The sequence below is a fragment of the Sphaerisporangium corydalis genome, assembly GCF_025506355.1.
GTDB lineage: Bacteria > Actinomycetota > Actinomycetes > Streptosporangiales > Streptosporangiaceae > Sphaerisporangium > Sphaerisporangium corydalis.
In genome coordinates this window covers 1-55,402 of sequence record NZ_JANZYP010000053.1, presented here as the reverse complement: position 1 = coordinate 55,402, position 55,402 = coordinate 1, and the positions used below count along the sequence as shown (strand labels likewise).

At 70.6% G+C, this 55,402-nt stretch carries 58 protein-coding genes (1 of these 58 cut by a window edge); 22 read left to right on the top strand and 36 right to left on the bottom strand.

From position 1 onward, the window contains the following. Positions 1–1,290 carry the 5' portion of an L-lysine 6-transaminase gene (gene lat / locus NYZ98_RS29740; RefSeq protein ID WP_262846882.1) on the bottom strand. It extends 9 nt beyond the left edge of the window, so the window shows 1,290 of its 1,299 coding nt (coding positions 1–1,290); its start codon is at positions 1,288–1,290; its stop codon lies off the left edge, out of view. Positions 1,291–1,467: 177 nt separating this feature from the next. Beyond that, a complete protein-coding gene (locus NYZ98_RS29735; RefSeq protein ID WP_262846881.1) occupies positions 1,468–2,046 on the bottom strand; it encodes an HdeD family acid-resistance protein in 579 nt (192 codons plus the stop codon). A gap of 252 nt (positions 2,047–2,298) precedes the next feature. On the opposite strand from NYZ98_RS29735, the gene NYZ98_RS29730 reads away from it, so the two are divergent. Continuing rightward, a complete protein-coding gene (locus NYZ98_RS29730) occupies positions 2,299–3,477 on the top strand; it encodes a M20 metallopeptidase family protein (protein ID WP_262846880.1) in 1,179 nt (392 codons plus the stop codon). A gap of 49 nt (positions 3,478–3,526) precedes the next feature. Here NYZ98_RS29730 and trhA read toward each other — a convergent pair whose 3' ends face one another. Beyond that, positions 3,527–4,201 (bottom strand): PAQR family membrane homeostasis protein TrhA, encoded by a 675-nt coding sequence (gene trhA / locus NYZ98_RS29725; RefSeq protein ID WP_262846879.1) that lies wholly within the window; start codon positions 4,199–4,201, stop codon positions 3,527–3,529. A gap of 117 nt (positions 4,202–4,318) precedes the next feature. Between trhA and NYZ98_RS29720 the strand changes: the two genes are divergently transcribed. Next, entirely contained in the window at positions 4,319–4,771 is a 453-nt protein-coding gene (locus NYZ98_RS29720; protein ID WP_262846878.1) for a nuclear transport factor 2 family protein, read from the top strand. A 74-nt stretch (positions 4,772–4,845) separates the two neighbouring features. On the opposite strand, the gene NYZ98_RS29715 is transcribed toward NYZ98_RS29720, so the two are convergent. Then, positions 4,846–5,433: a TetR/AcrR family transcriptional regulator gene (locus NYZ98_RS29715; RefSeq protein ID WP_262846877.1), complete on the bottom strand. Its 588-nt coding sequence runs from the start codon at positions 5,431–5,433 to the stop codon at positions 4,846–4,848. A 108-nt stretch (positions 5,434–5,541) separates the two neighbouring features. Here NYZ98_RS29715 and NYZ98_RS29710 point away from each other — a divergent pair, with 108 nt between their 5' ends. The 3 genes from NYZ98_RS29710 (at position 5,542) to NYZ98_RS29700 (ending at position 6,746) form a co-directional block, all read left to right on the top strand. Beyond that, positions 5,542–5,736: an NAD-dependent epimerase/dehydratase family protein gene (locus tag NYZ98_RS29710; protein WP_262846897.1), complete on the top strand. Its 195-nt coding sequence runs from the start codon at positions 5,542–5,544 to the stop codon at positions 5,734–5,736. Between the two features lie 28 nt (positions 5,737–5,764). Beyond that, positions 5,765–6,217 carry a nuclear transport factor 2 family protein gene (locus tag NYZ98_RS29705; RefSeq protein ID WP_262846876.1) on the top strand — a complete coding sequence of 151 codons (453 nt, stop codon included), beginning with the start codon at positions 5,765–5,767 and terminating at the stop codon, positions 6,215–6,217. 118 nt (positions 6,218–6,335) lie between these two features. Beyond that, the gene (locus NYZ98_RS29700; protein ID WP_262846875.1) at positions 6,336–6,746 is read left to right on the top strand and encodes an SRPBCC family protein; all 411 of its coding nucleotides are present in this window, start codon (positions 6,336–6,338) and stop codon (positions 6,744–6,746) included. A gap of 68 nt (positions 6,747–6,814) precedes the next feature. On the opposite strand, the gene NYZ98_RS29695 is transcribed toward NYZ98_RS29700, so the two are convergent. After that, positions 6,815–8,368, bottom strand: a complete 1,554-nt coding sequence (locus NYZ98_RS29695; protein ID WP_262846874.1) for a penicillin-binding transpeptidase domain-containing protein — start codon at positions 8,366–8,368, stop codon at positions 6,815–6,817. 93 nt (positions 8,369–8,461) lie between these two features. Here NYZ98_RS29695 and NYZ98_RS29690 point away from each other — a divergent pair, with 93 nt between their 5' ends. Beyond that, positions 8,462–9,283, top strand: coding sequence for a spermidine synthase (locus NYZ98_RS29690; RefSeq protein WP_262846896.1), 822 nt, complete (start codon positions 8,462–8,464; stop codon positions 9,281–9,283). Positions 9,284–9,381: 98 nt separating this feature from the next. Here the strand turns inward: NYZ98_RS29690 and NYZ98_RS29685 are convergent, their stop codons facing one another. Further along, positions 9,382–10,173 (bottom strand): class II aldolase/adducin family protein, encoded by a 792-nt coding sequence (locus NYZ98_RS29685; RefSeq protein ID WP_262846873.1) that lies wholly within the window; start codon positions 10,171–10,173, stop codon positions 9,382–9,384. 606 nt (positions 10,174–10,779) lie between these two features. Here NYZ98_RS29685 and NYZ98_RS29680 point away from each other — a divergent pair. The 4 genes from NYZ98_RS29680 to NYZ98_RS29665 all read left to right on the top strand — a co-directional run bounded on the left by NYZ98_RS29680 (position 10,780) and on the right by NYZ98_RS29665 (position 15,945). Continuing rightward, a complete protein-coding gene (locus NYZ98_RS29680; RefSeq protein WP_262846872.1) occupies positions 10,780–11,226 on the top strand; it encodes a hypothetical protein in 447 nt (148 codons plus the stop codon). Between the two features lie 246 nt (positions 11,227–11,472). After that, on the top strand, positions 11,473–12,237 hold the full coding sequence (locus tag NYZ98_RS29675) for a TetR/AcrR family transcriptional regulator (protein WP_262846871.1): 765 nt from the start codon (positions 11,473–11,475) through the stop codon (positions 12,235–12,237). Further along, the gene (locus tag NYZ98_RS29670; RefSeq protein ID WP_262846870.1) at positions 12,234–15,119 is read left to right on the top strand and encodes a PEP/pyruvate-binding domain-containing protein; all 2,886 of its coding nucleotides are present in this window, start codon (positions 12,234–12,236) and stop codon (positions 15,117–15,119) included. Before NYZ98_RS29675 ends, NYZ98_RS29670 begins: the two co-directional genes overlap by 4 nt. Positions 15,120–15,318: 199 nt before the next feature. Next, positions 15,319–15,945: a class I SAM-dependent methyltransferase gene (locus tag NYZ98_RS29665; RefSeq protein WP_262846869.1), complete on the top strand. Its 627-nt coding sequence runs from the start codon at positions 15,319–15,321 to the stop codon at positions 15,943–15,945. 12 nt (positions 15,946–15,957) lie between these two features. Here NYZ98_RS29665 and NYZ98_RS29660 read toward each other — a convergent pair whose 3' ends face one another. Both NYZ98_RS29660 and NYZ98_RS29655 read right to left on the bottom strand, forming a co-directional pair. Beyond that, positions 15,958–16,737 (bottom strand): thioesterase family protein, encoded by a 780-nt coding sequence (locus NYZ98_RS29660; protein ID WP_262846868.1) that lies wholly within the window; start codon positions 16,735–16,737, stop codon positions 15,958–15,960. A gap of 86 nt (positions 16,738–16,823) precedes the next feature. Then, entirely contained in the window at positions 16,824–17,282 is a 459-nt protein-coding gene (locus NYZ98_RS29655) for an ATP-binding protein (RefSeq protein WP_262846867.1), read from the bottom strand. 270 nt (positions 17,283–17,552) lie between these two features. Between NYZ98_RS29655 and NYZ98_RS29650 the strand changes: the two genes are divergently transcribed. From NYZ98_RS29650 to NYZ98_RS29625, 6 genes are all read left to right on the top strand, one after another. After that, the gene (locus NYZ98_RS29650) at positions 17,553–18,386 is read left to right on the top strand and encodes a helix-turn-helix domain-containing protein (protein ID WP_262846866.1); all 834 of its coding nucleotides are present in this window, start codon (positions 17,553–17,555) and stop codon (positions 18,384–18,386) included. Positions 18,387–18,391: 5 nt separating this feature from the next. Further along, positions 18,392–18,592, top strand: coding sequence for a DUF397 domain-containing protein (locus NYZ98_RS29645; protein WP_262846865.1), 201 nt, complete (start codon positions 18,392–18,394; stop codon positions 18,590–18,592). A 254-nt stretch (positions 18,593–18,846) separates the two neighbouring features. Further along, positions 18,847–19,332: a GNAT family N-acetyltransferase gene (locus NYZ98_RS29640; protein ID WP_262846864.1), complete on the top strand. Its 486-nt coding sequence runs from the start codon at positions 18,847–18,849 to the stop codon at positions 19,330–19,332. A 269-nt stretch (positions 19,333–19,601) separates the two neighbouring features. Further along, positions 19,602–20,438, top strand: coding sequence for an alpha/beta fold hydrolase (locus tag NYZ98_RS29635; protein WP_262846863.1), 837 nt, complete (start codon positions 19,602–19,604; stop codon positions 20,436–20,438). Positions 20,439–20,548: 110 nt separating this feature from the next. After that, entirely contained in the window at positions 20,549–20,941 is a 393-nt protein-coding gene (locus NYZ98_RS29630; protein ID WP_262846862.1) for a hypothetical protein, read from the top strand. Positions 20,942–20,945: 4 nt separating this feature from the next. Beyond that, positions 20,946–21,581 (top strand): TetR/AcrR family transcriptional regulator, encoded by a 636-nt coding sequence (locus NYZ98_RS29625; protein ID WP_262846861.1) that lies wholly within the window; start codon positions 20,946–20,948, stop codon positions 21,579–21,581. A 57-nt stretch (positions 21,582–21,638) separates the two neighbouring features. Here the strand turns inward: NYZ98_RS29625 and NYZ98_RS29620 are convergent, their stop codons facing one another. After that, a complete protein-coding gene (locus tag NYZ98_RS29620; RefSeq protein ID WP_262846860.1) occupies positions 21,639–21,932 on the bottom strand; it encodes a 4a-hydroxytetrahydrobiopterin dehydratase in 294 nt (97 codons plus the stop codon). Positions 21,933–22,059: 127 nt separating this feature from the next. Between NYZ98_RS29620 and NYZ98_RS29615 the strand changes: the two genes are divergently transcribed. Further along, positions 22,060–22,755 carry an alpha/beta fold hydrolase gene (locus NYZ98_RS29615; RefSeq protein ID WP_262846859.1) on the top strand — a complete coding sequence of 232 codons (696 nt, stop codon included), beginning with the start codon at positions 22,060–22,062 and terminating at the stop codon, positions 22,753–22,755. A gap of 40 nt (positions 22,756–22,795) precedes the next feature. Here the strand turns inward: NYZ98_RS29615 and NYZ98_RS29610 are convergent, their stop codons facing one another. The 5 genes from NYZ98_RS29610 to ngcE all read right to left on the bottom strand — a co-directional run bounded on the left by NYZ98_RS29610 (position 22,796) and on the right by ngcE (position 29,187). After that, complete coding sequence (locus tag NYZ98_RS29610) at positions 22,796–23,335, bottom strand: carboxymuconolactone decarboxylase family protein (protein ID WP_262846858.1); 540 nt, start codon at positions 23,333–23,335, stop codon at positions 22,796–22,798. A gap of 228 nt (positions 23,336–23,563) precedes the next feature. Beyond that, entirely contained in the window at positions 23,564–25,672 is a 2,109-nt protein-coding gene (locus tag NYZ98_RS29605) for a M6 family metalloprotease domain-containing protein (RefSeq protein ID WP_262846857.1), read from the bottom strand. A gap of 195 nt (positions 25,673–25,867) precedes the next feature. Then, entirely contained in the window at positions 25,868–26,776 is a 909-nt protein-coding gene (locus tag NYZ98_RS29600; RefSeq protein WP_262846856.1) for a carbohydrate ABC transporter permease, read from the bottom strand. Next, on the bottom strand, positions 26,773–27,729 hold the full coding sequence (locus NYZ98_RS29595) for a carbohydrate ABC transporter permease (RefSeq protein WP_262846855.1): 957 nt from the start codon (positions 27,727–27,729) through the stop codon (positions 26,773–26,775). Before NYZ98_RS29595 ends, NYZ98_RS29600 begins: the two co-directional genes overlap by 4 nt. Before the next feature lie 6 nt (positions 27,730–27,735). Beyond that, positions 27,736–29,187, bottom strand: coding sequence for an N-acetylglucosamine/diacetylchitobiose ABC transporter substrate-binding protein (ngcE, locus tag NYZ98_RS29590; RefSeq protein WP_262846854.1), 1,452 nt, complete (start codon positions 29,185–29,187; stop codon positions 27,736–27,738). A gap of 461 nt (positions 29,188–29,648) precedes the next feature. Here ngcE and NYZ98_RS29585 point away from each other — a divergent pair, with 461 nt between their 5' ends. Further along, entirely contained in the window at positions 29,649–30,884 is a 1,236-nt protein-coding gene (locus tag NYZ98_RS29585; protein WP_262846853.1) for a DUF4032 domain-containing protein, read from the top strand. A 93-nt stretch (positions 30,885–30,977) separates the two neighbouring features. On the opposite strand, the gene NYZ98_RS29580 is transcribed toward NYZ98_RS29585, so the two are convergent. Together NYZ98_RS29580 and NYZ98_RS29575 are read right to left on the bottom strand one after the other, a co-directional pair. After that, positions 30,978–31,487, bottom strand: coding sequence for a DUF523 domain-containing protein (locus NYZ98_RS29580; RefSeq protein ID WP_262846852.1), 510 nt, complete (start codon positions 31,485–31,487; stop codon positions 30,978–30,980). A 121-nt stretch (positions 31,488–31,608) separates the two neighbouring features. Next, positions 31,609–32,718 carry an FAD-dependent monooxygenase gene (locus NYZ98_RS29575; protein ID WP_262846851.1) on the bottom strand — a complete coding sequence of 370 codons (1,110 nt, stop codon included), beginning with the start codon at positions 32,716–32,718 and terminating at the stop codon, positions 31,609–31,611. A 157-nt stretch (positions 32,719–32,875) separates the two neighbouring features. Between NYZ98_RS29575 and NYZ98_RS29570 the strand changes: the two genes are divergently transcribed. Then, positions 32,876–33,919, top strand: coding sequence for a TetR/AcrR family transcriptional regulator C-terminal domain-containing protein (locus NYZ98_RS29570; RefSeq protein WP_262846850.1), 1,044 nt, complete (start codon positions 32,876–32,878; stop codon positions 33,917–33,919). Between the two features lie 32 nt (positions 33,920–33,951). Here the strand turns inward: NYZ98_RS29570 and NYZ98_RS29565 are convergent, their stop codons facing one another. From NYZ98_RS29565 to NYZ98_RS29555, 3 genes are all read right to left on the bottom strand, one after another. Continuing rightward, the gene (locus NYZ98_RS29565) at positions 33,952–34,827 is read right to left on the bottom strand and encodes an alpha/beta fold hydrolase (protein WP_262846849.1); all 876 of its coding nucleotides are present in this window, start codon (positions 34,825–34,827) and stop codon (positions 33,952–33,954) included. Between the two features lie 213 nt (positions 34,828–35,040). Beyond that, positions 35,041–35,700, bottom strand: a complete 660-nt coding sequence (locus NYZ98_RS29560) for an NAD(P)H-binding protein (protein WP_262846848.1) — start codon at positions 35,698–35,700, stop codon at positions 35,041–35,043. Between the two features lie 99 nt (positions 35,701–35,799). Next, a complete protein-coding gene (locus NYZ98_RS29555) occupies positions 35,800–36,822 on the bottom strand; it encodes an LLM class flavin-dependent oxidoreductase (RefSeq protein WP_456115258.1) in 1,023 nt (340 codons plus the stop codon). 177 nt (positions 36,823–36,999) lie between these two features. Between NYZ98_RS29555 and NYZ98_RS29550 the strand changes: the two genes are divergently transcribed. Continuing rightward, entirely contained in the window at positions 37,000–37,599 is a 600-nt protein-coding gene (locus tag NYZ98_RS29550; protein ID WP_262846847.1) for a dihydrofolate reductase family protein, read from the top strand. Positions 37,600–37,706: 107 nt separating this feature from the next. On the opposite strand, the gene NYZ98_RS29545 is transcribed toward NYZ98_RS29550, so the two are convergent. From NYZ98_RS29545 to NYZ98_RS29470, 17 genes are all read right to left on the bottom strand, one after another. Beyond that, positions 37,707–38,093, bottom strand: coding sequence for a hypothetical protein (locus NYZ98_RS29545; RefSeq protein ID WP_262846846.1), 387 nt, complete (start codon positions 38,091–38,093; stop codon positions 37,707–37,709). Between the two features lie 142 nt (positions 38,094–38,235). Next, positions 38,236–39,300 carry a hydrogenase expression/formation protein HypE gene (gene hypE, locus NYZ98_RS29540; protein WP_316249615.1) on the bottom strand — a complete coding sequence of 355 codons (1,065 nt, stop codon included), beginning with the start codon at positions 39,298–39,300 and terminating at the stop codon, positions 38,236–38,238. Between the two features lie 55 nt (positions 39,301–39,355). Further along, entirely contained in the window at positions 39,356–40,483 is a 1,128-nt protein-coding gene (gene hypD, locus NYZ98_RS29535) for a hydrogenase formation protein HypD (protein ID WP_262846845.1), read from the bottom strand. 6 nt (positions 40,484–40,489) lie between these two features. Further along, complete coding sequence (locus NYZ98_RS29530) at positions 40,490–40,741, bottom strand: HypC/HybG/HupF family hydrogenase formation chaperone (protein WP_380706384.1); 252 nt, start codon at positions 40,739–40,741, stop codon at positions 40,490–40,492. Beyond that, positions 40,716–41,108 carry a hydrogenase maturation nickel metallochaperone HypA/HybF gene (locus NYZ98_RS29525; RefSeq protein ID WP_262846843.1) on the bottom strand — a complete coding sequence of 131 codons (393 nt, stop codon included), beginning with the start codon at positions 41,106–41,108 and terminating at the stop codon, positions 40,716–40,718. The genes NYZ98_RS29530 and NYZ98_RS29525 overlap by 26 nt, the downstream gene beginning before the upstream one ends. A gap of 75 nt (positions 41,109–41,183) precedes the next feature. After that, the gene (locus NYZ98_RS41590) at positions 41,184–41,288 is read right to left on the bottom strand and encodes a DUF6893 family small protein (protein WP_380706385.1); all 105 of its coding nucleotides are present in this window, start codon (positions 41,286–41,288) and stop codon (positions 41,184–41,186) included. After that, positions 41,285–41,782, bottom strand: coding sequence for a hydrogenase maturation protease (locus NYZ98_RS29520; RefSeq protein ID WP_262846842.1), 498 nt, complete (start codon positions 41,780–41,782; stop codon positions 41,285–41,287). Before NYZ98_RS29520 ends, NYZ98_RS41590 begins: the two co-directional genes overlap by 4 nt. Beyond that, entirely contained in the window at positions 41,779–43,206 is a 1,428-nt protein-coding gene (locus NYZ98_RS29515) for a hypothetical protein (protein ID WP_262846841.1), read from the bottom strand. The genes NYZ98_RS29520 and NYZ98_RS29515 overlap by 4 nt, the downstream gene beginning before the upstream one ends. After that, positions 43,203–43,835 (bottom strand): DUF6084 family protein, encoded by a 633-nt coding sequence (locus tag NYZ98_RS29510; protein WP_262846840.1) that lies wholly within the window; start codon positions 43,833–43,835, stop codon positions 43,203–43,205. Before NYZ98_RS29510 ends, NYZ98_RS29515 begins: the two co-directional genes overlap by 4 nt. Further along, on the bottom strand, positions 43,828–44,544 hold the full coding sequence (locus tag NYZ98_RS29505; protein WP_262846839.1) for a DUF5947 family protein: 717 nt from the start codon (positions 44,542–44,544) through the stop codon (positions 43,828–43,830). The genes NYZ98_RS29510 and NYZ98_RS29505 overlap by 8 nt, the downstream gene beginning before the upstream one ends. Further along, entirely contained in the window at positions 44,541–45,146 is a 606-nt protein-coding gene (locus tag NYZ98_RS29500; protein WP_262846838.1) for a NifU family protein, read from the bottom strand. The genes NYZ98_RS29505 and NYZ98_RS29500 overlap by 4 nt, the downstream gene beginning before the upstream one ends. Next, positions 45,127–46,911 carry a nickel-dependent hydrogenase large subunit gene (locus NYZ98_RS29495; protein WP_262846837.1) on the bottom strand — a complete coding sequence of 595 codons (1,785 nt, stop codon included), beginning with the start codon at positions 46,909–46,911 and terminating at the stop codon, positions 45,127–45,129. Before NYZ98_RS29495 ends, NYZ98_RS29500 begins: the two co-directional genes overlap by 20 nt. Positions 46,912–46,929: 18 nt before the next feature. Further along, entirely contained in the window at positions 46,930–48,006 is a 1,077-nt protein-coding gene (locus NYZ98_RS29490; RefSeq protein ID WP_262846836.1) for an NADH-quinone oxidoreductase subunit B family protein, read from the bottom strand. Between the two features lie 51 nt (positions 48,007–48,057). Then, entirely contained in the window at positions 48,058–48,804 is a 747-nt protein-coding gene (locus NYZ98_RS29485) for a D-sedoheptulose-7-phosphate isomerase (protein WP_262846835.1), read from the bottom strand. Continuing rightward, complete coding sequence (locus NYZ98_RS29480; RefSeq protein WP_262846834.1) at positions 48,797–49,027, bottom strand: HypC/HybG/HupF family hydrogenase formation chaperone; 231 nt, start codon at positions 49,025–49,027, stop codon at positions 48,797–48,799. Before NYZ98_RS29480 ends, NYZ98_RS29485 begins: the two co-directional genes overlap by 8 nt. Next, the gene (locus tag NYZ98_RS29475; protein WP_262846833.1) at positions 49,024–49,698 is read right to left on the bottom strand and encodes a D-sedoheptulose-7-phosphate isomerase; all 675 of its coding nucleotides are present in this window, start codon (positions 49,696–49,698) and stop codon (positions 49,024–49,026) included. Before NYZ98_RS29475 ends, NYZ98_RS29480 begins: the two co-directional genes overlap by 4 nt. Before the next feature lie 122 nt (positions 49,699–49,820). After that, positions 49,821–51,821: an erythromycin esterase family protein gene (locus NYZ98_RS29470; protein WP_262846832.1), complete on the bottom strand. Its 2,001-nt coding sequence runs from the start codon at positions 51,819–51,821 to the stop codon at positions 49,821–49,823. A gap of 672 nt (positions 51,822–52,493) precedes the next feature. Between NYZ98_RS29470 and NYZ98_RS29465 the strand changes: the two genes are divergently transcribed. Together NYZ98_RS29465 and NYZ98_RS29460 are read left to right on the top strand one after the other, a co-directional pair. Continuing rightward, on the top strand, positions 52,494–53,906 hold the full coding sequence (locus tag NYZ98_RS29465; protein ID WP_262846831.1) for a family 2B encapsulin nanocompartment shell protein: 1,413 nt from the start codon (positions 52,494–52,496) through the stop codon (positions 53,904–53,906). Positions 53,907–53,989: 83 nt separating this feature from the next. Further along, on the top strand, positions 53,990–55,402 hold the full coding sequence (locus tag NYZ98_RS29460; RefSeq protein WP_262846831.1) for a family 2B encapsulin nanocompartment shell protein: 1,413 nt from the start codon (positions 53,990–53,992) through the stop codon (positions 55,400–55,402).

Below are 55,402 nucleotides of genomic sequence, written 5' to 3'. Positions count from 1 at the left end.
CACGATCATCGTGTCCCGGACGGCCGTCAGCGCGCGGCCCAGCGCCGCCAGGCCCTGGCCGATCTCCTCCGGGGTCACCGAGAGCGCCGGGCGCAGCCGCACCGAACGCTCCCCGCACGGCAGGACGAGCACCCCCTCGTCCTCGCGCAGCGCGGCGACCAGGGCGTCCCGGCCCGAGGACACGTCGAAAGCGCACATCAGCCCGCGCCCCCTGGCGTTGAGCACCACGCCGGGGAAGGCCGACTCCAGCCCCCGCAGGCCCGCGAGCAGCTCCTCGCCGAGCACCGCCGCGCGAGGGATCAGCCCGTCCCGCTCGATGATCTCCAGCATGCGGCGCGAGCGGACCATGTCGACCAGGCCCCCGCCCCACGTGGAGTTGATCCGCCCGCTCACCTGGAACACGTTGCCCTCGACCTCGTCCACCCTGCGGCCGGCCATGATGCCGCCCACCTGGACCTTCTTGGCGAACGCCACGACGTCGGGGGCCAGGCCGAGCTGCTGGTAGGCCCACGGCGTCCCGGTGAGGCCGCAGCCGGTCTGCACCTCGTCCAGCACGAACAGGGCGTCCCGCTCGTGGCACAGCCGCTGGACGGCCAGCAGGAACCCGGGCCGCATGTGGTTGTCGCCGCCCTCCCCCTGGATGGGCTCGGCGACGAAGCACGCGATGTCGTGCGGATCGCGGTCGAAGGCCGCCCGCGCCTGGTCCAGGGCCCGCCGCTCGGCCGCCTCGACGTCGCCGAAGTGGATCGCGGGGACGTCGATCCTCGGCCAGCCGAAGACCGGGAAGCGGTCGGTCTTGGCGGGCTCGGTGTTGGTCAGCGACAGGGTGTACCCGCTGCGGCCGTGGAAGGCCCGCGTGAGGTGCAGGACCTTGGTGCCCAGCTCGCGCGGGCGGCCGTGCGCCTCGTTGTGCCGGCTCTTCCAGTCGAACGCGCACTTGAGCGCGTTCTCGACGGCCAGCGCGCCGCCCTCGACGAAGAACAGGTGGGGCAGTTCGGGGTCGCCGAGCACCCGGGCGAAGGTCTCGGCGAAGTCGGCCAGGTGGGCGGTGTACAGGTCGGAGTTGGCCGGCTTGTTGGCGGCGATCCTGCCGAGCAGGGACACGAACTCCGGATCGTCGTCGAAGGGGTTCACGCCGAGCGGGGCCGAGGCGAAGAACGTGTAGAAGTCGAGGTAGCGGCGGCCGGTGCCGGCGTCGACGATCCACGAACCCCTGCTGCGGTCGAGGTCGAGCTCCAGGCGGTACCCGTCGACGAGCAGGTGGCGGGCCAGCCGGTCGAGGACGCTCATGTGCCCTCCTAGGTCGGGTCGGACACGTACCCCGACTGATTCCCTGCGGGATCGGTATTCATGTGGATACTTTCCGGCGAATTCGATGATTCGCAAGAATTCTTTGATCCTCCCGGCGCACCACGGCCCTGCGTGACCCCATGCGCCGGACGGACCGTGTGCGCCGGACCGGTCGCGCTAGACCGCGTGCGCGGCCGTGCCCGCGGCCCCCCGGTGTCCCACGTCCCGGACCCGGAACGCCAGGATCAGCAGCGAGGCGCCGTACACGATCGCGAAGGCGCCGATCAGCCAGGTGAGCGCCAGGGCGCCGGACGCGGGCCAGGTGAACAGCAGGATTCCGAAGATGACCGAGAGCACGCCGCTGACCAGGTACAGCCATTCGGTGTCGCCCGCCTTGCGCCGCCGTACCGCCGCGACGATCTCGACCACGCCGATGACGACCGCGTAGGCGGCGATCAGCAGCAGGAGCGCGTACGCGGTGATGCCCGGCCACACCCAGGCGACGATCCCGGCCACGATGCCGAACACGCCGGAGGCGGCGAGCCACATCCTGGACTCCTCGGGATGGGCGCCTCGCATGGCGCCGATGAGCGCGAAGACGCCGCTGACGATCGCGAAGGCCCCGAACAGGATCACCAGGGTGAGAAGCGTGATCAGGGGCCATACGATGGCCAGGATGCCGAACAGGATCCCGCAGGCCCCGCGTACCGCGAGCACCCACCAGTGCCCGCCCGTCCCGGCTCGCAGATCTTGCATGTCGTCCTCCTACGTCGCGCCAAGGGGGGACGCCGTGATCGGCGAAGCACCGTTCAGCACCCGATGACCATCTCCACCCCCACGTTTCCGTTCCTATCCGGAAAGGTCGCAGCAACAGACCAAATAGCGGTCAAATGCTGTCCAGAATCGGTGAAGTGGGGCAATATCGGTTCCGTCCGCCGACGTGGATGACAGGTCGGCGACCAGATCCTGGGAGGCACGCCGGTGTCACTTCGAGAAGCCGCGAACGACATGAGCAGCGAACTCGTCCGACTGCGCCATGCGCTGCACCGCGAACCCGAGCTCGGCCTCGACCTGCCGAGAACGCAGGACAAGGTGCTCGGCGCGCTCGCCGGGCTCCCGCTGGAGGTGTCGACCGGAAAGCGCCTGAGCTCGATCACGGCCGTGCTGCGCGGCGCCCGCCCCGGCCCCACCGTGCTGCTGCGCGGCGACATGGACGCGCTGCCGGTCACCGAGCGGTCCCGTGACGACATGGCCTCGGGCATCCCCGGGCGCATGCACGCCTGCGGTCACGACCTGCACACCACCATGCTGACCGGGGCCGCCCACCTGCTCGCGGAGCGGCGCGACCGGCTGGCCGGCGACGTCGTCTTCATGTTCCAGCCCGGCGAGGAGGGCGCGGGCGGCGCGAAGATCATGATCGAGGAGGGCCTGCTGGACGCCTCGGGGCGGCGGCCCGTCGCCGCGTACGCGCTGCACGTGATCAGCTCGGTCATCCCGCAGGGCGTCTTCGTCAGCCGGAGCGGGCCCATCATGGCCGCCGCCGACCGGCTGGTCGTGACCGTGCGCGGCGCGGGCGGCCACGGGTCGGCCCCCCACCGGGCCAACGACCCGATCCCGGCCGCGTGCGAGATGGTCACCGCGCTGCAGACCATGGTCACCCGCGGCTTCGACGTGTTCGACCCGGTCGTGGTCACCGTCGGCAGCTTCCACGCCGGCACTGCCGACAACATCATCCCCGACGAGGCCCAGTTCGAGACGACGATCAGGTCCTTCTCGGCGGCGGCGCACAGCCGGGTACAGGAACGCGCCCTGGCGCTGGTCAGGGGCATCGCCGCCGCGCACGGCCTGGAGGTCGACGCCGACTACGACGTGAACTACCCCGTCACCGTCAACAGCGCGGTGGAGGCGGACTTCGCCGCCGCCACCGTCAGGGAGGTGTTCGACGAGCACCGCTTCGCCCAGGCGCCCCAGCCGTTCACCGGCTCTGAGGACTTCTCGTTCGTGTGCGACGAGGTGCCGTCCGCGTTCATCGCCCTCGGCGCCTGCCCCACCGGTGCCGACCCGGCGGGCGCGGCCTACAACCACTCGGCCGAGGCCGCCTTCGACGACGCCGTCCTCGCCGACGGCGCCGCGCTGTACGCGGAGCTCGCCATGCGCAGGATCGCCCTGGAGGCCCCCGCCGGGTGATCGCGCGCGGGGTTGCCTGGCGCCCACGACGGGGGTTCCACGTCCGCGCTCAGGCGGCGGAGTAGACCACGAGCGAGACGGCGACGTACTGCACGACGTACGCCGCCAGGGTGAACGCGTGGAACACCTCGTGGAAGCCGAACCACCGGGGCGAGGGGTCCGGGCGGCGCAGGCCGTACACCACGCCGCCGAGGCTGTACAGGACGCCGCCCACGATCACGAGCGAGACGGCGGCCGGGCCGGCGCCGTGCAGGAGCTGGGGCAGGAAGAACGCGGCGGCCCACCCCAGCAGGATGTAGAGCGCCGTGTAGAGCCAGCGGGGCGCCCCCATCCACAGGGCGCGGAACACCACACCGGCGACCGCGCCCGTCCAGATCACCGACAGCACGGCGACCCGCACCGGCCCGTCCAATGCGAGCAGCGCGAACGGGGTGTAGGTGCCCGCGATGATCAGGTAGATGTTGGCGTGGTCCAGCCGTCGCAGGACCTCGGCCAGGCGCGGCGTCTGGCGGCCGCGGTGGTAGGTCGCCGAGACGCCGAAGAGCAGTCCCGACGTCACCGCGTAGATCGCGGCGGCGAGGCGGGCCTGGAGGGTCGGCCCGAGGGCGACCAGGGTGAACCCGGCGATCAGCGCGGCGGGCAACGCTCCCGCGTGCAACCAGCCACGCAGGCGGGGCGGGGTCACCGTGGGGGCAAGGGCGGGGCCGGCGGCCGTCATGGTCATCGTTACCTCCTCACAACCTACGGTACCGTAACCTACCGTCTAGTAGGTTGTGAGCTGGGTCACCAATTTGCTCTGACAGTGTCAGGCCAGGAGTTCCGTCACGCCGAAGGAGCAGTCATGTATCACGCCATCGTCAAGCGCATCGCCGCCAGGAACTTCGCGCGGGTCAACGAGAAGGACTACGACGCCCTGCTCAAGGACTGCGCGCCGGACGTCCATCACCGTTTCGGCGGCAGTCACGCCCTCGGCGGCGATCGCCACGACCGGGAGGCCCTGCGGCGGTGGTTCGACCGCCTCGGACGTCTCAGCCCGACCCTGTCACTGACGGTGCGCGACGTCTGGGCCAAGGGCACCCCCCGCAACACCACGGTCATCATCCGCTGGTCGGCGACCCAGGACATGCCGGACGGCTCGCCGTACGACAACCATGGCGTCCACATCGTGCAGATGAAATGGGGCAAGATCGTGTCGATCGACGCCAACGAGGACTCTCAGGTCGTCGCCGCGGGCCTGCGGATCTTCGCCGCCCACGGTGTGACCGAAGCCCTGGCCGACCCCATCGTGAGCTGAGCGGAAACCGATGCCCAGGAGAACGGAGACGAACGGTCCTGCTCACGGGTGCGGCGGGCCGACCTCCTGGTAAGTCACTTTCGCACCCCTCCTACCGTCAGATCGGTGAGCCGGTCGAGGTAGCGGCCGTCCACCGGCCGGGCGTGGGTCAGGCGCCAGAACACCGGTGCGATGGTCATGTCCAGCACCAGGTCGACATCCTCGGCGGCCAGCTCACCCCGCTCGCACGCCTGGCTCAGCGCGGCGCGAGCCCATGTGACGCGCGGTCGCGTGACATGTTCCGCCACCGCCTCGGCGAGAACCGGGTTGCGGTCGGACTCGGCGATCAGGTCGGGCAGCACCGCCCGGATGCGCGGGTCACTCAGCCAGTCGAAGGCGGCCTGCATCACCGCCCGCACGTCACCGCGCAGGGACCCGGTGTCCGGGGCGGGGCCGGCCGGAATGCTGAGCCGGGCGAGCCCGTGGACGATCATGTCCAGTTTGGACGGCCAGCGCCGGTAGATCGCGCTCTTTCCGACGTTCGCGCGCTGAGCCACGCCGTCCATCGTCAGGCGTGCGTAGCCCCCCTCCACCAGCAGGTCGATGGCCGCCGTGGCGATGGCGTCGGTGACCGCCGGGTTGAACACGGCAGCACCTGTCGGGCTCCGTCGGGACGTGGTCATACGTTCATCCTCAGCTCAGGACGGAACGGTACCGTCCCATCCATGTTACGATCAACCGGATAGGTCGAGACGGTATCGTCTCGACCGGATGATGTGAAGGATCGGCTCATGAGAACTGTCCTTGTAACAGGCGGAACCGGGACCACCGGCCGCCGGGTCGCCGCCTTCCTTCGCGCCCGTGGCGTCGCGGTGCGAACGGCCAGCCGCCACCCCGTGGCCGGCGACGACCAACATGTGATCTTCGACTGCGAAGAGCCCCGCTCGTTCCGCGACTACCTCCTCGACGCCTCTACGACCAACTGACCGCTCCCGCGCAGCACGAGGAGATCTCATGAAACTCCAGGAAATCAGCGACCGGATCGAGATCCAGGACGTCGTCCACCAGCTTGTCCGCGGCTTCGACCGCCGCGACTGGGACACCGTCGAGCACCTGCTCGCCGACACCGTCGTCTCGGACTACACCGCGATGCTGGGCGGCGAGCCGCGGTCGCGCACCGCCGCGGAACAGACCCGGTACTACCGGGAGCAGCTCGACCCCTTCGACGCGACGATGCACGCGGCCACGACGTTGCTGGTCGACCTTGACGGCGATCACGCCACGGCGAGCGTCAACATCCTCACGTGGCTACGCCGCGAAGCCGCCCACGACGGCCCGATGTGGTCCAACGGCGCCGCCGGCGAGATCCGGCTGACGCGCACCGCAGGCCACTGGCGCATCGCCCGGATCACCGTGCGACCCGCCTGGGCCGAGGGCAACAGAGGCGTCCTCGACCCCGCCCGGTAAGCCGAGGGCAACAGAGGAGTCCTCGACCCCGCCCGGTACGGCACCCACCATCTCCGCCGACGCGGATCACTCCGCGTTCACCCGAAGTCCGCCCGGAACGCCGCACAAGGAGACCTACATGATCACCGGAATCGACACCAGCGCCCCCGTCGTCGTCCGCCTCGACATCACCATCGACGCCCCCGTTGACCGCGTCTGGGCCCTGCACACCGACATCGCCGCCTGGCCCACCTGGCAGAACGAGATCACCGCCGCGAAGATCGACGGACCCCTCACCGCCGGTGCCACCTTCCACTGGAGCACCTTCGGCCTCGATATCGCCTCCACCGTCCGGCTCATCGACCGCCGCACCGCATCCTGTGGGGCGGCCCCGCGCACGGCATCACCGGAATCCACCTGTGGACCTTCGAGACCGCCGGCAGCGGCGGCACCCTGGTCCGCACCGAGGAGTCCTGGGACGGCGAGCCCATCCGCGCCGACGTCCCCGCCATGCAGGCCGCTCTCCACCAATCCCTCACCACCTGGCTGACCCTCCTCAAGAGCACCTCCGAGTCGTCCGGCACCCCGGCGTAGGCGCCCTCCAGCGCGCCAAGGAGATCAGAGGGCGTCGAGGAAGCGGGCGGCGATGGAGGCGGCGGCGGTCGCGCCCGTGCCGCCGTGCTCGACGAGCACCGAGAACGCCAGGTCGCCCCGGTAGCCGACGAACCAGGCGTGGTCCTCGCCCGAGGCGGGCTGCGCCGTGCCGGTCTTGCCCGACACTCCCTTGGGCAGCCCCGCCGACGCCGCCGTCCCGTCCGCCACCACGGCCCCCATCATCGAGCGCAACTGGGCCACCACCCCGGCGGGCAGTTTCTTCGGCTTGGGGCGGCTCCGGGCCTCCAGCCGCTTCACCGCCTGCTCCGACATGAGCCTCGGCGGGCGCCACGTCCCGTTCTCCACGGCCGCGGCGACCAGGGCCATGCACAGCGGGGTGGCCTCCACCGAGTTCTGGCCGATGGCGTCCGACCCCAGCTCGTCCCCGTTCCCGGCCTTACGGATCGACCCGCACACCCCGCCGAGCCCCGACTTCAGGTTCCCGCCGAACCCGAACTCCGCCGCCTCGTCCCGCAGCACGCCGTCCCCCAGCCGCTCGACGGCGAGCCGGGAGAAGGTCGTGTTGCACGACAGCGCGAACGCCTGGCGGAGGGTGACCGTACCGTGGCCCTGGTCCTGGTAGTTGTCGAAGGTGCGCCCCTGCGGGACCGTGTAGTGGGCCGGGCAGTCCACCTGGCTGTCGGCGGTGAGCGGTCCCCCGAGCAGCGCGGCCGCTGTGATGATCTTGAAGGTCGACCCCGGCGGGTACGGCTTGTAGAAGGCGCCCTGGCCCGGCAGCCGGTCGGCCACCGCCAGCACCTCCCCGGTCGAGGGCCGCACCGCCACGATGGCGGCGGGCTCGGCGACGCCGTCGAGTGCGCGCGCCGCCGCGGCCTGCGTCCACCAGTCCAGGGTGATCCGGTACTTGCGCTCGGTCGCCTCGCGGAACACCACGAGCCTGCGCGCCTTCCCGGTGGCCGGCACGGCCTCGACCGCCCAGCCCATCGGCGGGTCCTCGTAGAACTCGTCGATCTTGCGGACGAGGTCCTTCATGTAGGTGTCGGCCGCGCTGTCGTGCGGCAGCGGCTTCCCCTGCCTGGTGAGCAGCTCGGTGCCCGGGACCTTGATCTCGGCGATGCGCAGCCGCTCGCCCGCCGCGACCCCGGGATGCAGGGTCTCCGGCGTCCAGATGACCTTCCAGCCGCCGTCCCTGACCGCCAGGTGCAGGACGGCGGTGAACTTCCACTGCCCCAGCTCGCCGATCTGCCGGGCGCCCTCGAAGGGCAGGTCGGCGGTCTGCGTGCTCCGCCGGACCACCGTCCCCGGGGTCAGCTTGACCGACAGGACCTGCAGGTCGGTGGTCAGCCGCCGGTGCTGTTCCAGGAAGTCACCGGGCGGGGAGGCGACCAGCTCACGCATCCTGGCGAGGTCGTCCGACGCCCACGCCGCCAGGTACGCGCGCCCGGTCTGCTCGGGGCCGCCCTCCACACGCCGGGAGTCCATGACCAGGGCCACGAGCGCCGCCGCGACGATGACGAGACTCACCACGACCAGAGCGAGCAGTCCTCGGCGGCGCATACGGTTCTCCCAAGAGTGCCGGGTATGGCACATCCGGATATACCAGACACTGCGGGAGTGCGTGTGGGCAAGCGCAAGGCCGAGGCGAGTCCCATGCCCGGCCGCTACCCGGTGGACGCCGGCGAGGCGGAGCTGCTGCGCGACCTGGACCGGCCGGGCGGCTGGCTGCTGAGCATGGCCGGGGTCCCCCAGTCGTACGTGGACCTCGACGATCCCACCTACCTGGACTTCGAGTACGTCCGGCTGATGGCGGACGTGATCGACGTGATCGACGAGGGCCCGCTGGACGCCGTCCACGTGGGCGCCGGGGCGTGCACGCTCCCCCGGTACGTCGCCGCGACCCGGCCCGGCTCCCGGCACATCGTGATCGACCCCGACGCCGCGCTGGTGGCGCTGGTCAGGGAGCAGTTGCGGCTGAAGTCGGTGCCCCGGCTGAAGGTACGGATCGCCGACGGGCGCGTCGGCGCGACCGGGCTGCACGACGCGTCGGCGGACCTGTTCGTGCTGGACGCGTTCAGCGGTGCGACGATGCCGCTCGACCTGGCGACCGCCGAGTACATGGGGGACGTCGCCCGGGTGCTCAAGGACTCCGGCACCCTGCTGGTCAACATCGCCGACGGCAAGGGCCTGGCGTTCGCGCGCCGCGTCGTCGCCACCGTGCGCGGCACGTTCCGGCACGTCGCGCTGCTGGCCGAGCCCGGCATCCTGCGCGGGCGCCGGTTCGGCAACCTGATCGTGGTCGCCTCACCGGCGCCGCTGGCGCTTCAGGCGCTGACCCGAAGGGCGGCGGGCGGGCTGACGCAGGCCCGGTGCGTCTACGAGGACGAGCTGGTGAACTTCGTCGCGGGCGCGGCCCCGATCAGGGACGGCGACTCCGTCATCGCCCCGGTCCCCCCGCCCGAACTCTTCGAGTGACGCCACGCGGGCCGCTCGTCGTCCGAGCGGGTCGTGGCGGGCGGGGGACGCCTCGCAAGTCGTGCGCTCCGAACGGTCGTGCGGTCCGGGCGGGCCGCTCAGTCGAGGAGGTCGGGCTCGGCGGTGACGATCTGGTCGTAGAGCGGCTGGAAGTTGATCCAGCCCACCAGGTCGTTGCCGATCTGGCCGTGCGTGAGCTTGGCGTTCTCGTGGGAGATCGGCACGACCTGGCCGGCCGCCTTGGCGGCGAGCTGCGCCTGGGCCGAGCGCTCCATGGTGATGAACCACCAGGCCGCCGCGTCCACCGACTCGCCGACCGTGAGCAGGCCGTGGTTGCGCAGGATGACGGCCTTGTGCGAGCCGAGCGCCTGGGCGATGCGCCTGCCCTCCTCGGTGTCGAGGACGACGCCGGTGTAGTCGTCGAACAGCGCGTGATCCTCGTAGAACGCGCAGGCGTCCTGGGTCAGCGGTTCGAGGGTCTGGCCGAGCGAGGACAGCGCCTTGCCGTACACCGAGTGGCTGTGCGCGGCGGCCACGGCGTCCGGGCGGGCCTGGTGGACCATCGCGTGGATGGCGAACGCCGCCTGGTTGACGTGGTACCTGCCGTCGACGACCTCGCCCCGGTGGTTCACCAGGATCAGATCACTCACCTTGACGTGCTTGAAGCTCATCCCGAAGGGGTTCACCCAGAAGTGGTCGAGGTGCTCGGGATCCCGGGCGGTGATGTGGCCGGCGACGCCCTCCTCGAAGCCGAACCGGCCGAACAGCCGGAGCGCCGCGGTCAGCCGTTCCTGGCGGTGACGCCTTTCGTCGGCGACGTTCTCGAACTTCTGGGGAAGTCGGAAGATCAACTGGTCGGTGGGCACCGGCCGTAGGTCCGAGAGGCTCATGGGGGATCTCCTCGTTGCCGAACATTCTTCGGTCGCTTGTGAGTATGCCCTGCGACCGGAGCCAGGTGAAGCCGTCCCGGCAGGGCTCCCCCGCCGGAATATCAGTTACTTCAGGCCCATGAAACTGATTATTCGATCCGGTAAGCGACCTTTCCCGATCATGCGAGAGGGCGACCGGCGCCTTCACGTACATCTGCACGTGCATTTGCAGGGCCAACTGCATGTTCCCCAGGTTCCGGTCCGGCCGCGCGCCGGACTGCGGCCCTCGATAACCTCCGGAGAACTAGGTTAAATCGGGCATTCAACCCAATCCTTGACCCCGGGTCGACCTGCCCGAATAGCGTTCTAACCGACGTTCGCCCAGCTCAGCGGCATATCGAGATGATCTTTCATGAAATCTACGACATAGTTCGTGTCGCTGTAGGCACATGCCCTACGCTGTGGCCTCATACCAGCGCCATTAAGGAGGTATAACGGGAAATGACAGTAGCCGAACAGTTAAGTATGGAACCACCAAAAGAGCCACCTTCGTCCCCTTCAGAGGGGACGTGGGGGAATCGCGCCTTTCGGGCGGCAGCCCGGCAGATCCTCGGGTTCACCAGTGGCGTGGCGGTGGCCGTGACGGCCGCGCTCGCGCTTCAGGCGGTCAGGACCTGGCCCGCGAGCGTCGCCGAGATCAGCATCGACGCCCCGCAGCACGGGTCCCACGCGAAGGTCGCGCCCTGCCTGCGGGTGAGCGGCCACGGCACGTCACGGCCCGGCACCAAGCAGGTGGTGGCGGTCCAGCAGGCCGACACGACCGACAGCGCGATCACGTTCTTCACCGACGTGCGGATCGTCGGCGACGAATGGCAGATATCGGTGCCGCTGGAGGGGCCGGAGGACAGCTGGTTCCGGATCCGGTCGGTGGTGCTCTCCACCAAGCTGGCCGACTACCTGGAGTCGGTGGGGGGCAACGTCGGGAGATCCAGGTGGAAATCGCCGACGATGCCCCCCGGTAGTGCGATAACAGACTCGGTGGACGTTCAACGGGGACCTGGCGAGATCTGCTGAACCCCTCCGAGCCGGCCGGCTCCTGGGTGGCGGCCTTCGCGGCCGACGCCCAGGACCAGCGCCCGTAGAGCGTACGACACAGTCCCTCACACGTGAAGCGGTGAGCACGCACGGTTTCCCCCGCCCGCGACGCGCGGTAGGGGCTCTTTGCCGTGGTTGACCCGTTCGTGACGTGGGGTTAACGTTGGCGCGTCCACTGGATGACCAGATAAGCACATCTGGTCATGGATTCAACCGAGCGAGGCCATGCCGTCCCCCGACACCGATGCCCAGGCGCGCCGTCCGGAACAGCCGCAACGCGAGGAGCGCGCCCACCGCATCCTCGACGCCGCCGCCGAACTGATCCTGCGCTGGGGCTACGACAAGACGACCATCGACGACGTCGCCCGGTCGGCCGGCGTCGCCAAGGGCACCATCTACCTGCACTGGAAGTCGCGCGAGGCGCTGTTCGCGGCCCTGCTGCGCCGCGACCGCGTGGCCATGCTGGAGCAGGTACGCAACGCCGTCGCCGGGCCGGGAGGCGTGACACCACGCGACCTGTACCGGCACCTGGCCCTCGCCCTCATGGCACGCCCCCTGGTGCGGGCCGCGCTCCTCGGCGACACCGAGGTCCTCGGCAAGCTCATCCGCCAGAAACCCAAGGTCCAGACCGTGGAGGCCGTCCGCTCGCTGGCCGGCATCTACCTGACCACTCTGCGCGAGCACGGGGCGATACGCGAGGACCTGACGCCGGTCGAGCAGGTGAACATGATCAGCGCCACCATGTACGGATTTTTCGTCATCACTCCGCAGATGCCGGAGGAGTATCAGGTGTCCGGCGAGCGGCTCGCCGACCTGCTGGCCGAGACGCTGCACCGCGCGCTGGACTCCGGCCGCACCCTGTCCCCCGAGCAGTCGGCGGCGATCACCCGGGCCACGCTCGCCTACCTGGACCGGGGCCTCGGCCTCGCCAGGGACCGGCTCCACCTCTCCCTCACCACCTCCGACATGGGAAAGGACTACGTGCGGTGAGCGATCTTCCGCTGGTACTCCCCCTCGGCGACGGCCGCGCCGACCTCGCGGCCGCCGGCGGCAAGGGCGCCTCCCTGGCCCGGATGGCCGCCGCCGGGCTGCCCGTCCCCCCGGGCTTCCACATCACCACCGCGGCCTACGACGACTTCGTGACGACCGGCGACCTGCGCGACCGCGTCGTCGCCGCCGTCCCGGCCCGGCCCGTGGCCGGTGACGACGCCACCGGCGCGTACGACGAGGCGGCGGGGACGATCCAGGCGCTCTTCGCTTCGCACGACCTCCCGGAGCCCACGGTCAAGGCGATCCGCGAGGCGTACTCCGCGCTCGGGGAACCCGCCGTCGCGGTGCGGTCGTCGGCCACGGCCGAGGACCTCCCGGGCCTGTCGTTCGCCGGCCAGCAGGACACGTACCTCAACATCCAGGGCGAAGCGGCGCTGCTCGACGCGGTCAGGCGCTGCTGGGCGTCGCTCTGGGGGGCGCGCGCGATGGCGTACCGCGCCAGGAACGGGATCGCGGCGGACGAGGTCACCACGGCGGTCGTCGTCCAGGAACTGGTGCCCGCCGACGCGGCCGGCGTCCTGTTCACCGCGAACCCGGTAACCGGCGCCATGGACCAGATGATCGTCAACGCCGCGTGGGGGCTCGGCGAGGCCGTCGTCGGCGGGCAGGTCACGGCGGACACCATCGTGGCCGCCCGGCCCGGCGGCGCGATCCTCGAACAGCGGATCAGCGAGAAGACCGTGATGACGGTCCGCACCGACGGCGGCACCGCCGAGGTGCCGGTCCCCGAGGCGCGGCGCGCGCTGCCCGTCCTCGACGCCGGGCGGGTGACCGCGCTGGTCCGCCTGGGCGAGCGTGTCGAGGCGCTGTACGGGGCGCCGATGGACGTCGAGTGGGCGCTCCACGACGGCGCCCTGTTCGTCCTGCAGGCCCGCCCGATCACCACCGCCCCGCCGGAGGAGTGGAACGACAGCCTCGCCGGGGACTACCTCTGGAGCAACGGCAACCTCGGCGAGGCCATCCCGGACGTGATGACGCCGAGCACGTACTCCTTCGTCCAGATCTTCATGTCGGGGGCGATGCGGACCTCGTCGCTGGCCGAGTTCCGGGCGTACGGCATCGTCGGCGGCCGGTTCTACATGAACCTCAGCCTCGCGGCCACGATCGCGACGGCGTTCGGCATGGGCGGGAAGTTCAACCGGGCCATCGAGCCGGTGTTCGGGAAGATCCCCCCGGGGATGGAGATCCCGTTGATCCCGCTCTCGCGGTGGCGGATGTTCCGTGCCATCCTCCCGGCCGCCATCGCGCTGAAGCGCGAGGTGCGGGCCAACACCCCGAAACTGCCCGCGTTCTTCGCGGCGGCGCCCGGCCGGTGCGAACGGCTGCGCGAACGGATCCAGGCGACGTCCACGGCGGCGGGCCTCGCCGAGTTGTGGCACGCGGAGGCCGGGCCGTACCTGCTCGAATGCTCGCACATGCTCGAAGCCGCGACCCGGCAGGACGGCAAGGCGCTCACCGTCTACCGCGACCAGATCGTGAAACTGGCGGGCGACTCCGACGCCGCCGCCCTGTTCACCGGCCTGCAGGCGAGGAGCGCCGGGTCCCCGGCCGGGTCCAATGGGTCCCAGGCCGGAGCCGACGGAGCAGGGACGGGGTCCGACGAGGCGTGGGCGGGGTCCGACGGGGCGGGGGCCGGGGATGACGGGGCGGGGGGTGGCGGGCTGGCGAGCCTCGGGTTGCTGCTCGGGCTGGAACGGCTGTCGCGCGGCGAGATCGACCGGGAGACGTTCGCCCGGCGGTGGGGCCACCGGGGGCCCAGCGAGTTCGAGGTCTCCATCGCCCGCCCCGGCGAGGACCCCGAGTGGATCGACCGGCAGCTCGCCGGGCTCCGCGAGGCCGAACACGACGTCGGTTCCCTGCTCGCCCGCCAGGAGGAGACCAGGGCGGCGGCGTGGAAGCGCTTCACCGAGCGCCACCCCGCCAAGGTGACGGCCGACACCCGCCGCAAGATCGCCCGGATGACCAAGGCGCTCCGCGACCGGGAGGTGGCCCGCTCCGAGGTCGTCCGCGCCTTCTGGGCCATGCGGACGTTCGTCCAGCGCGCCGGACAGCTCACCGGCCACGGCGACGACCTCTTCTTCCTCCCCATCACCGAACTCCTCACCCTCCTGACCACCACCCCCGCACCCACCACCGCCGGCACAGCGAGCAGCGGCCCCCCGCCCACGACCACCACCGGCTCAACGGATGAACCCTCCACCTCCCCGCCCACCATCAGCACGGCGGGCAGCGGCCACGCGCCCATGATCACCTCCGACCCGGCGGATGGAGCACCCACCTCCCTCCCCACCACCCTCAGCACGGCGGGCAGCGGCCATGCGCCCGCGTCGTTGGGGGTCGTCAGGGCGCGGCGGGCGACCTATGAGCGGTACCGTGCCCTGCCGCCGTACCCGTCGCTGATCCTCGGCAGGTTCGACCCGGTCCGCTGGGCCGCCGATCCCGATCGGCGCGGCGACGTCTACGACGAGCGCGCGGCGGCGGTCCCCGCGAGCGACACCGTCCGGGGCTTCGCGGGCGCGGCCGGAGTGGTGGAGGGCCGGGTGCGCGTCATCACCAGCGTCGACCAGAGCGCCCTCCTGCGCCCCGGCGAGATCCTCGTCACGACCGTGACCAACGTGGGCTGGACGCCGCTGTTCCCCCGGGCCGCCGCCGTGGTGACCGACGTGGGCGCTCCGCTGTCCCACGCCGCCATCGTCGCCCGCGAGCTCGGCATCCCCGCCGTGGTCGGCTGCGGCAACGCCACCGCCCGCCTCCACACCGGCGACCTGGTCCGCGTCGACGGCGGCCTCGGCACGGTGGAACTCCTCCACCCCACCACCTGACCACCCCGCCCGCTCGACCCGGCTAAGGGTGCGGAGTCGCCGTCACCCAGCCGAGGGCGGAGGGGTCCCCGTCGGCGGAGGGTTGCGGTCGTCTTCCCGCCCTTGGGGGGCCGTGGACATCACTCGGGCACGGGCGATCTTTCATCGTTTTCCGGGGTGAAGTACTCTGCGGAGTCCCGGTTCCAGGAAAGGTCGCCCGATGCGTACTACCACGGATGCCGACGTGCGCCGGGTGTTCGACCGGATCGCGGACCGGTACGACGACGCGATGCGGGTCTGGGAACGGCGCCTGTTCGCGGGCAGCAGGGAATGGGCCGTCGCGCAGACGCGCGGCCACGTCGTGGAGATCGCGGCCGGCACGGGGCTCAACGTGCCGCTGTACCCCGCCGACGTCACGGTGGTCGGCGTCGAGCTGTCCGAGCGGATGCTGGACCTGGCGAGGAAGCGGGTGGCGCGGGCCGGGCTCGGCGCGCGGGTGGAGTTCCGGCAGGGCGACGTGCAACGTCTGGAGCTGCCCGACGGCATCGCCGACACCGTCCTGTCCACGTTCACGATGTGCACCATCCCGGACCCGGCCGCGGCGGCGCGCGAGGCCTTCCGGGTGCTCAAGCCGGGCGGCCGGTTCGTGCTCGCGGAGCACGGGCCGTCGAGCAACCCGGTCATCCGGGCGGGGATGCGGCTGGTGGAACCGCTGTTCGTGCGGTTCGAGGCCGACTACCTGACCCGCGACCCCCGGCCCTACCTGGAGCAGGCCGGTTTCCAGATCGAGTCGGTCTCCCGGCTGACCCGCGGCGTCAGCTTCCGCGTCCTGGCCCTCCGCCCCTGAACGAACCCCGTGTTACCGGCCGAGGCGGCTTCCTGGGTTGGCGACGGCGGTGACCAGGCAGTACCCGATCGGGCCCGTGGTGTCGAACATCGTGCAGTGGCCGGTCGCGATGCCCGCGTCGCTCAGGTGGCCGTTGGACTCCAATCCCACGTCCTGCCCGACCGGCGTACGGCTCAAGGTGAGCGTGTAGTCGGCGTTGATGAAATGCAGCCCCGTCGAGCCCGAGTTGCTCAGCGGGCTGGCGAAGTCGGCGGCCAGCGCCGCGCGTACGAGCGGCGACAGCGCCTCGCCCTCGACCAGGGGATGGGTCTCCCTGAGCCAGACACGGCTGGGGCCGGGCTGGAACATGTCGTTCAGCCGCCAGAGGTCGAACGGCGGCGTCCAGTCGGCGGGCGGGGGCGGGCCCAGCTCGTCCGGCGTCGGCGCGTCCCAGGCCGGTGTCCGCCACATCTCGCCGGCCGGCTGCTGCCCCCGACGCAGGAGCACGGCGCTCGTACGCGCGACCACGCCCTGCTCGGTACGGACCGTGGCGTCGGCCACCCGGATCCTGCGCCCGTCCCTGACCCGGACCGTCTCCACGCTCAGTGGCAGCATCGGGCTGTTGCGGAACAGGTCCACGGTCAGCCGGGTGAAGTGGAAGTCCGGGTCGCCGTGCTCGGCCTCCAGCGCCCTGGCGGCCAGGCCGCCGAGCAGGCGCCCGTGCAGCATGTCCGGCGACCAGGGGCTCCGGGCGTGCGGGGCGGGAACCAGCTCGCCGTTCTTGGGCGCGAAGAACGCCACATTGTCTGCCACAGAACGAGATTCTAATCTCCCCCGCGCCAACCCCACCGCCCGATCCCCGGCGGACCTCGGCCGAGGAATCCGGTCCCGACCGTCCGTCATCCCGGATCCTCCGCCATCTCGAACCAGACGACCCGGCCCCCCGCCGCACGCTCGTGCCAGCCCCATGACGAGGACAGCTCCCGGACGAGCCACAGACCCCGGCCGCTCTCGCTGAGCGGGTCGACCTGCGCGGGAACAGCGGGGATCGTGCCGGCCGAGCCCTCATCGCTCACCTCGACGCGCAGGACGTGAGAGTCGCCGCGCACCACCAGCCGCACCATGCCGCACGGCCTGCTGCCCGAGTCGGAGTACTGCATCGAGTTGGCGACGAGCTCGCTCACCAGCAGCTCGACCTGGTCCACGTCCGGGCGTCCCGCCACCCCCGGCAGCCCCCGCACGTACGCCCGCGCCGCCGCGATCGCTCGGAGTTCTCCGGGAATGTCGATGGTGCCGAGAACGCCCGGCCGGGACGCCGGCCGTTCCGCCTCCTTTCGGGGAATGCGCGGGATACTCATGCGCCCGACCCCCCTTCTTCAAGATCAATGGTTTTAGGGAACGGGTTCTTCATAGGACACTCCGCCGATGTGTGAGAATTGTCGGATTACTCGCGCCGATTTCCGGCGCGGCCTGTTTGGCGTATGCCTAGAATGCCGATAAGGGAAACAATCCCGCGGTAGAGTCACGCGACAGGTGCTGACCAAAGAATCCAAATGACGTAGAGATCTGTCACCACCTTGTCGTTACGTGTCGGCGATCCGTGCGGAGACATAAGAAGGGGGAGCACCGTGAACGATCTCGACGCCCGCCTGACGCCGGTCCAGCGCTTCGGCCGGGAGCTGGCCCGATGTCGCAGGGAGAAGGGGCTGTCCCAGGCCCGGCTCGCCGAACGCCTGGGGTGCTCACCCTCACTTATCGGGCACATCGAAACGGGCACCCGCAGGCCGCAACTCGACTTCGCCGAGGGATGCGACCGCGTCTTCGAACCGCCCGACGCTCACCGTTTCGCCCGGCTGTGCCGCCGGATCAGCGAGTCACCGTCCGGACCGGAGTGGTTCCTCCGCTGGCAGGAGGAAATCGAGCCCCAGGCGACGACCCTGCGCACCTGGGACCCCCTTTTAGTCCCCGGACTCCTCCAGACGGAGGCGTACGCGCGAGCCGTCTTCCGCGGCCATCTCGCGACGACGGAGCAGGAGGTGGAAGAACAGGTCAGGTCACGAATGCGGCGAAGCCTGATCCTCGACAAGGACGAGCCACCCGCCCTGTGGGTGCTCCTGGACGAATGGGTACTCCAGCGCTTCATCGGCGGGCCTCAGATCATGTGCGAGCAACTCACCCACCTCGCGTCCGTCGCCACCCGACGTAACGTCACGCTGCAACTCGCTCCCTACGACAGCCCCTCGACGGACGGCTTGATGTCCGGGTTCGCGATTGCGGAACTGGCGAACGCACCCACGACCGTGTCCATAGAGTCCGCAGGGACAGGCGAGGTCTCGGCCGAACACGAACTCGTATCCGTCATCCTCGGAAGATATGACACGATAAGAGCAGAAGCGTATCGTCCAGGTGAATCGATCGAGAAGATCAAGGAAGCCGTCGCTCAATGGACTCAAAGGGTTTGATCCCCATGAACCTCTCCATGACCGTGTGGAAAAAGAGTTCTCACAGCGGTAATAGCGGTGGGAACTGTGTTGAGGTCGCCACCGGCCTGCCTGGGGCCATTGGCGTGCGGGACAGCAAGAAGCCGGCCGGGCCGGTTCTCCTCTTCACTCCCGTCGCCTGGTCGGCATTCGTGAACGGCCTGAAGGGCGGCACGTTCGTCGCCTGATCGCGCGAGTCCGAGTCGGCCCGCCGGGCGGAAGCTGGAGGGCCGACCGATTTCAGACAGAGGGGGCCGCGCGTCCGGCTCATGGTGGTGTGGCTCATGGTGGTGTGGCTCTTGGCTGTCAGGGCTCACGGCGGTGTCAGGGCTCGCCGGGGTGTCAGGGCTCGCGGCGGTGTCAGGGCTCACGATGAGGGGCCGGTGGTCGCTTGGTGTACCCGCGTAGGGGATGGCGCCGGGCCTGTCGTAGCGTGCTTGTCGTGGAAGAGATCCTGACATATATGGAGATGACCGGCCTGGACGAGCTGCGTCCCGCCGAGCCCGTGACCGGGCTGGCGCTGGAGCGGGTCCATCCCGGTTCGGCTCTGATCCCCGTGACCCTGGCCCGCATCGGGGCGGCGTACAACTGGACGAGCGCGACCCGGACGGAGGAGGAGTGGGCCGAATGGCTGAGCCACCCCTCCCGCCAGTACTGGCTGATCAAACTCGGCATGGAGACCGCCGGAATCGTGGACCTGGAACCCCATCCCGGTGAGGTGGAGATCACGACGTTCGGGCTGCTACCCGAATACCTCGGCCAGGGCCTGGGCGGCTACGCGCTCACGCTGGCCGTGCGGCAGGCCTGGCGCGTCCAGCCGGACGGGACCGGGCCGGCCCGCCGGGTGTGGCTGCACACCTCGTCCGACGACCACCCGAACGCCATCCCCAACTACGAACGCCGAGGCTTCCGCGTCTTCCAGCCCTGACCCCACCCGTAGAAACCCGTAGAAACACCGCAGCTTCCGCGTCTCCCGATCCCATACCCATACCCATACGATCGCCGCGGCTTCCCCGTCTCCCTCACCCCATACCCGTACGAACCCGAGGCTCCCGCGTCCCCGGCTCATACCCGTACGAACCCGAGGCCTCCGCGCCTCCCCCACCCCATACCCGTACGAACCCGAGGCTTCCGCGTCCCCAGCCCTGGCCGCGTATTCCTGTTGTCCTGCCCGGACGCCGCTGCCAGGATCTCGCCATGCCTGCCTACTCCGCACCTGACGAAACCGACCTCGCTTACCACGTCTTCGGAGAGGGCGTCCCGGTGGTCTGCCTGCCGGGCGGGATGCAGGACTCCGACTACCTCGGCGACCTCGGTGGTCTCTCGGCGCACCGGCAGTTGATCATGGTGGACCCTCGCGGTACCGGCCGGTCAGCGACACCGGCCGACGCCGCCTCCTACCGCTGTGACCGGCTGGTCGACGACGTCGAGGCCCTGCGCGAGCACCTCGGCCTCGACCGGCTGGACCTGCTGGCGCACTGCGCCGGCGCGAACCTCGCGGCGCTGTACGTGGCCCGGCATCCGGACCGCGTCCGCCGGCTGGCGCTGATCACCCCGAGCACCCGGGCCGTCGGGTTCGAGGCCACCGGTGAGGCCAGGACGGCGACCGCGGAGCTCCGCAAGGACGAACCCTGGTACCCGGTGGCGGCCGCTGCCCTCGCGTCGATCGTGGCCGGGCACGCCACCGGCGACGACTGGACGGCCATCGACCCCTTCTTCTACGGCCGATGGGACGCGGCGGCCCAGGCCCACCTGGCGGCCCAGGTCGGCCATCGCAACGACGAGGCCGCGGCCGTCTTCGGCGCCGAAGGCGCGTTCGACCCCGAGGCCACCCGCGCGGCGCTCGCCGCGTTCGAGGCGCCCGTGCTGCTGCTCGCCGGAGAGGTCGACCTGAACTCGATCCCGGGCACCGTGGCCGAGTTCGCCGGGCTGTTCCCGAACGCCGAGTTCGTCGTCCAACCGGACGCGGGCCACTACCCGTGGCTCGACGACGCCGGCCGCTTCGTCACGACGACCGCGACGTTCCTCGGCTGAGGACACCACCACCTATTGACCATGCGGTCAATTGCGCTAGCATTGACCGCATGGTCAATAGCGTTGGAAGAGATGAGCTCGCGTCGGCCTCCCTTGCGCCCGTGTCGCTCGTGAGGGTGAAGCGACTGGTGGCCGCCTACGTGGTCGTGGCCCTGGGCACGCTGATGGCCCTGGCCGTCATGGCGGGAGCGGCGCCACATCTGGCGACCTCGGAGGCATGGGGTCACGCCGTGATCGTCGCCGTGTTCGCGATCGTGCTGCCCCTGCGAACGCGCGCCGCGCTCAAGGGGAGTCCCTCCGGTCTTCGCGCGCTCACCATCATCGGCTGCGTCCTGCTGGTGGTGAACCTCGTCGAGGCCGCGCTGCCCGGCGTCTTCCCCGCGTGGATGCGCGTCGAGATGCTGGTCATCGCCGCGATGATGCTGACCCTCGCGATCCTGTCGATCCAGGTGCGCCGGAACCGCCGGCCGGTCGCCGACGACCAGGCCGATGATCCACGATGAGGGCATGACCACTTCGTCCTCACCGACCCCAGGGTCGGGTCCGCGCCGGCGTCGGCTCGACGAGAACCAGCGCCGGGCACAGATCATGACCGCGGCCGTGGCGGAACTCGCCGACTGCGGTTACGACGGCCTGTCGCTGACCCGCGTCGCCGAGCGGGCCGGCGTCTCCAAGGGCCTGCTGTGGCACTACTTCGCCGACAAGGACGACCTGATGGAGTCCACCGCCAAGGCGACGATGACCACGATCCGCGACCGCATCGCGAACTCGCTCGACCTGACCGAGCCCGTCCCGGACATCATCCGCGCGGCCCTGCGCCAGGCCGCGGGTCTGACCGTCACCCACCGGGCGGAGCTCACCGCGCTCAACCACATCGTCCGCAACCTGCGTCATTCCGATGGCGGGCCACGCGTGACGCTCGACGCCTACGAAGAGACCTACCAGGCACAGGAGTCGCTGTTCCGCCGCGGCCAGGCCGAGGGGACCCTGCGCGACTTCGACACGCGCGTGATGGCCATCACCTACCAAGGCGCGATCGACATGATGATCGAGTACCTCGGAACCGGCCGCCCCCACATCGACCCTGACGACTACGCCGGCAAACTCGCGGACATCCTGCTCGCCGGCATCCGGCGAACCTGACCCTGGTGGCACGACCCCGGACCCACCGCGCGTGGGCCGGCCCGGATTCGACCTGCCCTAGGCGCCGTGGTCGGCGGCGATGGCGTCGATGCGGGCGGCCAGCTTGAAGTCCATTTCGGTGAGGCCGCCGGAATCGTGCGTCGTCAGGGCGAGGTGCAGCTTGCGCCAGCGGATGTCGATGTCCGGGTGGTGGTTCAGCTTCTCGGCCTGCTCGGCCACGTCGTTCACGATGGCGATGGCCGTGCGGAAGTCGGGGGCGGCCACCGTGCGGCGGATCTCGTCCCCCTCACGGCGCCATTCGGGCACCTCGGCCAGCCGGGCGGAGATCGTCGCGTCGTCCAACCTGTCCATGGGACAACCCTTTCACGCGACGAACGGCATTGTCGCCCCACCCCGGATCGTCCGGCGTGCCGAACTCGTTGTTCGCCCATGGCCGACCCGATGGCGGCTCAGGGGGGTGCCGCGCCAGGATGCCGACATGCAGCCGACCTTCGTCCTCGTCCACAGCCCGTCCGTAGGCCCCTCGACCTGGCACCCCGTGGCCGGGCGGCTGACCGCGGCGGGGCACCAGGCCCGGGTGCCGTCCCTGCTGAACGTGGGCGACGGTGACCCGCCGTTCTGGCCCCGGGCCGTCGAGGCCGTCCGCCGGGACCTCGAGCAGGTCCCGGCCGGCGGCCCCGTCACGCTGGTGGCGCACAGCAACGCGGGCCTGTTCCTCCCCGCGATCCGCGCGGGCCTCGACCACCCCGTGACCGGCTCGATCTTCGTCGACGCCGCGCTGCCGGCCAGGACCGGGCCGACCCCTGTCGCCTCACCCGAGTTCCTGGAGTTCCTCCGCCCGATGGCCGTGGACGGCGTACTGCCCCGCTGGACCGACTGGTGGGGCGACGAGGACATCGAGCCCTTGTTCCCCGATGCGGCGACGCGCCGGACGGTCGTCGACGAGCAGCCCACTCTGCCCCAGACCTACTACGAGCAGGAGATCCCCGTCCCTGACGGCTGGGACGACCACCCCTGCTCGTACCTGCTGTTCGGCGCCGCGTACGACGACGTCGCCGCCGAGGCGCGCGAACGCGGCTGGCGCGTGGCGCACCTGCCCGGTGAGCACCTCCACCAGCTCGTCGACCCCGCCGGCACCGCCCGGCACCTCGTCGAGTTCGCCGCCGGATCCTGACGCGCGAAGCCCTGCCCGCCGCCCGGCGCGTGAGGCGGCGTCAGGGGCGCGGGGCGTAGCCCTGGGTGGTGATGAGCTGGGCCATCTGGTCGTAGGAGGCGGGGTCGTCGGGGGCGAAGGTGCCCAGGCCGTCCACGTAGCGGTTGTACATGCAGAAGGCGGCGGCGATGAGCACGGTGTCGTGGATCTCGATGTCGGTGGCGCCGGCGTCGCGCGCGAGGGCCACGTCCTTCTCGGTGACCGCGGTTCCGATCTGCTGCACATGGCCCGCGATGTGCAGCAGCGCCTTCAGCTTGTCGGAGATGGGCGCGGTGTCGAGGTCGGAGCACGCGTGGGCGACCAGCTCATGGCCGCCGGGGAGCTGCGCCGCCGCGAAGGCCTTGTGCGAGGCCGAGCAGAACCGGCACTGGTTGAGGGTCGACACGTAGGTGGCGATGAGCTCGCGCTCGCCCCTGGTCAGGCTGTTCTCGTCGCGTAACAGGACCTCTGCCAGCTCGTTGAGCACCTTGCCGGTCTCGGGACGGTACTGCATGAGGCCCCTGATCCCAGGAGCGTCGTTTCCCAGCTCGATGTGTGCCATGAAGTCCTTCCGGCCTGCGCCCGCGAGGGGCGGCACGGCCCGGCCGGACGCGCCGGATCCAGGCCGTGGACGATCATTCCGGCTACATCTTCACCCGTTCCAAGGGAGCGGTAAAGGGGGGATTCGCGAATAGGAGGATCCGCGCTCCGATGCCCGACACCGCAGAGCCCGGAACGGCGGAGAGCACGGCCCGCTGGGTGCGGGCCGTGCTCCTGAAGCGGGAGAGGGTCAGAGGCCGACCAGGGCGCAGGTGGCCGTGGACTTCTTGGACGGGTCGCTCTCGGAGGTGGCGGTGAGCTTGAGCGTGGCCAGGTGGGCGCCGCCCTTGCCGCGCTGGGCGTACACCGGGACGACCGCCGACCCGCCGAACTCGACGGCCGAGAGCTTGTTCGGCACCCAGCTCGACCAGCCCTTGCCCGCCACGGTGGTGGACAGGCGGTAGACGTCCGACTTCAGGTACGACGCGACGTCCTCGGGGTGCTGGCCCGCCGGCGGCGCGGCCTTGCCGGTGTTGGCGAGCGGGAAGCGGCAGGACGCCCACTCGGTGCCCTTGGCGACCGCCACGCTGGGCAGCACCTTGACCCCGCGCTTCTGCGGGCCGGCGCCGTCCAGGGAGCGGACCGCCACGGTGTAGGACAGAGTGCCCTTGTTGTCGCGCCGCACGTCGAGCACGTAGAAGTGCAGACGGTTGGCCTCGTCGACGTACTCGTACTCGCTGCCGGAGTCGGTGCCCGCGTGGAACAGCGCGTCGGACAGCTGCCGGTAGTCGCCGATCGTGATCGGGATGGCCGTGCCGTCGGGCAGGACGTAGTCGGTCATCCCGATGTCCTGCGGGTTGGCGTCGATGACCCACTCGAACGGCGCCTGGTCCTGGTTCTTGGTCTTGGCCAGCAGCACGCCGGAGTCGGGGGTGAAGGAGTCCGAACCGGCCCGGTCCACCACCTCGATCGTGTAGTTCTGGTAGCCGCGGCCGTCGCAGAACGGGTCGGTCTGGGTGTCGCAGGCGGGGGCGAGGTCACCGGTGCCGAGCGCGATGTTGACGCCCGACAGGTCGCCCGCGCCCGGCTGGGTCTCGCGCGCCGTCACCCGGGCGACGACCAGTCCCGACTGGGCCAGCGCCTCCCGTGACAGCCGCAGGACGTTCTGCTCGTCCACCATCTCCAGTTTGAGCTTGTTGCGGAGCATGTGCTGGGCGCCCATCGAGCTGCCCCCGGTGGGCGGGATGGTCCAGCGGCTGTGCGGGCCGCCGGGGCCGTTGAAGGTGCCCCGGCTGAGCATCTCCCAGGGCCCGGTGTAGTCGCGCCGCGCCGGCACCCCGAAGGGGTTGTTGTAGTTGTCGCCGATGCCGAGGATGTGGCTGAACTCGTGGGCGTAGGTGCTCTGGCCGGAGCTCTCGGCCTGGGTGGAGGAGCCGCCGCCGGCGTTGGGCCAGATGGTGGAGGCCGACGCCCACGAGGTCCACTCGACGTACCGGGTCCTGGCCCAGTTGGGCAGGGCCGGGTCGGGCGGGCCGAAGACGTCGGTGACGTCCTCCTTGGCGGGGAACTTCATCGACCCGAACTCCTGCCAGGTCGACGACTCGTCCTGGCCGGCGCTGAGGTAGAAGACGAAGTCGTACTTGGCGAGCTCGTCCTCGCCCGCGCTCGCGGCCCACGCGGCACGCCCGTCGGTGCGGATGTTGCGGTTGCAGGTGTCGCCCGCCGGGCAGGCCGTGCCGCTCTGGAACTCCATGGCGTACTCGTGGGACTTGCCGGGCATCTCGTACGGCCCGAAGGCGTCGAGCCCGACGCCGTACCTGCCGCCGGAGTCCTCCATCCAGTACTCGTGGATGGTGTGGCCGTGGTTCAGCGTGCCCGGGACGTTGAGGAAGTCGTGGTAGAACTTGCCCACCTGGTCGCGGGGGATGTCGTGCGCCTCGGCGCTCGGGTTGCTGAACACCGTCGACCCGGCCGGCTGGGTGACCACGAACGGCTGGTTCGGGTAGTCCAGGAGCACCAACGCGCCCTTGAAGGTGCGCGTGGACCCCTTGCCCGCCGGGTCGGCCCAGGTCGTCCCGGGGACGGCCTTGTAGTCCGCCCACGTCATGTGGTCGGGGTTCTTCCAGTTCTGCGGGTCGATCGCGGCGGGTCCGCCGGGCTTGCCCTTGAACAGTGCCTCGGGCGCGGTCTCCTGCCAGGGCTGCCGCTGCGGCCACAGGTCGGCCTGCCAGGGGTTGGCGGGCTGCGGGGGCGGCTCCGCGGAGGCCGGGGCCGCGGCGAGTCCGAGCGGACCGAGCACGACGGCGATGAACAGTACGGTCAGTCGACGCTTCCTGCGGCGGGTTGAGGACTCGGTCACGGTCTCACCACTCCATCTTGGCCGGAACTCGGCAGAGGGCGCCTTACGGACGCTGCTGACGGTGATCATCCATCAGTTGTCCGAACCGCGATAGAGGGATTTGTGGGGATTAATGATGAAATAGGTCACTCAAGAGCGTCAAAAAGGCCCGTGACACCACGCGAGGCGGGGTGGCACGGGCCTGCGACCGGACGGCTACTTGACCGCCCCTGCGGTGAGGCCGGACTGGATCTGCCGCTGGAAGATGATGTACACGATCAGCATCGGGATGATGGCCATGCTGAGCGCGGCGAACAGCCCCGGCCAGTCGGCCTCATAGCCGGCGGTCGTGTTGATGTTCGCGATGCCCTGGGTGATCAGCCACTTGTCCTCGACGCCGCCGGACAAAAGGACGATCGGCAGCAGGTACTGGTTCCACTGGCCGAGGATGTTGAAGATCGTGATGCTGATCAGGCCGGGCTTGGCCATCGGCACCATGATCTGGAAGAACGTCCGCGTGTGCGAGGCGCCGTCCATCATGGCCGCCTCCGCCACCGAGTTCGGCAGCGTCTTGAAGAACGCCGTCAGGAAGAACACGGTGAACGGCAGCGAGTAGGCGATGTAGACGAGGATCACGCCGAGGTGGGTGTCGATCAGCCCGAGGTTCCGCACGACGAAGAACAGTGGGACCAGGGCCAGGAACACCGGGAACGACAGGCCCGACACGAACAGGTAGTAGATCGCCCGGTTGCCGAAGAACTTGTACCGGGCGAGCACGTACGCCGCCATCGAGCCGAACAGCATGGTGAAGGCCGTGCTGACGCTGACCACGAAGATCGTGTTCAGCATGTACCGCCCGATGTGCGCCTTCTCCCAGGCCCGCCCCCAGGACGCCCAGCTGAAGCTCTGCGGCAGCGCGAGCGGCGCGTCGCCGACGATCTCCGGGTTGGTCTTGAAGGAGGCGAGGAACGTCCACAGGATCGGCCCGACGACCAGGATCGTCCACACGATGAGCGCGATGTGCGAGAGCGCCCCGAAGGGGTTCACCGGCCCGCGCGGCCGGCGGCCGGCGTCGGTGCTGTCCGCCTTGGCCACCCGGACCGCGCTGGTTTGGGTCGCCATCATGAAAGCTCGATCCTCTCGCGGCGCGTCACGCGCAGGCTGAGCGCCGCGAACGTGATGGTCAGGAAGAACAGCGCGACGCCCATCGCCGAGGCGTAGCCGAACTTGGAGAACGTGAACGCCGTGCGCCAGATCTCCAGGGGCAGGACCGTGGTGGCGTTGTCCGGGCCACCTCGGTCCACCGACAGCACCTGCACCAGGGCGAAGCAGTCGAACGCCGCGATGCCGAGGTAGACCCAGCCGACCTGGATGGTGTCCCAGATCAGCGGGAGCGTGATGCTGAAGAACAGCCGGAACCGGCCGGCGCCGTCGAGCGCCGCCGCCTCGAACACGTCCCTCGGGATGGCGGACATGCCCGCCGAGAACAGCACCACGTAGAAGCCGACGGACTGCCAGACCACCACGGCCATGATCGACCACAGGGCCAGGTCGGTGTTGATCAGCCAGCCCACCGGGTCGACGCCGATCCACTTCAGCAGGCCGTTCAGCACGCCGGTGTTGTCGGGCCGGTAGATCGCCTGGAACAGCACGCCGACGACGGCCACGGCCAGCACCTGCGGGAAGAAGTACACGACCCGGTAGAACTTCGAGCCCCAGACCCCGGTCATCGCCCCGCCCCTGCTGCCTCCGCCGAGGTTCAGCAGGAACGAGAAGAACAGGGCGATGGCGATGGTGATCAGCGGCATGGCGAGCAGCAGGAGCCCGTGGTGACGGACCGCCGCCCAGAAGACGTCGTCGTCCAGCAGTCGGGTGAAGTTCTCGAACCCGATGAACTGCGGGTTCGCGGAGATTCCCCGCCAGTTGGTCAACGAGATGTAGAAGGCCTGCGCGTAGGGACTGATCACGAAGACCACGTAGAGGATCAACGGGATCGCGAGGAAGGAGAAGATGAACCCGTACCTTCTCAGCCTCGCGCTGAACAGCCCTGCGGCGAGCCCGCCGTCGCCTTGCCGCATGATTCGCTACACCGTCCGGTTCTGCTTGGTGATGCCGGAGTCCGCCTTCACCGAGTCGGCCTTCTTCTGCATCTTGGCGCAGAACTCGTCGGCCGAGATGCGGCCGAACATGAGCGCGTTGGTCTGCTTGCGCAGCTCGGTCTCCAGCTCCTTGTACCAGTTCTCGAAGCTGCTGTAGGTGACGATGTTGGCGCCCGCGGCGGTCTGGGCGTCGTTGATGCTCTTGAGGCCCGGGGACAGCGTGAGCCCCTCGGCGGCACCGACGACGACCGTGAGGCTGCCGGACTTCTCGGTGAAGCCCTTGGCGCCTTCCTTGGAGAGCATGATCCGGGCGTACTCCAGGGCGCCGGCCGGGTTCTTGCCCTTCGAGGGGATGATGTACGGCTCGCCCGCGGCGGCGCGGATGGCCTCGAACGGCATCTTGTCGGCGGAGGTGAGGCTCGGGGTCGGCGTCACGGCATACTCGAACGAGGCCGGGGTGTTGGCCTTCTGCTCGTTCTCCAGCCAGGAACCGGAGGGGTAGAACGCGACCTTGTCGTTGTTCTGCCGGGTCTGGACCTCGGTGTGGATGAGCCCCTCGTAGCTCTTGTCCATGAACTTGCCGATCTCCGCCCACGCGGCGGCCGACTGCTTCACCGAGTCGCGCGTCCATGCGCCGTCGGCGAGGTTGTCGATGTCGATCAGCACCTGGTTGCCCTCGACCTTGGCGGCCGTGATCAGGATCATCCAGTACTGGTAGTACGAGGCGTTCTTGCCCGCGTAGGCGTACGGCGTGAGGCCGGCCTTCTTGATGGTGTCGCAGATGGTCTTGAACTCGTCGAACGTCTTCGGCGGGGTCCAGCCCTTCTCCTGGAAGAGCTTGCCGTTGTACCAGAGGCCGTAGCCGCTGGAGACGTAGTTCAGGATGTAGGGCTTGCCGGCGATGAGGCCGGACTCGACCGTGCCCGGGATCAGGGTGTCCCTGACCTTCTTGCTCGGGTCGTCGATCGAGGGGGCGTCGAAGAGCTGGGTGAGGTCCAGGAGCTGGCCCTCGGTCTGGAGAGCGCCGTTGTCCATCAGGTCGGAGCCGGAGTTGGCGATGAAGTCGGGAACGTCACCGCTGGCGAAGCGCGGCTGCAGCGTCTGGGCGATCTGCTGCGTGGCGACGTGCTTGACGGTGGCCTTCGGGAATTCCTTCTTGTACAGCGGCTCGTGGACGTCGGTGGCGTACGCGTCGCCGAGGCCGCCCTTGAAGATGACGACTTCGAGGGGGGCGTCCGCCTTGACGCCGAAGGGGTTGGCCGCGGAGGTCGCCGCGCCGCTGGCGGTGGCGGTCGGGGAGGCCGCGGAGTTGCCCCCGCTGGTCGCGCAGGCGGCGAGGAAGCTGGCCGCGGGGCCCGCGACGACCGCGGTCAGGCCGATCCGGCGGAGCATCTGCCGCCGGGTGATCTCTCGGGGCGTGCCGGCGGAGTTGGACATGCAACCCTCCAGAAATGGGGCAATCAATTAGGAAAGTTTCCTAAACGTTTGAGGAACGTACGTCCATCCCCGTACAGCGTCAAGTGGTATGGGCCAACCCGTGATCGAGCTGTGGCCGACCAGCAAACTGCCCGCTACAAACGGGGATGTCCAGTGACGGGGGAAACTCCCCCGTAACCTAACAACAGCACAGGTCATCGCCCGATGATGGCACAAACCGACGCCAAATCGACACCCCCTTGACCCGGTCTAGACCAGCTCTATGCCGACCGCCTGTCATGTCGCCCTCAGACCCCCTGGCCGCCCGCCATCTGTCCTGCGGTGGTCGCCCAAAGCGGTTGATCCATAACGCAAAGTCATTCATGCCCGGGGTGCTGTCCACGGAGCGGACCGGGGCGCCGTCACGCGCGCGGAGCGGCTAGCGTCAGAACCAACATTCCCGACATTCGAGGAGCAAAGGGTTGCCGCTCCAGATGACCGGCGCTCCCAGCGATCCCGACCTCATCCGTCTGCCTTGGGATCTTCCCCTGGAGAACTGGCCCGAGCACCATCTCGTGACGCTGCCGCGCGGCATCTCCCGGCACGTCGTGCGGTTCGCCCGGCTCTCCGGGCGCGTCTACGCGATCAAGGAGATCAGCGAACGGTACGCCAAACGGGAGTACCAGCTCCTGTGGGACCTGAGCCGGCTCGACACCCCGTCCGTGGAGCCGGTGGCGGTCGTCACGGGCCGGACCGACGCGGACGGCGAGCCGCTGGACTCGGCCCTGATCACCCGGCACCTGCAGTTCTCGCTCCCCTACCGGGCGATGCTGTCGGGGACCCTAAGGCCGGACACGCTCATCCGCCTGCTCGACGCGCTCGCCGTGCTGCTCGTGCGGCTGCACCTGGCGGGCTTCTACTGGGGCGACTGCTCGCTGAGCAACACCCTGTTCCGGCGGGACGCGGGCGCGTTCGCCGCGTACCTGGTGGACGCGGAGACCGGCGAACTGCACCCGGTGATCAGCGAGGGCCAGCGCAACCACGACATCGAGGTCGCCTACGTCAACATCTACGGTGAGATGCTCGACCTGGAGGCGGGCGGGTTCCTGCACGCCTCGATCGACCCCCTCGCCTTCGCCGACCAGCTCTGCGAGCGCTACCACCGGCTCTGGAACGAGCTGACGCAGGAAGAGATCGTCGAAGACGTCGAGTGGCACCTCATCGACCAGCGGATCCGCAGGCTCAACACCCTGGGCTTCGACGTCGCCGAGATGATGGTCAGGCGCAAGGCCGGCACCGCCCGGCTGATCGTCCGGCCGAAGGTCGTGGACGCCGGGCACCACCAGCGCCGCCTGCTCCGCCTCACCGGGCTCGACGTCGAGGAGAACCAGGCCAGGCGGCTGCTCAACGACCTGGACTCCTTCCGGGTCGCCAAGGGGCTCCGGCACGAGGACGAGGCGATCGTCGCCCACCGCTGGCTCGCCGAGACCTTCCAGCCGACGGTCCGCGCGATCCCGCCCGAGCTGCGCGGCAAGCTGGAGCCCGCGCAGCTCTTCCACGAAGTTCTCGACCACCGCTGGTTCATGTCCGAGGCCGAGGGGCATGACGTGGGGCTCGACGCGGCCCTGCGGTCGTACGTGGACACGGTGCTGGTGTTCAAGCCCGACGAGAAGGCCATCATCGGCGCCGACGCCACCACCGACGCCCTCAACCCCTGAGCCGGTCGCACGGCCCGGCGGGCGGGATGGCGGGCCCTCAGCGGGAGTCCGCCGCGGGAGGCGTCTTCGGCGGGGGCGTGCCTTCGAGGGTGCTCAGGTGGGCGGCGGCGTGCCTTCGAGGGTGGTCAGGTGAGCGGCGGCCTCGCCGAGGCGGTCCTCGGAGAACACGCGCACGCCGTGCGCCTCCAGCAGGGCCGTCGTCACCCCCGCGCCCGGCGCCGTCCGCCCGCCGAACGTGCCGTCGTGGACGCGCAGGCTGCCGCAGGACGGGCTGCCGTCCTTCAGCACCGCGATCCTGATCCCCGCCGACCGCGCCTGGGCGAGGGCGGCGTGGGCGCCGTCCAGGAAGTGGCGGGTCACGTCGGCGCCGGCCGGCGTCAGGACGCGCGCGGCACCGGCCAGGACGGCGGCGCCCCCGGCGCCCGCCTCGATCTCCGCGGGCGGCCTCGGCACGGGCAGCCCGCCCTCGACCTCGGGGCAGAAGGGCACCAGCCGCCCCTCGGCCCGCCAGCCCGCGAGCAGCGCGTCGTCCACGGTCTTGGCGCGCCCGTCGAACCGCACCCGCCGCCCCATGAGGCAGGCACTGACCAGGATTCTCTCCACCCCCTCACGGTAACCCGCGCCGCCCGGCCCCCGCCGTCGCCCGGCGCGCCCGGACCCGCCGAGCCGTCACCCCTGCCTCGCGGGATCGGGGGTGAGCCGCCGAACCGGCCTCCCCGCCGGGTCAGCCGTCGAGGGAGATGGCGGTCTTGGCGTACTCGATGGACTCCTCCGCCGGGGGCCCGCCGGGGTTCTCGGTGGCGAGGGCCTGGTTGAGCTCGGCGAACGGCCGCATTCGCACCTCGTACCGGGCGAGCGCGGCGCGGTGGTCGCCGCCCGAGGCGCCCAGCTCGGCGGCCAGGACGTACGCGCCGACCAGCGCCAGGCTGGTGCCCTGGCCGGACATCGGCGAGGGCGAGTAGCCCGCGTCGCCGACCAGGGTCACCCGGCCCGCCGACCAGCGGTCCATCCTGATCTGCGCCATCGCGTCGAAGTAGAAGTCCGGGGCCTCGCCCATGGCCTTCAGCAGCCTCGGGGTCTCCCAGCGCAGGCCCGCCATCCGCTCGGCGACCAGGCTCTTCTGCCGTTCGACGTCCCCGTAGTCGTGCCCGGGGGCCTCGGAGGCGAAGCCGAACGTGACCCTGATCTCGCTGTTGCCCCGGACCGGGTAGATGCCGTAGCCCGCGTCGCCCTCCCTTAGCCAGACCTGCCAGTCAGCGAGGTCCAGGAAGTTGTCCGCCGAGAAGATCGCCAGGTGGGTGCCGAGGGGGTGCAGGAACGTCCGCTCCGGGCCGAAGGCGAGTGCCCGCACGGTGGAGTGCAGGCCGTCGGCGCCCACCACCAGGTCGAACGTGCGGGATCCGCCCCGCTCGAACCCGGCGAGCACCCCGTTCTCGTCCTGGTCGAGGCTGGTGACGGAGTCGCCGAAGACGTACTCGACCTCGTCGCGGGTGCGCTCGTACAGCAGCCGGGTGAGGTCCTCGCGCAGCAGCTCGACGTCGTCGCCGTCCAGCCTGCCGCCGCTGAAGGTCATCTCGGTGGACCGCCAGATCTCGGTGCCGTCGCCGTCGAGCATCGTCATGCCGCGCATCCGGGTGCGGGCCCGCCGCACCTCGTCCTCGACGCCCATCCGGGCCACGACCTCCAGGGCGGTGCCGCGCACGTCGATCGCCTGGCCGCCGGAGCGGAGGACCGGCGTCCGCTCGACGACCGTGGGGGTGAGTCCACGGCGGCGCAGCCAGTAGGCCAGCGCGGGCCCTGCGACGCCGGCGCCCACGATGAGTACAGTCTTCATGATGCCTCCTCATACGGTGTACACAGGTGAATGTACAGCGTATGCACAGCGCCGCCAAGTGCACGTTTTCCTGCTCTGTCCTAGTACAGCGACCGATGAGGGCCGGAGATCCCTGCTAGGGTCTGTACTAGGACAGGAGAACGGGAGAGTGAATCTGGTGACGAACCCTGATCCGCCCTACCTGCGCATCGTCACCGAGGTCCGGCGGCGCATCCAGGACGGCGAACTGGCCCCCGGCGACCGGGTGCCCTCCACGCGGCAGATCGCGCGTGAGTGGGACGTCGCGCTCGCCACCGCCACCAAGGCGCTCACCGTCCTGCGCCAGGAGGGCCTCGTCCAGGCCCGCCCCCGCGCGGGCACCACCGTCGCCGCCCCGGCCTCGCCCGCCGCCAAGCCCGCGTCCACGACCGCCCCCGCCTCGCCCAGCTCCGCACCTGGTTCCGTGTCTGGCTCCGCGCCGGCCAGGCGACGTACCGGCCACGACGACGGCCAGGGCGCGCCCGAGCCCGACCGGGAGCTGACCCGTGGACGCGTCGTACGGGCCGCCATCGAGATCGCCGACGCCGAAGGGCTGGCCGCGCTGTCCATGCGCGGCGTCGCGGCCCGGCTCGGCGTCGCCACGATGTCCCCCTACCGGCACGTGACCAGCAAGGACGAGCTCGTCCTGCTGATGGCCGACGCCGCGTACGCCGAGGAGCCCTACCCTCCCGAGGTCCCATCGGGCTGGCGCGAGCGCCTGGAACTCGTGGCCCGCACACTGTGGGTGCTGCACCGCAGGCATCCGTGGCTCTCGCACGTCACCGCGCTCACCCGCCCGCTGCCGGTGCCCAGCCTGATGGTGCACGGCGAACTCGCGCTCAGCGCCCTCGACGGCCACGGCCTGGCACCGGCGGCCGTGCTCGACCTGCACGCGCTGATGTTCAGCTTCGTCCAAGGCGTCGCGGCCAACCTCGAACGCGCGGCGCAGGACGAGGCGGCGACCGGGATGTCGGAGGACCAGTGGATGGACGTCCAGGGCCCCGCGCTCGCCGCGATCGCCGCCTCGGGGCGGTACCCGACCTTCGCCAGGCTCGTCGGGGAACTCCAGGACGGCTACGACCTCCACCTGGACGACCTCTTCGAACTCGGCCTCCGCCTCCTGCTCGACGGCCTGGCCCCGCGCATGGGAGACCCGCCGGGTCAGGGGCGGCCGGCGCGTTAGGGGCGGCCGTCGCGTTAGGGGCGGCCGGCGGGTCAGGGGCGGTCGGCGCGTTCGGTGAGGTCGGTCACGGCGGCGACGATCTCCGGCCAGAGCGGGCGCGGCAGGTCGTGGGCCATCCCGGGGAAGGTCAGGAGCTTCGCGCCGGGGATGGCGTCCGCCGTGGCGACGCCGCCGGCGAGCTGGACCAGCGGGTCGGCCTCGCCGTGGATCACCAGCGTGGGCACCGACAGCCCGCCCAGCGCGGCGGTGCGGTCGCCCGACGCGAGGATGGCGGCGAGCTGGCGGCCGAACCCGGCGGGGTCGTAGGCGCGGTCGAAGCTCAGGCCGGCGACCCTGGCGATGCGCTCCTCGTCGAGCGGGTACCCGGGCGAGCCGATGACCTTCCACACCTCCACGGAGCGGCGGACGACCGCGTCCCGGTCGGGGGCCGAGCCGGTGAGCAGCGCCCCCATCGCCGCCTCGGTCGGCGGCCCCACCTCGCGGCCGGGTGTGGACATGATGGACGTGAGGCTGCGGGTCCTGCCGGGGTGCCCGATGGCGAACGACTGGGCGATCATCCCGCCCATGGACGCGCCGAGCACGTGCGCGCTGTCCCAGCCGAGCGCGTCCATCAGGCCGGCCGCGTCGTCGGCCATGTCCGCCAGCAGGTACGGAGGCGTGATGGCGCCGCCGCCGAGCGCCGCGCCGAGGTCGGGCACGCCCGCCGCGTGCAGGTGCGTCGACAGGCCGACGTCCCTGTTGTCGAAGCGGACGACGTGGTGGCCCTGGGCGGCGAGCAGCTCGCAGAACTCCTCGTCCCAGTGGATCATCTGGGAGCCCAGCCCCATGATCAGAAGTAGCGGGCGCCCGTCCGGGGACCCGAAGGAGTCGTACACGATCTCGATGCCGTTCGCCGTCGCGCGGTTCATGAGAACAGAATTCCATTCTGTTTCGGGTGCCGACAACCCCCTCACCGTCCAGAACCGGCACCCGGCCCGCAAGCTCCCGGTCAAGCCCGCGAGCGCGCCTTCCAGGAGACGGCCGGCGCGCTCCGGTGCGGGAGACGGCAGGCAGCGCTCCCGGTTGATCGGGCCGGGCCCGAGTGCTCCCTGTTCATCGGGCCGGGCGCGAGTGCTCCCGGTTCAGGAGACGGCCGCCTCGACGGCCTCGGCCACCGGGGTGGTGCCCTCGACCAGTTCCAGGGTGTGGCCGGCCGAGTCGGGGGTGCCGAGGAGGGCGACGATCACGGCGGCCACGTCGTCACGGGTCACCTTCCCGCGAGGCAGCGAGGGCGCCGCCAGGGTGACGAGACCGGTGCCCGGGTCGTCGGTGAGCCCGCCGGGCCGCAGCACCGTCCATTCGAGGTCACGCGCCCGCAGGTCGTCCTCGGCGTCGGTCTTCGCCTTGATGTACGCGGCCCAGACGTCGTCGGTGCCGGCGCGGGGCGCCTGGCCCGCGCCCATGCTGGAGATCTGCACGAAGCGCCGCACCCCGGCCCGCTCGGCCGCCTCGGCCAGCAGCACCGACCCCGCGCGGTCGACGGCGTCCTTCCTGGCGGCGCCGCTGCCCGGCCCCGCCCCGGCCGCGAACACCACCGCGCCCGCGCCCCGCAGCGCCGTCGCCACCTCCTCCACCCCGGCGGTCTCCAGGTCGCACAGGACCGCGCGCGCCCCGGCCGCCTGGACGTCCGCCTCGTGGCCGGGATCGCGGACCAGCGCGACCGGCTCGTCCCCCTGCCCGGCGAGCAGCCGCTCCAGCCGAAGTGCGATCTTGCCGTGTCCGCCCGCGATGACGACGCGCATGTGAGCCTCCCCCATTGATCCTTCCCGCCATCCTCGCGCACCCGGTGCCACGCGGGGATCCGGGCACGACATCTTGACCAGCTGTGGCCAGGCGACGGCTCAGCACGCCGAGCGGACGGCCGGGAGCACTTCGGCGCCGAGCCGGGCGATGGCGCGGCGGGTGAGCGCCGGGTCGCCCGCGCCCTCGACCAGGAGGATGAGGTGCCGGATCCCGGTCCGCTCGATGGTGGCGAGCATCGTGTCCGCGCAGTGGCCGGGCGACCCCACGGGGTGCAGGCGGCAGAGAAGGTCCGCGTACTCGCCGGCGTCCCTCGGCACGTGCGCGCGCCCGTCCACCGGCCGGTGCCCCGCCAGTCCGGGCCCGAGCCACCTCGGGAGCGACGCCCTCAGCACCGCGACCGCCTCGGCCGTCGTGTCGGCGACGTACGCGACGCCCGCCGCGACGTGCGCCGCCCCCGCAGGGTCGTGACCGTGCGCGAGCGCCGCCTCGGCGTGCGCGGCCACCAGGGCGGCCTTGTCCTGGTCGCCGACGTGCAGGCCGAGCAGGAGGGGGAGCCCGCGCGCCCCGGCCGTCCGCGCGGTGCCCGGGGAGGTGGCGGCGACCGTCGGGCGCATCGGCCGGCCCGGCCGCGGCACCAACTCCACCTCCCTGAACCGGAAGGTGTCCCCGTCCGCCGCCACCCGCCCCTGGCCGAGCGCGGCGACCAGCAGGTCGAGGCCCTCCTCGAAGCCGTTCTCGAACCGGTCGAGGCCGGTGCCGAACACCTCCAGGTCGACCCACGGCCCGCCCCGCCCGACGCCGAGCCGGAACCGGCCGCCCGACACCTGGTCGAGCAGGGCCGCCTGCTCCGCCAGCGCGACGGGATGCTGCGAGGACAGCACGCTCACCGCCGTGCCGACCCCGACGCGCTCGGTGCGGCCGAGCACGTACGCGGCGAGCGTCGTGGCCGAGGGGCACAGGCCGTACGTCATGAAGTGGTGCTCGGCGATCCACACGTCGTCGAACCCGGCACGCTCGGCCGCGACCGCCGCGTCCACCGCGGCGGTCAGCGTCTCGCCCTGCCCGTACCCCGGGAATCCCGCCACCGGCAGGAACACCCCGAACCGCACCCGCTCCCCCACCGGCCCAACTCTGCCACCCCGCCCTGTCCCGGACGAGCCCACACACCGGCCCATCCCGGACCGTGGCGCGGCGGTGCACCGAACCCGGCGGATAAAGATTCCCGAGGGACCGATGAGTCCCCCGCGGCACCCGCGTTAGACGGGTCGTAAGTACGCCGGACAACAAGGAGCGCAGTGATGACCGAGGTACACACCGGGGCGAGCATGTCGTTGGACGGTTTCATCGCCGGCCCGGGCGAGACGGGGTTCGAGCACCTGTTCAAGTGGTACGGCAGCGGCGACGTCGAAGTGCCGACCGCGCACCCCGAGCAGACGTTCCGCATGTCGGCTGACAGCGCGGAGCACATCCGCGCCCTCATAGACCGCACCGGGGCGCTGATCGTCGGCCGGCGCCTCTTCGACATGACCAACGCCTGGGGCGGCGAGCACCCGATGGGGCTGCCGGTGGTCGTGGTCACCCACGAGATCCCGGACGGGTGGCCGCGCGAGGGCTCGCCTTTCACGTTCGTGACCGACGGCATCGAGAGCGCCGTCGAGCGGGCCAAGGCCCTCGCGGGTGACAAGGTGGTCGGGGCGAACGGCGGGACCATCGCCCGCCAGTGCCTGGACGCGGGCCTGCTCAACGAGATCTGGGTCGACCTGGTCCCCGTCCTGCTCGGCGGCGGCACGCCCTTCTTCGAGCAGATCAAGAACGCGCCGGCCGTGCTGGAGGGGCCGCTGTCGGTCGTCCAGGGCATCGACGTCACCCACCTGCGCTTCCGCGTCCGCCGCCCCTGAACGGGCCCGTCGGAAGGCGGACCGGCCGGGTCCTGACGGGCAGTGCCCGGATTCTGACGGGCGGTGCCCGGGTCCTCACGGGCCCGTCAGGACGCGGAGTGGCCGGGTCAGGAAGGGCGGGGGCCCTCTTCTCCGGTGGCGGACCCGCTGCCCACCCCGGTGTAGTGCTCCGGGGTGGAGGTGCCGTACGGGCGGCCGGACGGGCCCTCGGTGCCGTGCTTCCTGCGGCCCTCCTCCTCCGACCGCCGCGCGATCTTCTCCGCGCGTGCGCTGGTGCTGGTGCCGACGCCCAGGGGTGACCTGGCCCCGTGGTCGGTCGGCGACACGCCGTGCATCTCGACCTCGGTGACCATGCGCGGGGGCCGCCGGTCCCCGTGCGGCGGGCTGTCGAACGCCCGGTCGCCGGACGTGGCGACCTCCTGGTGGACCTGGGCGCGCAGCTCGGCCAGGCTCAGCCGGCGTCCCTGGTCTCCGGACCGTCGTGAACCGCCCATGTCGGCACCCCCATCGGGCGCCGGCTTGGCCTCCGGCGCCTTCGAGCGAGACTTTCTCCCCATCAGGTTCGTACCCGCTTTCTCCCCCCGATGGGGTCAGTCTCCGGCTTTTTCCCCGCAAGGGGTCGGTCTCCGGCGCGTGTCAGCAGATCCGGGGCAATGGGTCGCCCACGAGGACGTCCACGATCCGGGTGCCGCCGAAGGCGGTCCGCAGCAGGACCAGCCCCGGCGGGTCCTCGCCGACCCGCCCGATCACGGCGGCGCCGGCCCCGAGCGGGTGCCCGCGCAGGGCCTCCATCGCCGCGCCGGCGGACCGCCCGCCCACCACGGCGACCATCCGCCCCTCGCAGGCGACGTACAGCGGGTCGATGCCGAGCAGCTCGCACGCCCCCCGTACGGCGGGCCGTACGGGGATCGCGTCCTCGTCCAGGATCATCGCGGTCCCGGACGCCTCGGCCATCTCGTTGAGCACCGTCGCGACCCCGCCGCGGGTGGCGTCCCGCAGGCAGCGCACCTGCCCGGCGTCGCAGGCGTCCAGCAGCGCGGCGGTCAGGCCGTTGAGCGGCGCGGTGTCGGAGACGAGGTCGGCCTCGATGTCCAGCTCCCCCCGGGCGAGCATGACGGTGACGCCGTGCTCGCCGATCGGCCCGGACACGATCACCGCGTCGCCCGGCTCGCACGCCGAGGCGCTGAGCCGGACCTCCGGGGCGACCGTCCCGACGCCGGCGGTGGTGATGTAGCAGCCGTCGGCCTTGCCGCGCTGCACCACTTTGGTGTCGCCGGTGACGATGTCCACGCCCGCCGCCCGCGCCGCCGCCGCCATGGTCGCGGTGATCCGGCGCAGGTCGGCGATCGGGAAGCCCTCTTCGAGGATGAACGCGGCCGACAGGTACGACGGGCGCGCCCCGCACATCGCCAGGTCGTTGACGGTGCCGTTGACGGCCAGGTCGCCGATGTCGCCCCCGGGGAAGAACAGCGGTGTCACCACGTAGGAGTCGGTGGTGAACGCGAGGCCACCGGCGACCGCGCCGTCGGCCAGGGGCTCCAGCAGCGGGTTGCGGAAGGCCTCCAGGAACACCGCCTCGATCAGGGTGCGCGTCGCCTTGCCCCCGGCGCCGTGCGCGAGGGTGACCAGTTCCTCGCGCACCCGCGCCTTGCGGCGGCGCGCCCGCTCGATGCGCTCCAGCACCTGTTCCTCGGTGGTCACGCCGCCCCCTTGACCCGGTCGCCCGGGAACCGGCCGGAGCCGTCGTCCTCGATGGTCACGTCCGCGTCGCCTCCTTGACCCGGTCCCGGGAGAAACGGCCGAAGTTGTAGTACGCCGCGCAGGCGCCCTCCGAGGACACCATGCAGGTGCCGATCGGCGTCTCCGGCGTGCAGGCGGTGCCGAAGACCTTGCACTCCCATGGCTTGAGCACCCCTTTGAGCACCTCGCCGCACTGGCACGCCTGCGGGTCGGCCACCCGCCCGCCGGGGATCTGGAAGATCCGTTCCGCGTCGAAGGCGGCGTACGCCTCGCGGACGCGCAGCGCCGAGTCGGAGATGAACCCGAGCCCGCGCCACTCGAAGTGCGGGCGCGGCTCCATCACCTCGTTGATCACCGCGAGCGCCTTGGGGTTGCCGTCCCACGGGACCACCCGGGCGTACTGGTTCTCCACCGCGACCCGCCCCTCGGCGAGCTGGACGAGGTTCTGGTACACCGACTGCAGCACGTCGAGCGGCTCGAACCCGGCGACCACCAGCGGCTTGCCGTAGTCGCGGGCGATGAACGCGTAGGGGCGGCAGCCGATGACCGTGGACACGTGCCCCGGCCCGATGAAACCGTCGAGCCGCAGGTCGGGCGAGTCCAGGATCGCCTTGATGGCCGGGATGATCGTCACGTGGTTGCAGAAGACCGAGAAGTTGGCGATGCCCTCGGACTTCGCGCGCAGGACGGTCATGGCCGTGGACGGGGCCGTGGTCTCGAAGCCGATGGCCAGGAAAACGACCTTCTTGTCCGGGTTCTCCCGGGCGATCTTCAGGGCGTCCAGCGGCGAGTAGACCATGCGGATGTCGGCGCCCCGGGCCATGGCGTCCAGGAACGTCCCCCGCCCGCCGGGGACGCGCATCATGTCGCCGAACGACGTCATGATCACGCCGGGCCGCTCGGCGATGCTGATGGCGTCGTCCACCCGCCCCATCGGGATGACGCAGACGGGGCAGCCCGGCCCGTGCACGAGCGTCACCGCCGGGGGCAGGTGGTCCTCCAGCCCGTGCTTGTAGATGGTGTGGGTGTGTCCCCCGCAGACCTCCATGAACTTGTACGTACGCCCGGGCTCGCACAGCGCGGCGATGCGGGCGGCCAGCGCCCGTGCCTTGTCGGCGTCACGGTACTCGTCGACGAACCGCATCGGTGCTCACCCCTGTTCGATCATTGACTCGCGGAGGGCGGCGATCTCGTCCTCGTAGGCCTGGCCGATGCTTTCGAGGAAGTCGAGCGCCGACTTGGCCTCGGCCTCGTCGATCTTCGACAGGGCGAAGCCGACGTGGATCAGGATCCAGTCGCCGGGCGCGAGGTCCTCGCCCTCCAGCAGGCCGATGTTGATGGCGCGGCGCACGCCGCTGACGTCGACTTTCGCGAGATCAGGGCGATCCGACAGGATCTCCACTATCTCCCCGGGAATCCCCAGGCACATGGGTCGCCTCCGCGAGCTGGATGGATTCGAGGACGAGGTCGTCGCCGCCCTCGGTGTCGACGTCGGTGGACCCGCAGGCCGGGCAGACCGCGTAGGGGTCCACCGACGTGGCCGCGTTCCCGCACTCCCGGCACGTGAGCCGGACGGGGAGCGTCACCAGGTCCAGGCGCGAGCCCTCGGCCACCGTTCCCTCGGCGACCATGGCCCACGCGTCGTTGATCGAGGGCTCTGCGACGCGCAGCAGCGCCCCCACCTGCACCCGGGCCCGGCGTATCCGCCTGCCGTCCGCCCGGTCCTCGACGGCGGCGAGGATCGACTCCGCGATCCCGTACTCATGCACGACCACCCCACCTCATCTCTCTGGTCGTCGTTGTGCGGCTCTTCACTGGTCGGCACGCGCGGCGCGGGGCCCCGGTCACATCTGCCTGATCTGCATGTAGCGCCTGAGGTCGGGGATGGACTGGTAGACAAGGACGCCCGCCGCCACCAGGACCGCGAGCGCCACCACCCGTTTGGTCATGCTTGTTCCTCCTCGTGTCCCGCGACGGCGGACGCCATCGCGATCTGTTCCGGGATCAGTTCCAGGACCAGGTCCGCGGCCCGGCCGACGGCCTCGGCGACCGGCGGGCTCAGCTCCATGCCGGGCGAGACGTCCGCGGGCTCGCATCCCACGAGCAGGACCTGGCCGGTCCCGCCCAGGGTGTCGGCCAGCGCCAGCACCGCGTCCGGGGTCATGTCGTGGGCGTCCACGAAGGTGCCGGGGGTCTCGCCCGGGGAGGGCCGCAGGACGTACAGCGTGCCGGGCGGGCCGCCGCGCGACACGGTGTCGACCAGGATCGCGCAGTCGTGGCCGCCGCCGGTGAGCTCGTAGGCCAGGTGGACGCCGCGGATGCCGAAGTCGGTCGCCACGACGCCCTCGGGGAGCTTCCGGCCGGCCAGCAGCCTGGCCACGGCGACGCCGAAGCCGTCGTCGCCGAGGAAGATGTTGCCCACCCCCGCCACCAGGATCCTCACGCCTCCGCCTCCTCTCCGCCGGCCGTCCGCGCCCCTTCGGCGCCGCCCGCCGCCCGCCCCTCGTCCTCGATTTCGATCGGTAGCCCCTCGGCGTCGATCGGACGCACCTCGTCGGGGGCGAAGTACAGGAAGCGGCCGTGGGAGCGGTGCAGGTCGGCGCCGAGGTCGTCGTCCAGGGTGACGGCCAGGTAGGTGCCCCCGTCGACGTCCCGCAGCACCGCCTCCACCTGCGCGCTCCTGCCCGCGAGGAACATGTCGTGCGCGTCGGCGCGCCTGCTGCCGGGGACCAGCCGGACCCGGCAGCCCTTGGCGATCTCGACCCCGGCCACGGTCACGCTGTCGGTGTCCGGCGAGGTCGCGACGTCGGCCGAGGGATCCCACCACGGCGTGGGCGCAGGCGGCGTCGCGGGCTCGCCGAGGTGGCGGATGGCGCCGTGCAGCCGCTCGACCAGTTCGGGGGGCAGGTCGCCGGCCCTTCGGATGATCTCCGCGGCCCGGGGGTCGGTCGCCCGCGCCTCCGCCTTCTCCCCCTCGGTGAGGGTGATCGTCCGCAGGTGGAGCATCTCGTCGATCTCGGTGGAGTCGAACAGGTCGCCCGGGCTCTCCGGGGCGATGTCGGGGTGGTCGTACAGGATGATCGGCGAGGAGAGCACCACGTCGCGGTGCCCCGGCGCGCCGACGAGCACGGGCCAGGTGTTCTGGTTGCGGCAGCAGTCGGTGGCGGCGCGCGCCCACTCGGGAGGGTCGGTCAGGGAGAGGAACGCGCCGGAGGTCACCCCGATGAGCAGGTGCGCGGCGACGAGCGAGTGCCGCAGCGCCTGCTCGCGCGGCACGTCGGGCCGCACAGGGCCGGTGACGTTCTCCAGCCTGATCCTGAGCTTCAGCAGGCCGTACGGCCCCGGCAGTCGCTCGGCCATCACCCGCAGCACCGCCCGCAGCGGCTGGTGCTCGGTCACCACGCGCCCCCGCGTGTCGCCGGACGCCGTGCGGATCGGCTCCTCGGCCCGGTCGCCGGGGACGCGCACCACGACCGTCCGCTCGGTGCCGAGCAGGTGCGGCATGGGCAGGACGGTGTCCACCTCGCGCTCGGTGGCCTCGTCGAAGGTCAGGTGGACGATGTCGCCGCACTCCAGCCGGTGGACCGGCCGGAAGCCGCCGGCCCGCACGGCGCGCTCGACCCGGCGCTCCTTGACGTGCAGGAACCGCAGGCGCAGGCGGACCAGGGCGTTGGCCGACCGTTCGAGCAGGCACTCGGTCACGCTGGCCGAGGGCTCGGCGGTGGCGGTGAACTCGGGCGGCACCAGCACGCCGAACTGCCAGCGCACGCGGTTCTTGGGCGCCGAGGCGCGGTAGGGGTACAGCAGGTAGCCCTCGTACAGCACCGCGTCCGCCACCTTGCGTGCGGTGTCCATCGGCATGCTCATCCCCGTGCCTCCTTGAGCAGCACTTCCACGACCTCGTCCCACGTCGCCAGCGAGCGTTCGGACTTGAAGCGCTGCAGCGCCCTCAGGGTGTCGCGGTGCAGCCGCAGCCAGCCGCTCCCCGGGAAGTAGCGGTCGATCATCTCCCGCCACACCGACACCGGCATCGCGTGGCGCGCCTCGCAGTGCCAGGGCACCTGCCGCACGGTGAAGCCCTCGCCGTCCTTGGCGAAGACGGTGCCGCTGAACAGCAGGAGCATCGGGACCTCGCCCTCGTCCAGCGAGGCGAAGTACTTGCCGGCGGCGACGTCCAGGTCGTAACTGCACGGCACCGGAAGGTCGATGTCGGTGGCACCGGTGAACCTCGGGACCAGGAGGGAGACGTTGGCGAACTGCAGGGGTTTGACCGTGTCGCCCCACCGGGCGGGGGTCCCGAACAGGTCCGCGAGCAGCTCCGCCTCGCCGGGGGCGTACGTGCGGGCCTGCGGCTCGATGCGGATCTGGCACCGGAGCGCGATGGCGTGCACCGCGTCCCCGTCCGGCTCGGTGATGGACAGCCGGAACAGCAGGGTGGGGGACGCCGCGTACGGGTCCACGCGCACGTCACGGCACTCGAACCGGATGTCACCCACGGCCGTCCCCCCGCTCGGCGCGGCGGCGGAGCCGCTCGAAGAAGCCGTCGATGGCGTCCCACGCCTCCTGCCCGCCGTGGAACCCCTTCCAGTGCAGCCGCACGACGCCGACCAGCTCGTAGCAGGCGTCGATCGGGACGAGATGACAGGTGAAGCCCTCGGACCCTCGGTCGACGAGACAGGCCTCGACGTCCGGCAGCGCCCGCGCCAGCTCGGGGTTCGCGGTGAGGACGCGGTCCCAGGCCGACAGGTCGAGGAGCGACTCGGTGGCGCCGCCGGGGCTGGGGTAGAAGGCCACGTACCGGTCGAGCGCGGAGTTGCGGAAGAAGAACGCCGTGCGCACCGGGATCTGGAGCTCCTCCCAGTCGGCGGGCGTCAGCCGGAAGGAGGGGACGGCCAGGTAGCGTTCGGGCACCGCGCGGTAGCGCCCGCGGGCGACCGTCCCGCCCCGGGACAGCAGCAGGGCGCAGGCGCGGCACACGCAGAGCAGCGCGCGGCTCTCGATGTTCACCGCGTGGCCGTGCCGGTCGTCGAGGGTCTCCGCGCACATCTCGCACCCGGGCACGCCGGGGTGGCGGGGCTCCCGGAACCGCCGCAGCCCGGCTGCGGGACCGGCGGCCGGCGTCCCGGTACCGGGTCCCGCCGCCGAGGCCGTCGAGGGCGTCGAGGCCGTCGCCGGATCGCGGGCCGGCGCTGCGGGGGCCGTCACGGGGCCGCCTCCTCGGGGACCGGGCACGGGCCCGGCGGGCGCGTCCGGATCTGCAGCAGCGGCGAGGACGCCTCCGCGACACCGTCGACCTGGACCAGCGTCACCTCGGGGGCGGCCTGCCGCACCGCGCGCTCGATGGACCCCGTCACGGTCGCCAGCGAGGACGCGCACCCGTCGCAGCTCCCCTGGAGGCGCAGCCGTACCACCCCGTCGTGCACGCCGAGCAGCTCCACCCCGCCCTCGTGCAGCCCGAGGAACGGCCGCACGCCGTCCAGCGCGGCGCTGACCCGCTCCTCGGTGCTGAGCGGGTGCAGGTCGTGCAGGACGAGCAGGCCGGACACGGCCTCGTCGCCGGTGAGGTCCCTGAGCACCTCACCGGCCTCGTTCTCGACGACGATCCGCATGATGCGCTCCAGCCCGGCGCCGTACAGGTCGACCAGGCCGCGGACCAGTTCCTCGGCCTTGGCCCGCGCGGCGGGGTCGGCGAGCGCGCCCAGCTCCTCGATCAGCGTCTCGACGCGGTCCCCTGCGGCGCGGATGTCGGCGGCGCCTCGGACCGGGCGCCCGGGGGCGCCCGGCGGCTCACGCCGTGTTGAAGGCATGGGGACTGTGCAACTTGCGTAGTTCCTTGCCGTTGCCGAGGTACATGTGCACGCCACACGGCAGGCAGGGGTCGAAACTGCGCACGGCGCGCATGATGTCGATGCCCTTGAACGTCTCCGGCGGGTTCTCCTCGAAGATCGGCGTGTTCTGCACGGCGTCCTCGTACGGGCCGGGCGTGCCGTGGGTGTCGCGGACGCTGGCGTTCCACGGCGTCGGCGGGTACGGGTGGTAGTTGGCGATCTTGCCGTTCTTGATCACCATGTGGTGGGACAGCACCCCGCGCACCGCCTCGGTGAAACCGACGCTGACCGCCTCCTCGGGGACCTCGAACGGCTCCCAGGTCTGGGTGCGCCCCGCCCGCACCTCCTCCAGGCCCCGCTCGGCGAAGTACAGCGCGCAGGCGGCGGCGTACGCCTGGAAGTAGGTGCGCGCCCTGTTGCGCTCCAGCGCGTTGGACAGCAGCTCCCCGTTGCGCTCGGGGATCTTCCACTCGAACGTCTTCTCCGGCTTGGTGGCGCTCTTCGGGAGCGTGATGAGCACGCTGTGGCCGGTGGCCCTGACGTACCCGATGTCCACCTTGCCGGACAGGGCCGTGGACCAGAGGCGGGCGATCGGCCCGCCGCCGGTGTCCAGCGCGAGCAGGTCCTTGCCGTCGAACCAGCGCGGCGACATCACCCAGCTGTACTTGTCGTTGAAGTCGCGCTTCTGCGGGCGCGGGATGGTGTGCTGGTTCCACGGGTGCCGCATGTCCACCGGGTTGCCCAGCGGGTCGTGCGTGACGAAGGGCTCCTGGTCGTGCCAGTCCTCGTAGTACGAGCTGCCCAGCAGGATGCGGATGCCGAGGTTGATGTCCACCAGGTCGTCGGTGACCAGCCGCCCGTCCACCACGATCCCCGGCGTCACGTACATCTTGCGACCCCAGTCGCTCATGTTCTCGTAGGTGAAGTCGCAGTGCGCGGGGTCGTTGAGGCTGCCCCAGCAGCCCAGCAGCACGCGCCGGCGCCCGACGTTCTCGTAGCCGGGCAGCGCGTCGTAGAAGAAGTCGAACAGGTCGTCGTGCATCGGCACGACCTTCTTCATGAACTCCACGTACCGCATGAGCCGGGTCAGGTAGTCGGTGAACAGCTGCACCGACGCCACCGTGCCGACCCCGCCCGGGTACAGCGTGGAGGGGTGGACGTGCCTGCCCTCCATCAGGCAGAACATCTCGCGCGTGACCCGGCTCATCATCAGGGCCTCGCGGTAGAACTCCCCCTCGAGCGGGTTGAGGGAGCGCATGATGTCGGCGATGGTGCGGTAGCCGTGCTCACCGGCGTGCGGGCATTCGGTGCGCTCGGCCAGCTGCAGCACGCCCGGGTTGGTCTCGCGGACCATCTTCTCGCAGTAGTCCACCCCCACCAGGTTCTCCTGGTAGAGGTTGTGGTCGAACATGTACTCGGCCGACTCGCCCAGGTTGATGATCCACTCGGCGAGCGCCGGCGGCCGCACCCCGTAGGCCATGTTCTGCGCGTAGACCGAGCAGGTGGCGTGGTTGTCGCCGCAGATCCCGCAGATCCGGCTGGTGATGAAGTGCGCGTCGCGCGGGTCCTTGCCCTTCATGAAGATGCTGTAGCCCCGGAAGATCGACGAGGTGCTGTAACACTCCGCGACCTCCTTCTTGGCGAAGTCGATCTTCGCGTAGATGCCCAGGCTGCCGACGATCCGGGTGATCGGATCCCAGGCCATCTCGACCAGGTCGGGGTTCTGCTCACGTGCGGTCGTCATGTCAGCTCCGTCGTCATGTCAGCTCCAGGGCGCCTTGTAGCCGGTGAGCAGAGCGCGGCCCCTGGACCGCCACTTCGGCTCCTTGTCGACCGTGTTGATGGTGATGTTCCGCAGCCGGCGGACCACGCCGCCGTAGATCGTGCTGGCCGTCGCCGACACGTGGGCCCCCGGCGGCTCGTCCATGAACGGCATGAACTTGTCCGGGAAGCCGGGCATCGTGCAGGCGATGCAGATGCCGCCGACGTTCGGGCAGCCGCCGATGCCGTTCATCCAGCCGCGCTTCGGCACGTTGCACTTCACGACCGGGCCCCAGCACCCGATCTTGACCAGGCACTTCGGCGAGCCGTACTCGACCGCGAACTGACCCTGCTCGTAGTACCCGGCCCGGTCACAGCCCTCGTGCACGGTCTGGCCGAACAGCCAGGTCGGGCGCAGCGCCTCGTCCAGCGGGATCATCGGAGCCTGCCCGGCGAGCTGGTACAGCAGGTAGAGCAGCGTCTCGGACATGTTGTCCGGCTGGATCGGGCAGCCCGGCACGTTGACGATGGGCAGCCCGGCCTTGGACCGCCACTCCCAGCCCAGGTAGTCGGCCACGCCCATGGCGCCGGTCGGGTTCCCCGCCATGGCGTGGATCCCGCCGTACGTGGCGCAGGTGCCGGCGGCGACGATGGCGGTCGCCTGGGGCGCCAGCCGGTCCAGCCACTCGCTGAGGGTCATGGGCTGGCCGGTCTCGGGGTTGTTGCCGAACCCCGACCAGTAGCCCTCCTGCTTGATCGACTCGTTCGGCACCGAACCCTCGACGACCAGGACGAACGGGTCGAGCATTCCGCGCGCCGCCATGAAGTACCAGTCGATCATGGCGTCGGCGCCCTGCATCGGGCCGCTGTTGAAGTCGATCAGCGGCCAGTGGACGTCGATCTTGGGCAGTCCGGGGAGCGTGCCGAGCACCAGATCCTCGATGCTCGGCTGCATCGCCGCGGTGAGCGCGACGGAGTCACCGTCACAGCTCAGCCCGGCGTTGAGCCAGAGTATGTGGACGACGGGCTCCTCCTGCCCCTGTCCCCCGCTCTTCGCTGACTGCGTCGTCGCGGTCATGCCGCCTCCCCACTCCTCGTCGGTGTCGATGAACGCCCGGACGCCCGCGTGTCAGCCGGCGTGCCGCCCGCGTAAGCCGGGGACGGTCCCGAGCACGTGCTGGGTGGCCTCCCAGAGCACGTGGTAGATCGTCGTCTGGGCCTCCTGGATGCGGTGCACCGACGACGACGGGACGACGAACAGGTAGTCGAGGACGTCGAGCTCCGCCAGCTCGGCGAGCCGTCCGCCCTGGTAGCCGGCCAGGCCGATGGTCAGCAGGCCGCGGCCCCACGCCTCCTCGAACGCCTGGACGAGGTTGGCCGAGCCGCCGCTGGTCGACAGGCCGAGGGCGATGTCGCCGGGCCTGGCCAGCGCCGAGACCTGCCGGGCGAAGACGACGTCGAAGCCGACGTCGTTGGACAGGGCGGTCACCAGCGCGGCGTCGGAGGTCAGGGACAGGGCGGGCAGCGGGCGGCCGCGCGAGGGGTGCAGGAAGGCGGTGGCCACCTCCTGGGCGTCGGTGCTGCTCCCGCCGTTCCCGAAGGTGAACAGCCGTCCCCCCGAGGCGAACCTGGCCGCCATCGCCTCCGCGCACTCGGCGATCCGGTCGGTGTACAGCTCGGCGACCCGCGCGCGGAGCCGGACGATCTCCTCGGCCTTGACCTCGGTGGACCGGTTGACGTGGCCCGCGTGCGCGGCGTCCCGCGTGGCGGCGTCCCGCTCCTCCGCGAGCTCCGGGTGGGCCGCCCGTACGGCGTGGCCGGCGTCGAGGAAGGGGTACAGGCGGTGGATCCCCTCGGAGGCCGGGTCGTCATCCATGTCCGCCGCTCCCCCTGGAGATCACCGCGATCGCCTCCTTGGCGTGCACCAGGACCGTGTCCCCGGCCACCGCGTCGACGAGCGCCACGCTCACCTGCTCGTGGACGCCGCCGATCTCGGCCACCGCGAGCTGGTGGTCCATGAGACGGATGACCAGGGCGGGCAGGGCCTCGTCCGAGCAGGTGAGGCAGACGTCGGCCAGGCAGTCCACTCGATCGGTCATCGCACGGCCTCCCGGCCCGAGTCCTCCGGCTCACCCGACCGGCCGTGCGGGCCCGACGGCGTGGAGAACACCGGCGGGCCGGCCTGGGCGAAGAACACGTGGACCAGTTCCCACAGCACGTGGTAGGCGGTGACGTGGATCTCCTTCACCACCGCCGGGTCGTCGGACCCGGCGACGAGCACGTGGCCGACCGCCGGGCTCCGCGTGATCGCGCCCCCGTCCCCGCCGACCAGGGCCATGGTGAGCAGGCCCAGCTCGTGGGCGGTCTCCAGGCCCTTGAGCACGTTGGCGCACCACCCGTCAGGCGAGACGCCGAGCGCCATGTCCGCCGGGTCCGCCCAGTGGCGCACCTGGTGGGCGAACACCTCGGCGAACCCGTCGCGGGCGCCCACGCCCGAGACCGTGGCGGCGTCGTTGCTCAGCGCCATGGCGGGGAGCGCCCGTTTGCCCATGATGACGGGGTGCATGAACTCGACCGCGACGTGGGAGGCGTCGGTGCCCGCGCCGCCGTTGCCGAAGACGATCAGCTTCCCGCCCCGGTGGAAGCGCGCCGCCATCTCGCGGCACGCCCGCGCCATGCGCTCGGAGTCCCGCGCGAGCCGGTGGCCCGCGGCGTCTCGCCGGGTGAAGGCCTCGCTGACCGCCAGGCGGGTGGTCGATGACACAGGCATGTGTACGCTCCGTTATGTACCGTAGTCGTTAGGCTACGGGGAGTACGCACGGAACCGACACCCTAAGCGGGACAACCCGGAGTAAAGGCTTGATCGTGTGTGATAAGTACTGGTAGGTCCGCCTATGGCGGGCTATCCGGCGCCGGCCGGCCCCAGCCGTCCATCCGGTCGAGCGGCTCGACGGCCCGCGTCTCGTCGATGTGGATCACGGCGTCGAACTGGTCGCGCAGGCGGCTGCGGTAGTAGTGGCTCCGCCGCTCGGTCTGCGGCCGGTAGACCGCCGCGACCATCCGTTCCAGACGCGCCGAACGGAGCACGTCGGCCGACCTCGGCGCGTTCCCGAACGAGGTGAGGAACTCCTTCTCCCCGACCTCGTGGAACAGTTCCTCCACGCTGTCGGACAGGGCGGGCCGCAGCCACTTGCGCTCGGCCGGCCCTCCCCACTGGCCGGCGGCGGTGACCGTGCCGGTGTAGGTGGTGAACCCGATCACCCGGCAGTCGCTCCCGTGCCGCTCCCGGATGATCTGTCCCATGTCGATCTCCCCCCGGCACGCCGCCTCCGTCGCCCGCGCGTCGCCCACGTGCGCGTTGTGCGCCCAGACGACGATCTTGGCGGGCCGGCCGTGGCGGCGGCCGAGGTGCTCCAGGAGGGCGTCGAGCGTGTCGGCCATGTGGAGGTCCCGCCGGTTCCACGAGCAGATCCGCCCGCCGAACATCGAGCGGTAGTACTCGTCGGCCGACCGGATCGTCGCGGCGTTCAGCTCCGCGTAGAACAGCTCGTCCTCGGCCAGCAGCCCCTCCTTGCGCGCCTCCTCCATGGCGTTCCTGCGCAGGGACACCAGGTGGCCGACGACCTCGTCCTCGCACCTGTCGCCCGCACCGCAGGCGGCGCTGATCCCGTTCATCCGGCCGTCGCCGCTGCCCAGGTGGTCGAAGCAGGCGTACCGCTCGCGGGCGCGGGCCGCGGCGGCCGGGTCGACGCCGTCGAGATGGCGGATCACCTCGTACATCGCCCTATGCATCCCGTAGAGGTCGAGCCCGTAGAAACCCGCCTTCTCCGCGTTGCCGCCGAGGGTCAGGTCGTTGTGCTCGCGCAGCCACCGGACGAAGCCCAGGACGACCGTGTTGCGCCACATCCAGACGGGGAACCGCTGGAAGCCGCGCAGCGCCTCCTCGCCGGTGCCGTCCTGGGTGCGCCCCTGGACGTACCGGTTGACCCGGTAGGCGTCGGGCCAGTCGGCCTGCACCGCGACGGCGCCGAAGCCCTTCTCCTCGATGAGGTGCCGGGTCATGACGGCCCGCGCCGCGTAGAACTCGTGCGTGCCGTGGGAGGCCCCGCCGATCAGGACCACGTGGGCGTCGCCCACGAGATCGGACAGCACCTCCGGCGCCGGGACGCCGCCCTCGACCGGCAGGGACTCCGAGCGGATGGCGGCGACCTCGCACGGGGGCCGCCCGCCCGCGCTCGGGGGGACCGACAGCGCCGACGCGCGCAGGAGGTCCCGGACGTCCTCGACGGTGACCTCGATGAAGTCCCAGTACGACGCGTCGGCCGCGAAGAACAGCGGCGGGGTGGTCGCGCAGACGATCTCGTCCGCCTCCACCGCCAGCTCCTCGTAGACGGCCTGGGAGGCGGCGGGCAGGGCGATCACGACGCGCGCGGGGTGTGACCGGCGCAGGGCCTTGACGGCGGCGCGCATGGCGGTCCCGGTGGCGAGCCCGTCGTCGACCAGGATCGCGACCTTGCCCTCCACCGGCTGCTCGGGCAGCCCCTGCCGGTAGCGCTCCTCCCACCGGGCGATCTCGCGGCCCTCCCAGCCGGCGACGTGCTCGATGACCTGCGGCGGGACGGCCAGGCCCCTGATGACGTCGTCGCACAGCGACAGGGCGCCGTCGCCGGCGATCGCGCCCATCGCCAGGTCCTCCTGGCCGGGGACGCCGAGCTTGCGGGTGACGAGCACGTCGAGCGGCGCGCCGAGCGCCCTGGCCACCTCGTACCCCGCCGGGACCCCGCCGCGCGGGACGGCCAGCACCACCAGGTCCCTGCGGCCCCGGTAGCGGTCCAGGAGGCCCGCCAGCGCGCGGCCGGCGTCTCTCCGGTCGTTGAAAAGGCGGTCGGACATGGCGGCCCCCTAACGTCCTCGGAGACGCCCGCCCCGGCGCGCCGGCAGCGCGCCGCCGACGTGGATCCCGGACGGGCTTGGGCCGTTGACTTCGAGCGTACGCCTGCGCCCGGAGGGGCTTCCCGCCAGTGCCCGGAGGGGCGGATACCAAGCGCCAAATCCTGCTAAATCCGGCTTTTATTTATTCACTCTTGGTAAAGACCGAACTGTGGTGAAGTATCTATTCGCGACCGCCCTTTCGGGCGAATCCGTTTATCTGGCGGGACGGCCGCGGGGTGGAAATCCGTAATTGACAGCTCAAGATCAAGATCGCATAATTGCTGGCAGTCAAGCGACCACGAGAACTCCGGAGCGCAGAACAACCCCCCGTTCTGCCCGTCACATACATATCGACCCCCCCGACTACGGCGACAACTCGCGTGACGCGTTACGACCGGCTTTTCGGAGTTTTCTTCACAACTCCCCCGCGTGCCGGTGACACGCCAACGAGCGGCCGGCGCACATTCACGATTCATCGAATCAACCGTTTCCGGCACCAGTTTTCCAGCACATCGAGGCGACGGCGTCACGCTGGGCGCATGATCCGGCACGCACGGCGGGTGCCGGGGTCATCGCGCGTGACCCCCTCGTCTCCCTCCCCATTCAGCACTACAGGGATTGGTGGTGTGGGTTGTGACCGAGACAACCGACGTCAGTACCGGCACACAGAACGGCCAGACCCAGCAAAGCCTCGCCACCGCGGCGGCACGCAACCTGGCCACCACGACCAAGTCACAACCCCAGATGCAAAGCATCACCTCACGGTGGCTGCTCCGCATGCTCCCCTGGGTCCACACCCCCGGCGGCGCCTACCGCGTCAACCGCCGCCTCAGCTACGCCATCGGCGACGGACGCCTCAGCTTCACCAACACCGGCACCGACATCCGCGTCGTCCCCCCAGAACTGCGCGAACTCCCCCAGCTACGCCACTTCGACGACGACACCATCCTGGAAGCCCTCGCCACCCGCTTCACCCAAAACCACCACGAACCCGGCGACACCATCACCGAAACCGGCCAACCCGCCGACCGCCTCATCCTCATCGCCCACGGCAAAGCCAACAAAATCGGCACCGGCGAATACAACGACCACACCATCCTGGGCGTCCTGGCCGACGGCGACTACTACGGCGACCACACCCTCACCACCACCACCCCCACCACCTGGGAACACACCCTCAAAGCCGTCACCCCCACCACCACCCTCACCCTCACCCGCCAAACCTTCCAGCAACTCCTCGACCAAACCCCCACCCTCGCCACCCACCTCCACAACCAGCAAACACACCCCCAACCCCCACAAAACAAACACGGCGAAGCCCTCATCGACATCGCCTCAGGACACACCGGCGAACCCCAGATCACCCACACCTTCGTCGACTACGAAACCACCCCCCGCGAATACGAACTCAGCGTCGCCCAAACCATCCTCCGCATCCACACCCGCGTCGCCGACCTCTACAACCAACCCATGAACCAAACCCACCAACAACTCCGCCTCACCATCGAAGCCCTCCGCGAACGCCAAGAACACGAACTCATCAACAACCCCCAATTCGGCCTCCTCCACAACGCCGACCTCAAACAACGCATCCACACCCGCACCGGCCCCCCCACCCCCGACGACCTCGACGAGCTGCTGGGCAACATCTACAAGGACCCGGCGTTCTTCCTCGCCCATCCCCAGACCATCGCCGCCTTCGGCAGGGAGTGCAGCCGCAGGGGCCTGTATCCGCAGAGCGTCGAGCTCAACGGCCACGCCATCCCCTCCTGGCGCGGCATCCCGCTACTGCCCTGCAACAAGATCCCCGTCACCAAGACCCGCACCAGCTCGATCCTCGTCATGCGCACCGGCGAACAGAACCAAGGCGTCATCGGACTCCACCAAACCGGCATCCCCGACGAATACGAACCCAGCCTCTCGGTCCGATTCATGGGCATCAACGAACAAGCGATCATCTCCTACCTCGTCAGCGCCTACTACTCCGCCGCCGTCCTGGTCCCCGACGCACTCGGCATCCTCGAACACGTCGAAATCGGCCACTGACCACGGCATGACCATGACGACCGCGACGACCGCGACGACCGCGACGACCGCGCAACGCTGAACAGGGATTGGTGGTGTGGGTTGTGACCGAGACAACCGACGTCAGTACCGGCACACAGAACGGCCAGACCCAGCAAAGCCTCGCCACCGCGGCGGCACGCAACCTGGCCACCACGACCAAGTCACAACCCCAGATGCAAAGCATCACCTCACGGTGGCTGCTCCGCATGCTCCCCTGGGTCCACACCCCCGGCGGCGCCTACCGCGTCAACCGCCGCCTCAGCTACGCCATCGGCGACGGACGCCTCAGCTTCACCAACACCGGCACCGACATCCGCGTCGTCCCCCCAGAACTGCGCGAACTCCCCCAGCTACGCCACTTCGACGACGACACCATCCTGGAAGCCCTCGCCACCCGCTTCACCCAAAACCACCACGAACCCGGCGACACCATCACCGAAACCGGCCAACCCGCCGACCGCCTCATCCTCATCGCCCACGGCAAAGCCAACAAAATCGGCACCGGCGAATACAACGACCACACCATCCTGGGCGTCCTGGCCGACGGCGACTACTACGGCGACCACACCCTCACCACCACCACCCCCACCACCTGGGAACACACCCTCAAAGCCGTCACCCCCACCACCACCCTCACCCTCACCCGCCAAACCTTCCAGCAACTCCTCGACCAAACCCCCACCCTCGCCACCCACCTCCACAACCAGCAAACACACCCCCAACCCCCACAAAACAAACACGGCGAAGCCCTCATCGACATCGCCTCAGGACACACCGGCGAACCCCAGATCACCCACACCTTCGTCGACTACGAAACCACCCCCCGCGAATACGAACTCAGCGTCGCCCAAACCATCCTCCGCATCCACACCCGCGTCGCCGACCTCTACAACCAACCCATGAACCAAACCCACCAACAACTCCGCCTCACCATCGAAGCCCTCCGCGAACGCCAAGAACACGAACTCATCAACAACCCCCAATTCGGCCTCCTCCACAACGCCGACCTCAAACAACGCATCCACACCCGCACCGGCCCCCCCACCCCCGACGACCTCGACGAGCTGCTGGGCAACATCTACAAGGACCCGGCGTTCTTCCTCGCCCATCCCCAGACCATCGCCGCCTTCGGCAGGGAGTGCAGCCGCAGGGGCCTGTATCCGCAGAGCGTCGAGCTCAACGGCCACGCCATCCCCTCCTGGCGCGGCATCCCGCTACTGCCCTGCAACAAGATCCCCGTCACCAAGACCCGCACCAGCTCGATCCTCGTCATGCGCACCGGCGAACAGAACCAAGGCGTCATCGGACTCCACCAAACCGGCATCCCCGACGAATACGAACCCAGCCTCTCGGTCCGATTCATGGGCATCAACGAACAAGCGATCATCTCCTACCTCGTCAGCGCCTACTACTCCGCCGCCGTCCTGGTCCCCGACGCACTCGGCATCCTCGAACACGTCGAAATCGGCCACTGA

Bases quoted from the DNA above. Each gene is read 5' to 3' on its own strand.
- NYZ98_RS29735 (WP_262846881.1), bottom strand. From the start codon at position 2,046: ATGCAAGATCTGCGAGCCGGGACGGGCGGGCACTGGTGGGTGCTCGCG.
- NYZ98_RS29730 (WP_262846880.1), top strand. From the start codon at position 2,299: ATGAGCAGCGAACTCGTCCGACTGCGCCATGCGCTGCACCGCGAACCC.
- trhA (WP_262846879.1), bottom strand. From the start codon at position 4,201: ATGACCATGACGGCCGCCGGCCCCGCCCTTGCCCCCACGGTGACCCCG.
- NYZ98_RS29720 (WP_262846878.1), top strand. From the start codon at position 4,319: ATGTATCACGCCATCGTCAAGCGCATCGCCGCCAGGAACTTCGCGCGG.
- NYZ98_RS29715 (WP_262846877.1), bottom strand. From the start codon at position 5,433: ATGACCACGTCCCGACGGAGCCCGACAGGTGCTGCCGTGTTCAACCCG.
- NYZ98_RS29710 (WP_262846897.1), top strand. From the start codon at position 5,542: ATGAGAACTGTCCTTGTAACAGGCGGAACCGGGACCACCGGCCGCCGG.
- NYZ98_RS29705 (WP_262846876.1), top strand. From the start codon at position 5,765: ATGAAACTCCAGGAAATCAGCGACCGGATCGAGATCCAGGACGTCGTC.
- NYZ98_RS29700 (WP_262846875.1), top strand. From the start codon at position 6,336: ATGATCACCGGAATCGACACCAGCGCCCCCGTCGTCGTCCGCCTCGAC.
- NYZ98_RS29695 (WP_262846874.1), bottom strand. From the start codon at position 8,368: ATGCGCCGCCGAGGACTGCTCGCTCTGGTCGTGGTGAGTCTCGTCATC.
- NYZ98_RS29690 (WP_262846896.1), top strand. From the start codon at position 8,462: ATGCCCGGCCGCTACCCGGTGGACGCCGGCGAGGCGGAGCTGCTGCGC.
- NYZ98_RS29685 (WP_262846873.1), bottom strand. From the start codon at position 10,173: ATGAGCCTCTCGGACCTACGGCCGGTGCCCACCGACCAGTTGATCTTC.
- NYZ98_RS29675 (WP_262846871.1), top strand. From the start codon at position 11,473: ATGCCGTCCCCCGACACCGATGCCCAGGCGCGCCGTCCGGAACAGCCG.
- NYZ98_RS29665 (WP_262846869.1), top strand. From the start codon at position 15,319: ATGCGTACTACCACGGATGCCGACGTGCGCCGGGTGTTCGACCGGATC.
- NYZ98_RS29655 (WP_262846867.1), bottom strand. From the start codon at position 17,282: ATGAGTATCCCGCGCATTCCCCGAAAGGAGGCGGAACGGCCGGCGTCC.
- NYZ98_RS29645 (WP_262846865.1), top strand. From the start codon at position 18,392: ATGAACCTCTCCATGACCGTGTGGAAAAAGAGTTCTCACAGCGGTAAT.
- NYZ98_RS29635 (WP_262846863.1), top strand. From the start codon at position 19,602: ATGCCTGCCTACTCCGCACCTGACGAAACCGACCTCGCTTACCACGTC.
- NYZ98_RS29625 (WP_262846861.1), top strand. From the start codon at position 20,946: ATGACCACTTCGTCCTCACCGACCCCAGGGTCGGGTCCGCGCCGGCGT.
- NYZ98_RS29620 (WP_262846860.1), bottom strand. From the start codon at position 21,932: ATGGACAGGTTGGACGACGCGACGATCTCCGCCCGGCTGGCCGAGGTG.
- NYZ98_RS29615 (WP_262846859.1), top strand. From the start codon at position 22,060: ATGCAGCCGACCTTCGTCCTCGTCCACAGCCCGTCCGTAGGCCCCTCG.
- NYZ98_RS29610 (WP_262846858.1), bottom strand. From the start codon at position 23,335: ATGGCACACATCGAGCTGGGAAACGACGCTCCTGGGATCAGGGGCCTC.
- NYZ98_RS29600 (WP_262846856.1), bottom strand. From the start codon at position 26,776: ATGATGGCGACCCAAACCAGCGCGGTCCGGGTGGCCAAGGCGGACAGC.
- NYZ98_RS29595 (WP_262846855.1), bottom strand. From the start codon at position 27,729: ATGCGGCAAGGCGACGGCGGGCTCGCCGCAGGGCTGTTCAGCGCGAGG.
- ngcE (WP_262846854.1), bottom strand. From the start codon at position 29,187: ATGTCCAACTCCGCCGGCACGCCCCGAGAGATCACCCGGCGGCAGATG.
- NYZ98_RS29575 (WP_262846851.1), bottom strand. From the start codon at position 32,718: ATGAAGACTGTACTCATCGTGGGCGCCGGCGTCGCAGGGCCCGCGCTG.
- NYZ98_RS29565 (WP_262846849.1), bottom strand. From the start codon at position 34,827: ATGAACCGCGCGACGGCGAACGGCATCGAGATCGTGTACGACTCCTTC.
- NYZ98_RS29560 (WP_262846848.1), bottom strand. From the start codon at position 35,700: ATGCGCGTCGTCATCGCGGGCGGACACGGCAAGATCGCACTTCGGCTG.
- NYZ98_RS29550 (WP_262846847.1), top strand. From the start codon at position 37,000: ATGACCGAGGTACACACCGGGGCGAGCATGTCGTTGGACGGTTTCATC.
- NYZ98_RS29545 (WP_262846846.1), bottom strand. From the start codon at position 38,093: ATGGGCGGTTCACGACGGTCCGGAGACCAGGGACGCCGGCTGAGCCTG.
- hypD (WP_262846845.1), bottom strand. From the start codon at position 40,483: ATGCGGTTCGTCGACGAGTACCGTGACGCCGACAAGGCACGGGCGCTG.
- NYZ98_RS41590 (WP_380706385.1), bottom strand. From the start codon at position 41,288: ATGACCAAACGGGTGGTGGCGCTCGCGGTCCTGGTGGCGGCGGGCGTC.
- NYZ98_RS29515 (WP_262846841.1), bottom strand. From the start codon at position 43,206: ATGAGCATGCCGATGGACACCGCACGCAAGGTGGCGGACGCGGTGCTG.
- NYZ98_RS29500 (WP_262846838.1), bottom strand. From the start codon at position 45,146: ATGCCTTCAACACGGCGTGAGCCGCCGGGCGCCCCCGGGCGCCCGGTC.
- NYZ98_RS29495 (WP_262846837.1), bottom strand. From the start codon at position 46,911: ATGACGACCGCACGTGAGCAGAACCCCGACCTGGTCGAGATGGCCTGG.
- NYZ98_RS29490 (WP_262846836.1), bottom strand. From the start codon at position 48,006: ATGACCGCGACGACGCAGTCAGCGAAGAGCGGGGGACAGGGGCAGGAG.
- NYZ98_RS29485 (WP_262846835.1), bottom strand. From the start codon at position 48,804: ATGGATGACGACCCGGCCTCCGAGGGGATCCACCGCCTGTACCCCTTC.
- NYZ98_RS29480 (WP_262846834.1), bottom strand. From the start codon at position 49,027: ATGACCGATCGAGTGGACTGCCTGGCCGACGTCTGCCTCACCTGCTCG.
- NYZ98_RS29475 (WP_262846833.1), bottom strand. From the start codon at position 49,698: ATGCCTGTGTCATCGACCACCCGCCTGGCGGTCAGCGAGGCCTTCACC.
- NYZ98_RS29470 (WP_262846832.1), bottom strand. From the start codon at position 51,821: ATGTCCGACCGCCTTTTCAACGACCGGAGAGACGCCGGCCGCGCGCTG.